The sequence below is a fragment of the Psychrobacter sp. A3 genome, assembly GCF_028823565.1.
Taxonomy (GTDB): Bacteria; Pseudomonadota; Gammaproteobacteria; order Pseudomonadales; family Moraxellaceae; genus Psychrobacter; species Psychrobacter celer.
Map to the genome: position 1 here is coordinate 1 of NZ_JAPEHS010000010.1, position 48,462 is coordinate 48,462.

General features: G+C 46.7%; 39 protein-coding genes and 2 pseudogenes. 14 read left to right on the forward strand and 27 right to left on the reverse strand.

Features of this window, described 5'->3' with window-relative positions; genetic code table 11:
• The 4 genes from NK638_RS02930 to NK638_RS02945 form a co-directional block, all read right to left on the reverse strand.
• On the reverse strand, positions 1-176 hold a 176-nt coding region (locus tag NK638_RS02930; protein WP_274631907.1), incomplete at its 3' end, for a type I restriction-modification system subunit M N-terminal domain-containing protein.
• A 1,255-nt stretch (positions 177-1,431) separates the two neighbouring features.
• The gene (locus NK638_RS02935) at positions 1,432-1,842 is read right to left on the reverse strand and encodes a type II toxin-antitoxin system HicB family antitoxin (protein ID WP_105245849.1); all 411 of its coding nucleotides are present in this window, start codon (positions 1,840-1,842) and stop codon (positions 1,432-1,434) included.
• Positions 1,843-1,985: 143 nt separating this feature from the next.
• Positions 1,986-2,168 (reverse strand): type II toxin-antitoxin system HicA family toxin, encoded by a 183-nt coding sequence (locus tag NK638_RS02940; RefSeq protein ID WP_198332463.1) that lies wholly within the window; start codon positions 2,166-2,168, stop codon positions 1,986-1,988.
• Positions 2,169-2,286: 118 nt separating this feature from the next.
• Complete coding sequence (locus tag NK638_RS02945; protein WP_274631875.1) at positions 2,287-2,640, reverse strand: hypothetical protein; 354 nt, start codon at positions 2,638-2,640, stop codon at positions 2,287-2,289.
• Between the two features lie 247 nt (positions 2,641-2,887).
• Between NK638_RS02945 and NK638_RS02950 the strand changes: the two are divergent.
• Positions 2,888-3,295, forward strand: a pseudogene (locus tag NK638_RS02950) (IS3 family transposase); the annotation flags it as partial.
• 26 nt (positions 3,296-3,321) lie between these two features.
• Here the strand turns inward: NK638_RS02950 and NK638_RS02955 are convergent.
• From NK638_RS02955 to NK638_RS02985, 7 genes are all read right to left on the reverse strand, one after another.
• A complete protein-coding gene (locus NK638_RS02955; RefSeq protein WP_274631876.1) occupies positions 3,322-3,669 on the reverse strand; it encodes a hypothetical protein in 348 nt (115 codons plus the stop codon).
• Positions 3,670-3,765: 96 nt separating this feature from the next.
• Positions 3,766-4,653, reverse strand: coding sequence for an ABC transporter ATP-binding protein (locus NK638_RS02960; RefSeq protein WP_274631877.1), 888 nt, complete (start codon positions 4,651-4,653; stop codon positions 3,766-3,768).
• Between the two features lie 322 nt (positions 4,654-4,975).
• On the reverse strand, positions 4,976-6,115 hold the full coding sequence (locus NK638_RS02965) for a M14 family metallopeptidase (protein ID WP_274631878.1): 1,140 nt from the start codon (positions 6,113-6,115) through the stop codon (positions 4,976-4,978).
• A 154-nt stretch (positions 6,116-6,269) separates the two neighbouring features.
• Positions 6,270-7,154, reverse strand: a complete 885-nt coding sequence (locus tag NK638_RS02970) for an ABC transporter ATP-binding protein (protein ID WP_274631879.1) — start codon at positions 7,152-7,154, stop codon at positions 6,270-6,272.
• Between the two features lie 15 nt (positions 7,155-7,169).
• Positions 7,170-8,156 carry a FecCD family ABC transporter permease gene (locus tag NK638_RS02975; protein ID WP_274631880.1) on the reverse strand — a complete coding sequence of 329 codons (987 nt, stop codon included), beginning with the start codon at positions 8,154-8,156 and terminating at the stop codon, positions 7,170-7,172.
• Positions 8,157-8,225: 69 nt separating this feature from the next.
• Positions 8,226-9,083, reverse strand: coding sequence for a heme/hemin ABC transporter substrate-binding protein (locus NK638_RS02980; RefSeq protein ID WP_274631881.1), 858 nt, complete (start codon positions 9,081-9,083; stop codon positions 8,226-8,228).
• 179 nt (positions 9,084-9,262) lie between these two features.
• On the reverse strand, positions 9,263-10,396 hold the full coding sequence (locus tag NK638_RS02985; protein WP_274631882.1) for a ChuX/HutX family heme-like substrate-binding protein: 1,134 nt from the start codon (positions 10,394-10,396) through the stop codon (positions 9,263-9,265).
• Between the two features lie 436 nt (positions 10,397-10,832).
• Between NK638_RS02985 and NK638_RS02990 the strand changes: the two genes are divergently transcribed.
• From NK638_RS02990 to NK638_RS03005, 4 genes are all read left to right on the forward strand, one after another.
• Positions 10,833-13,010, forward strand: coding sequence for a TonB-dependent receptor plug domain-containing protein (locus NK638_RS02990; protein ID WP_274631883.1), 2,178 nt, complete (start codon positions 10,833-10,835; stop codon positions 13,008-13,010).
• A 113-nt stretch (positions 13,011-13,123) separates the two neighbouring features.
• Entirely contained in the window at positions 13,124-14,386 is a 1,263-nt protein-coding gene (locus NK638_RS02995; RefSeq protein ID WP_274631884.1) for an HmuY family protein, read from the forward strand.
• A gap of 197 nt (positions 14,387-14,583) precedes the next feature.
• A complete protein-coding gene (locus tag NK638_RS03000) occupies positions 14,584-16,338 on the forward strand; it encodes a multidrug ABC transporter permease/ATP-binding protein (protein WP_274631885.1) in 1,755 nt (584 codons plus the stop codon).
• 296 nt (positions 16,339-16,634) lie between these two features.
• Positions 16,635-18,890 carry a TonB-dependent siderophore receptor gene (locus NK638_RS03005; protein WP_274631886.1) on the forward strand — a complete coding sequence of 752 codons (2,256 nt, stop codon included), beginning with the start codon at positions 16,635-16,637 and terminating at the stop codon, positions 18,888-18,890.
• Between the two features lie 81 nt (positions 18,891-18,971).
• Here NK638_RS03005 and NK638_RS03010 read toward each other — a convergent pair whose 3' ends face one another.
• The 5 genes from NK638_RS03010 to hppD all read right to left on the reverse strand — a co-directional run bounded on the left by NK638_RS03010 (position 18,972) and on the right by hppD (position 23,790).
• On the reverse strand, positions 18,972-19,292 hold the full coding sequence (locus tag NK638_RS03010; RefSeq protein WP_274631887.1) for a rhodanese-like domain-containing protein: 321 nt from the start codon (positions 19,290-19,292) through the stop codon (positions 18,972-18,974).
• A gap of 286 nt (positions 19,293-19,578) precedes the next feature.
• Entirely contained in the window at positions 19,579-20,985 is a 1,407-nt protein-coding gene (gene nhaC, locus NK638_RS03015) for a Na+/H+ antiporter NhaC (RefSeq protein ID WP_274631888.1), read from the reverse strand.
• 90 nt (positions 20,986-21,075) lie between these two features.
• Complete coding sequence (locus tag NK638_RS03020; RefSeq protein WP_274631889.1) at positions 21,076-21,417, reverse strand: 4a-hydroxytetrahydrobiopterin dehydratase; 342 nt, start codon at positions 21,415-21,417, stop codon at positions 21,076-21,078.
• Positions 21,418-21,518: 101 nt separating this feature from the next.
• Entirely contained in the window at positions 21,519-22,469 is a 951-nt protein-coding gene (phhA, locus tag NK638_RS03025) for a phenylalanine 4-monooxygenase (RefSeq protein WP_274631890.1), read from the reverse strand.
• A gap of 220 nt (positions 22,470-22,689) precedes the next feature.
• The gene (hppD, locus tag NK638_RS03030) at positions 22,690-23,790 is read right to left on the reverse strand and encodes a 4-hydroxyphenylpyruvate dioxygenase (protein ID WP_274631891.1); all 1,101 of its coding nucleotides are present in this window, start codon (positions 23,788-23,790) and stop codon (positions 22,690-22,692) included.
• Positions 23,791-23,983: 193 nt separating this feature from the next.
• Between hppD and NK638_RS03035 the strand changes: the two genes are divergently transcribed.
• From NK638_RS03035 to NK638_RS03045, 3 genes are all read left to right on the forward strand, one after another.
• Positions 23,984-24,910, forward strand: coding sequence for a LysR family transcriptional regulator (locus NK638_RS03035; RefSeq protein ID WP_192995206.1), 927 nt, complete (start codon positions 23,984-23,986; stop codon positions 24,908-24,910).
• A 189-nt stretch (positions 24,911-25,099) separates the two neighbouring features.
• On the forward strand, positions 25,100-26,395 hold the full coding sequence (fahA, locus tag NK638_RS03040; protein ID WP_416376079.1) for a fumarylacetoacetase: 1,296 nt from the start codon (positions 25,100-25,102) through the stop codon (positions 26,393-26,395).
• Positions 26,396-26,559: 164 nt separating this feature from the next.
• Complete coding sequence (locus NK638_RS03045; RefSeq protein ID WP_274631892.1) at positions 26,560-27,135, forward strand: VOC family protein; 576 nt, start codon at positions 26,560-26,562, stop codon at positions 27,133-27,135.
• A 70-nt stretch (positions 27,136-27,205) separates the two neighbouring features.
• Here NK638_RS03045 and NK638_RS03050 read toward each other — a convergent pair whose 3' ends face one another.
• Positions 27,206-28,039: an IclR family transcriptional regulator gene (locus NK638_RS03050; RefSeq protein ID WP_274631893.1), complete on the reverse strand. Its 834-nt coding sequence runs from the start codon at positions 28,037-28,039 to the stop codon at positions 27,206-27,208.
• A 199-nt stretch (positions 28,040-28,238) separates the two neighbouring features.
• Here NK638_RS03050 and maiA point away from each other — a divergent pair, with 199 nt between their 5' ends.
• The gene (maiA, locus tag NK638_RS03055; RefSeq protein ID WP_274631909.1) at positions 28,239-28,886 is read left to right on the forward strand and encodes a maleylacetoacetate isomerase; all 648 of its coding nucleotides are present in this window, start codon (positions 28,239-28,241) and stop codon (positions 28,884-28,886) included.
• Between the two features lie 82 nt (positions 28,887-28,968).
• Here maiA and NK638_RS03060 read toward each other — a convergent pair.
• Both NK638_RS03060 and NK638_RS03065 read right to left on the reverse strand, forming a co-directional pair.
• A pseudogene (locus NK638_RS03060) lies at positions 28,969-29,190 on the reverse strand (IS3 family transposase); the annotation flags it as partial.
• Between the two features lie 9 nt (positions 29,191-29,199).
• Positions 29,200-30,090, reverse strand: coding sequence for a LysR family transcriptional regulator (locus NK638_RS03065; protein ID WP_274631894.1), 891 nt, complete (start codon positions 30,088-30,090; stop codon positions 29,200-29,202).
• 135 nt (positions 30,091-30,225) lie between these two features.
• On the opposite strand from NK638_RS03065, the gene NK638_RS03070 reads away from it, so the two are divergent.
• The 3 genes from NK638_RS03070 (at position 30,226) to NK638_RS03080 (ending at position 31,670) form a co-directional block, all read left to right on the forward strand.
• On the forward strand, positions 30,226-30,717 hold the full coding sequence (locus tag NK638_RS03070) for a CidA/LrgA family protein (RefSeq protein ID WP_274631895.1): 492 nt from the start codon (positions 30,226-30,228) through the stop codon (positions 30,715-30,717).
• Positions 30,718-30,726: 9 nt separating this feature from the next.
• Positions 30,727-31,425 (forward strand): LrgB family protein, encoded by a 699-nt coding sequence (locus tag NK638_RS03075; RefSeq protein WP_075102372.1) that lies wholly within the window; start codon positions 30,727-30,729, stop codon positions 31,423-31,425.
• An 86-nt stretch (positions 31,426-31,511) separates the two neighbouring features.
• Entirely contained in the window at positions 31,512-31,670 is a 159-nt protein-coding gene (locus tag NK638_RS03080) for a DUF4298 domain-containing protein (protein WP_274631896.1), read from the forward strand.
• Positions 31,671-31,712: 42 nt separating this feature from the next.
• Here the strand turns inward: NK638_RS03080 and NK638_RS03085 are convergent, their stop codons facing one another.
• From NK638_RS03085 to NK638_RS03095, 3 genes are all read right to left on the reverse strand, one after another.
• Entirely contained in the window at positions 31,713-32,327 is a 615-nt protein-coding gene (locus NK638_RS03085; RefSeq protein ID WP_274631897.1) for a DedA family protein, read from the reverse strand.
• 117 nt (positions 32,328-32,444) lie between these two features.
• The gene (locus NK638_RS03090; RefSeq protein WP_274631898.1) at positions 32,445-32,651 is read right to left on the reverse strand and encodes a hypothetical protein; all 207 of its coding nucleotides are present in this window, start codon (positions 32,649-32,651) and stop codon (positions 32,445-32,447) included.
• A gap of 13 nt (positions 32,652-32,664) precedes the next feature.
• The gene (locus NK638_RS03095; RefSeq protein WP_274631899.1) at positions 32,665-33,054 is read right to left on the reverse strand and encodes a hypothetical protein; all 390 of its coding nucleotides are present in this window, start codon (positions 33,052-33,054) and stop codon (positions 32,665-32,667) included.
• 269 nt (positions 33,055-33,323) lie between these two features.
• Here NK638_RS03095 and NK638_RS03100 point away from each other — a divergent pair, with 269 nt between their 5' ends.
• Positions 33,324-34,505 carry an acyl-CoA dehydrogenase family protein gene (locus NK638_RS03100; RefSeq protein WP_274631900.1) on the forward strand — a complete coding sequence of 394 codons (1,182 nt, stop codon included), beginning with the start codon at positions 33,324-33,326 and terminating at the stop codon, positions 34,503-34,505.
• A gap of 318 nt (positions 34,506-34,823) precedes the next feature.
• Here NK638_RS03100 and NK638_RS03105 read toward each other — a convergent pair whose 3' ends face one another.
• The 3 genes from NK638_RS03105 to NK638_RS03115 all read right to left on the reverse strand — a co-directional run bounded on the left by NK638_RS03105 (position 34,824) and on the right by NK638_RS03115 (position 43,840).
• A complete protein-coding gene (locus NK638_RS03105; RefSeq protein WP_274631901.1) occupies positions 34,824-41,162 on the reverse strand; it encodes an ESPR-type extended signal peptide-containing protein in 6,339 nt (2,112 codons plus the stop codon).
• Between the two features lie 414 nt (positions 41,163-41,576).
• A complete protein-coding gene (locus NK638_RS03110) occupies positions 41,577-43,145 on the reverse strand; it encodes a sensor histidine kinase (RefSeq protein ID WP_274631902.1) in 1,569 nt (522 codons plus the stop codon).
• Positions 43,145-43,840, reverse strand: coding sequence for a response regulator transcription factor (locus NK638_RS03115; protein WP_274631903.1), 696 nt, complete (start codon positions 43,838-43,840; stop codon positions 43,145-43,147). Before NK638_RS03115 ends, NK638_RS03110 begins: the two co-directional genes overlap by 1 nt.
• Before the next feature lie 214 nt (positions 43,841-44,054).
• Here NK638_RS03115 and NK638_RS03120 point away from each other — a divergent pair, with 214 nt between their 5' ends.
• The gene (locus NK638_RS03120) at positions 44,055-44,615 is read left to right on the forward strand and encodes a Spy/CpxP family protein refolding chaperone (protein WP_274631904.1); all 561 of its coding nucleotides are present in this window, start codon (positions 44,055-44,057) and stop codon (positions 44,613-44,615) included.
• Positions 44,616-44,706: 91 nt separating this feature from the next.
• Here NK638_RS03120 and NK638_RS03125 read toward each other — a convergent pair whose 3' ends face one another.
• Together NK638_RS03125 and NK638_RS03130 are read right to left on the reverse strand one after the other, a co-directional pair.
• Positions 44,707-46,332: a hypothetical protein gene (locus NK638_RS03125; protein ID WP_274631905.1), complete on the reverse strand. Its 1,626-nt coding sequence runs from the start codon at positions 46,330-46,332 to the stop codon at positions 44,707-44,709.
• Positions 46,333-46,368: 36 nt separating this feature from the next.
• Positions 46,369-48,264, reverse strand: coding sequence for a hypothetical protein (locus tag NK638_RS03130; protein ID WP_274631906.1), 1,896 nt, complete (start codon positions 48,262-48,264; stop codon positions 46,369-46,371).
• Between the last annotated feature and the right edge of the window lie 198 nt (positions 48,265-48,462).

Here is a 48,462-nt window from a genome sequence, read left to right on the forward strand (position 1 = left end):
ATACGCTGGTTTTCTGCAACGACAGCGGCTTTGGTCTCTTCTAGTACGCACTCTAAGCGGCGTAGTAGTGTGAATGGCAAGATGATGCGGCCGTATTGCGATTGCTTAAAGTCACCGCGTAATAGATCAGCGACAGACCAGATGAAAGCCGCTGTTTGAGAGAAATTTTTGGTCATGGGAGTATCTTTTGGTTATTGAGCAGGGATATAGGATGTAGATCGTGTTTCAGCGATGAGGTACTACCCCATTCTAGACAAAATATATCCATCATAAGGGTATTCGACATTACTCGGCAAGTCTGAATGTGAGATTTATTCGATTAGTAATATATTTCATCGTATAGAAATTCGACGTACTATGTGCGTTTAGCAATTTAACCCCATGCAAGCAAAGTGCAAGTTGCTTTTAGTATCAGCACTGGCATTGCCGAAGGTGAGGAAAAATACAGGAAACTGACGATAATCAGGAAACATTTCTTGTCAGTTTTAGAAACTGATAAAGTGGAAACAGCTATACACACAAAGGCTTGAGGACGGAAACCTAACAGCATTAGGAAACTTAATTAGGGAAATGTGGCACTAAGAAGCGAAAAGTTAAGCACCAAAAAAGGCGTTTTTGCTCTTGGTGCCAAACTCGCAAACCGATATCAGCACACCGTTATAGCGGAACCAAGCAAGCACCAAGGCACCAAGGCACCAGAAAATAATAAGACTGGCATCAACCGACACACTAGCTAGCAACCATGCTGATTAGGTTCTAGACTAGCATGATGCAGCCAAACGCATTAAAAAACGTAGCTATAAATTAGCTATATTTAGACAATCGCAATGCGCGATGCACATAAATGCATTAAAAACGCACACATTTAAGCGCCATTATTGAGCGCGTGCAGCATTCCACAATTCAACCCCATGAAAGAAAGTAGCAAGCAGTATTTTGTAGCAAGTAAGTGACTGGCGTATGTAGCCTAATAAAAATAATAATTCTATTACTGAACACATCGATCAATACTAAAAAATAATAACTTTGTCATAAGTTATATGATTAAATACTAAACTTCATCGATAGGAAACGACTCAGATAAGCGTAATTTTTGTAACTGAGCTGGTTCTACTCGCATAGATAAAAAGCAGTTTAATGGTAGTGAAATGTTGTACATATTGCTGTGCATATAATAAAAATAAAACCTTGAGTCCCTATAAATAAAGATCTATATCCTGTTGATTGAAGCGTGGTGGGCGCGCCAATCATTGTATTTAGACATCACCTCGCATTACCTCAAGCCCTTTAAACCCATGTCATACCTAGTTTTTAGTCTTTGTTAAATAATTGTCATTATCTACTAGCACCTCTACAATGTTGTTAAATAAAAGGGGCTGTTCTAAATAATTTTACTTATCTAGGACAGCCCCTTTTGTTAAATAGCCAATATCAATGTGCAAAAAAATTCTTTTCTGCCAATAATGCAATAAAATTACTTCTACTCTTATAACGTTCTTTATTGCTTGCAACTTTCTCATCAATCATATGAATCAGACGGCTTGGCAAAGTTACATTGATTTTTTCAGTTTTTCCGAGATAACGATTTACATCGACTGGCGCTAAAGCCCAAGTTACACCTTCGTACTCTGGATTATCCATATAAGCACCGATATCAGAAGGAAGTGGGATTTGTTCTCCGTCTTCTACCAAGCCTTCTAAATGCAGCTCAATAGCTTCAATCGCCATATCAACAGCATCTTGATAGTTATCAGCAGCAGAAAAGCATCCTGGTAAATCAGGTACACGGATACCATGCGCTGTATGACTATCTCCTCTCTCGATTGCGATAGGATAAAACATGGCTAGACTCCTTTATATAGGTTTTATTAATTCAACGGTATAGATTATTTCAAAACAGATTTTTTATTAGTATTTACAAGTTAGCTGTAGTCAAACGTTAGCTTCGTTTACAAACAAAGCTAACTATTGCTAAAGCCACTGGATCATTTCAATCCAGCTTGTTTGAAAATACTATTAACAGTACCTTTCGGTAGGTCTTTTTTAGGGTGTGGGACAGTAACCCTGCCCTTTTTAGTTTTATGCTTGTACTGGAAATGACTACCCTTAGTGGCGACCCAATACCATCCATCTGCTATGAGCATATCTATAAGCTCGGATGACTTAATAAAAACCTCCTATAATCAAAATTCATTTCTATTGTAATAACCATAACCCTAGGGTTATAAATTATTAAGTACAATATAACCCTAGGGTTATGATATGTCAAATTTATTCTTAAATATTTCAAAAAGGGGAAAAATCAACTACTGCGATGACCTCGCCAGCCACCGCAACCTTGACGTCCATGTTCTGAGTTGATGGTAGGTTAACCGCAATCTCTGGCACAACTTGCCACGGCACAAGCCGTGATAATGTAGGAACAAGCTCTGACAGCTCGCAGATATTTACCACTGCATCAAATTTAATACGAATACAACTGGTCAAAAACCTATCCGTACGCGCGGTATCAGTCAGATATGAGAGATATTTGTGCGCTAAGGACTTAGAAGACCAAAGCCTCACAATTTTATTTTGTTTGGGGTATAGCATATCAAGAACAAACTGCAAAAATCTCAGCCCGCGCTTACCAATTGGCATAGATAATCCACATCAGTGTATCAGATAGCCCGTCATCATCACGCCTGAATACCACCAGACCGTTTAGCTTAATAAAGCACTCTACGACCGACTGACGACCCTGGCACGGCACGCTATAGTTAAATATGGTTGAAAATACCATTGAGCGCATTAAGAGAATACATAAGCTACTCAAACAAAATGACACTGATTTTAAACGCTACACAGGCATTCATAAAGCCACCTTTTGTGACATGCTTAATGCTGTTACGGTACTCGTAAGGTCTGGCAGCAGATGAAAGCGGACGAGCTACAGGTTGCTCGGTGTACTATAGAGCGTTTAATGAAGAGATAACTGATAGAAACAACCCTAAAAATATGATTCATCACAGTGATCGAGGGGTTCAGTAATTATCCATTCGTTACACTGAAAAGATGACTGACTCCGGCGTGATTGCTTCTGTCGGTACCACAGCTAATTCATATGACAAAGCATTGGCTGAATGATAAATCTGAGGTGATCTAGCAGGACGTGAACGATGTTTAATTGGCAACTCTTTAATGGGTAGACTGGTTCAACAAAATACGACTGCATAGTACGATTGGTTGTGTGCTACCCTTTGAGTTTGAAAAGCATTATTATGATAATTTAACCCTGTCAGGCATTGCTGCCTGACTCAAGTAAATCACTCTCCGATATAGTCAGGGCGATTCAGTCACCGTAGGCAACAACATGGGCAATAAGGCGGCAACCTTGATGACCTTTTTAAAGCCCTTTGGTAAATTGGTCCAATGCACGGTATAAGCTAAGATAAAAGCGAGCACGGTGGCACTCAGCGCACTTATCGTCGCCACAAAAAAGCTATTAAGCATTACTTGCTGAAAGCCATCACTACTTGCGATGGCGGTATAATTGTCCAAGCCGATACCATCGCTGACATTTAGTGACAGCGCCAGCATCTTACCTAAGGGTACAAATAAAAAAACGATGAATAAAATCGTCACAAATAGCCAAATGGCTTTTGCTTGGGGTGGGTTACTTAGCTTCATAAACGTCCAAAACAATCAAATGGTCAGGTTTTTACTAAATGACATCTATCGTCAGTCTCTCAGTCACCAATACAGTTACTACAGACTTTTATCAGCTTAGCCTTTTACCGCGTTTTTTGACTGTTGCTTATCATGAGCGGTGAGAGTATGAGAGTCTGTAGGACGGGAGCTAATATCAGCCTCATGGTGGCCATAGTTTTGAGTTTGCGTGTATTTGCTCAGCGGGTCGGTTTCAGAGAGACCATCAGCAAATAAGCTTAAGATATTGCGGCGTTTGATATTGAGCTGATTAAGAATGAAGTTGGTGCCAAAATCATTGGCAGGGTTGTGTATGATTTCAGCGGGCTGAGCGAACTGCGCCACCTTGCCTTCTGATAGCAGTAGGATACGATCCGATAACGTCATCGCCTCTTCGGGGTCATGGGTGACGATCAAGGTAGTCAGCTGATAGCGCACGGCAATCTCACGAATGCGCGCTTTGACGGTTTCCTTAATTACTCCATCTAGTGCCGATAACGGCTCGTCTAATAACAGTATCTTTGGCTTCATCACCAATGTACGTGCCAGCGCGACACGCTGCTTTTGACCACCAGATAACTGATGAATACGCTTATTTAGATGGGCTTTGATGTCGAGCAAGTCGACCAGTTCATCGACTTCTTGTTGTGTGCTCATATTCGGATTGTTACGCAGACCATATTCGATATTTTGTTTGACACTCAGGTTGGGAAATAACGCATAGTCCTGAAAGACGATATTAAAGCCTCTTTGCCTCATGGAGACGCGAGTAATGTCCTCGCCGTTATAGGCGATGCGGCCGCCATTGATGTCGGTCAACCCCAAAATCATATGCAATAAAGTGGTCTTACCACAGCCAGATGGCCCTAAGATGGACACTATCTCACCCTTATTTATCCTGAGTGAAAGATCCTCAAATATTACCTTGTCCTCATATTTTTTTGTCACTTGTCTTAGCTCTAACATATCCACTCACCTAGTCGCTTACTGTCTATTTAATCGTCATTTATTAAACTACTTGTCTTGTGTAGCTCAGCAGTGTATCGGTCAGTTATGACACTTCGATGAAAAAGCCTTGATAATAATCTCGATAAGGGCAGTATTTACCGCTTTATCATTGTTCTCTTTTTTTTGACAAAAAAAATAGCGCCCTTGTAGGCGCTATTTTTAGATAGTAATAACAAGAGATATTGAAGGCTCAAACAGTATCGGTGGCTAGATTTTTAAAACTAGCGTAAATCATCGACGACTGCCAACATCGCAACCAACGATGCCTAGATTTTTAAAACTAGCGTAAATCATCGACGACTGCCAACATCGCAACCAACGATGCCTCACCCAGTCTCATAGAACGCTCAGGCGACCAGCCTGTCACTGCATCAGGGCTATTATCATTGTCTTTAAAAGGCATCTCCAACGTATTGGCCAGACAATCGAAATGCTCGGCTGCCCAATTGGTAGCGACGGTCATATTTGCGGTGCCTGGTGCGTCGATCTCATAGCCATATTCAGACTGAAAATCTGCACAAGCAAGCTTTAACACCTCTGAGAATCTATCACGCAAATGTGCCAGACGATCATTATAGCTTGGCGTGCCCTGTGAGCCGGCTAAAAACACATATGGCAACGCTTCATCGCCGTGCACATCATAAAAGAGGTCAACGCCAGTCTCCTCCATCTTATTGATTACATAAAAGACCTCAGGGCTTTTGTCCAAGCTTGGGTTAGACCATTCACGGTTTAAGTTGGTACCAGCAGCATTGGTCCGTAGATGTCCACGCACACTACCATCGGGGTTCATATTTGGCACGATATAGACATCGGCTTTTTCTAATAGCTGCTTGGTAGTGGCATTATCGCTGTCTAGCAACGCATATATCAACCCCTCAACCAACCACTCTGCCATCGTCTCGCCGGGATGCTGGCGAGCGGTAATCCAAATGCTGCGTTTATGCGTTTCACTACTGCCATCACCATTACCGATTTTTACTAACGTCAAATCACGCTTATCAAGGGTCTCGCCCAGATGCTCCAACGCTACCAATGGGTGCGTTTGGACAGCCGCCAGCAGGTCTTGATGACGCTCATAACTGTATGGGGCAAAATAGGCAATTTGAATACTGTCATATTCCAAGTCTGCCACTATAGTCAACTTGCCGTCTTTATAAGTGGTAGGCAGACGGAACCAATACTCCCGATCATACGAAGCAACTGCTTGGTAGTTTTCCCACCCTGCAACGTATGACGCCTCCCCTGCGTTGACGATATTTAAAGTGTACTGCTCACCTGCCTGACCTGTTAGGCGAAAATTAAACCACTGAAAAAATTCGCCCCCCTCGTCTGGTCGAATCGCCAGTTGAATGTCGTTTTTATTTTGTGTATTGATAATATCGATATTACCTGCATCGAAATTTGCCGTGATATGCATAATTTATCCTTTATAAGTTTTATGATATTTATCGCTTACTGCTGAACGGCAAGTTTTGAGACGCCTCAAAACCCTGCAGGCCAAAGCAGGGTTTTAAGGCGTCCATCATCAGTTAATGATTATCGGTCTTTATTGACCATGACTATCTGCCAAATCATACAAACACCATCCCATCTTCGGTCTGATGTGCCTTGATATCGACATCATAGGCAGCGCTGAGTCGTTGACGGGTCATTACCTCAGTAGGCGTGCCTTGGGCAATAACTCTCCCACCGTTTAGTAGTACCACCTCATCGGTATAACGATAGGCATGGGTCAAGTCATGCAGCACTACCAAGATACTTTTGCGCTGCTCATGTACCAGGGTGTGTAAATAATGCAATAAAAAACGCTGATGGCGAATGTCAAGATGGTTGGTCGGCTCATCAAACATCATGATTTTGGTGTCTTGCATCAGCGCCCGCACGATAGCCAAGCGCTGCTTTTCCCCGCCTGACAAGGTTTGCACACGGGCATCGGTTAGATTTGACAGCTCAAAATCTTGCAGCAAGGTTTGCGCGCGATCAACATGGTGACGATTTGGCCGCTGATACCAAGCAAGGTTTGGCGAGACGCCCAATAGCGCATAATCAAGCACCGTAAGCGGCAGCTCAAAACGCTCATGTTGCCCAACCCAAGCGATATGACCATCACGCATCATCTCATCGATAGGCTGGCCTTGAGCCGTGATATACCCCTGTGTTTTTAACGCCACCCCAGTATGCTGACCCAATACTGTATGCAATAATGTGCTTTTACCTGCACCATTGGGCCCGATAAAGGCGACGAGCTTTTGGCTTGGCACGGTTAGCTTATCTATTTTTAGCAGCACTTTGTCGCCATGCGAGATATGAATATCTTGCATCGACAACAGCTCGCTTGCTTTCTCATGACTTGTATTATTATTTTGACTCGGTTGCCCTGTTTGCATTGACCGTACTGGCCACACGGGTTTTGCTGCCGCAGCGCTGCGTCCACTTTGAAAAAATGAATCAAGCATAGTTACTCCTATCAATTAACGGCGGCTACTGCGCACAAATAGCCAAATAAAGAAGGGGCCACCAAGCAGCGCTAAAACGATGCCAACAGGCACATCCACTGGATAAGCGACATGCCGCGCTGTGCCATCAATGAGCAGCAATAATATCGCCCCAAGCCAGCCCGACCAAATCATCAGCCGCATACGCCCGCCACCAAACAAAATAGCCAGTAGGTTGGGCACCATCATGCCAATAAAGCCGATGACGCCGGCTAAGGATACCGCCGCTCCTGTCAATAATGCCGAGGCAATCACCACCAGACAGCGCACCACTCCCACTTTGATACCCAAGGACTTAGCAGCGGCCTCCCCTAGCATCAACCCATCTAACTGCCGACCTAAGGGTAATAAGATAGCCAGCCCCAAGATCATAGAAATCATCGCATAGCGCAGCGGCACAAACCCTGCCTCCGCCATACTGCCCGACAGCCAATTGGTCGCCGAGCGCAGCACCATATCATCAGACATAAATAAAATCAGACTGACCACGGCCGCACAAAACGCACTGATCACAAACCCTAATATCAGCAGACCCATCTGCCCGCCGCCCAAAAACCGATGACAAGCGAGAATAAACAAACACACTAATACGCTTCCGCTAAAAGCGGCAAGCGGTATGCCAACGCCGCCAAACCCCAACGCCAATACCAGCACCACCCCAAGCGCTGCCCCACCTGACGTACCGATTAGGCTCGGATCGGCTAATGGGTTTTCAAACAATGCCTGCAGCGCCGCCCCGCTCACAGACAACGCCATACCAACCAGCAATGCCGTCACCACGCGCGGATAGCGCAGCTGCCAGATAGTATCGTCAAGATGATTGGGGCTTGACCAGTCGCCAAAGCCAATACCAAGGGCCAGCCAAATCAGTAGCAGTGATATGGCCGCCGCCACCAGATAATAAAGGCTGTGCTTGTATTTACTTGATAATACAGAGGTCGGTGCTGTTAGTGTATTTGCCATGGAAAGTATCGTTTTATGTAGATAAAAACTCAGTGAGTATACTTGCTTGATTTAGATTGTTTACTTAGGCTATTTTGCGAGTGCATTTAGCTTTTTTAGCACTTCAGGCGACTGTAAGCCATAACGCAAAAAATCATCGGCTGGCCAAAAATGGACGCCGCCATTTTTACCTGCTGTACTGGCAGCAACCTCAGGACGCTTACTAAATTGACTGACACCGCCAACGACCGCCTCATTATGCTCGGCAATGATAATCACATCAGGCTTGGCGGCCAGCCAGCCTTCTCTCGACAAGGGTTTTAGCCCCGATACGTTGGCGGCATTGATTCCGCCCGCACGGCGAATCAGCTCATCGCCTACTGTGCCCTTGCCAGCGACAATACGGCCATCGTAACTTAGCAGATAGCGCTTACCGGTTTTTGCCATAGGACTCATCCCTGCCTGCCAACGCTTGGCGAGCTGCGACCCGGCAGCTTTTTTATCGACATAACTGCCGATGGACTTGATACTGCTGGCAAAGGTGCTGACCTCTTCTTTGGGTGCGACATTGACGGCTTTGACTTTTAGTCCATTTAGGCGCTGATAGATACTCGCCGGCTGTACCATATAGCTGCCGAGCACCAAGTCAGGCTTGACTGCCAACACCGACTCGGCGGTGATATTACGGTGCATGCCCACAGCGGGCACGCTCTTTAGCGCCGGATTTTTATTGGTAGCATCTTTACCCACCAGCTTATCGGTCGCTCCTAGCGCCACGACCACATCGGCGACATCGGGACTCATGGCGACGATACGCTCATAAGCTTGAGCAGAAAGCGACGGCACGGCCAATATACTAAGGATGGCAGCCGTACTGATAGCACCACGGGTATGTTTTTTATTGATAACTGAGTGCGTGGGTGTTGTTTTTGATAAGGCAGAAAGCATACGTATTCCTAATTTACTAACGTAAAAAATGACCCTATATATAGCCAACTCAAAACAAAATGCTTATAAATTTATACCAGTTGCACGTTCATATGAGCGTCTCGATTTTATTTTGAACTGACTATATTTATAAGCCATTAATGTTAAATAATTATCCAAAATTGATTTTTATGATTGATTTATGCGCTCTCTACTTCAGCCATGACTGCTGGTGCTGACGCTTCTGTATAGCCATGTTCGTCGACAACATTAGCAACTATTTGCTGCCATTCAGCCAGCTCAGGTGTGCCTTCGAGTCGTTGACCAAACACGCTAAAGACACTCGACCCTTTATTATCAAAGCCCTCAATACAAGTCACGATGCCGTCTTTGGTAGGGCGCCTCACGCACCATACTTGCGCCAAAGCTTTGTCTTTGAGATGCAGGGTAAAGTCATTGTGGTCTTTGTCTAAAATATTAAACCAATCCCCCATGCGTTTAAGCGTCTGCACCGTACCCGTTTGAATTTGCACAAGTCCGCTATTACCGACAAATATCATAATCGGGCATTTGGCATCACGGGCCTGCGTAAATACCGCTTCGACAGCGCTAACCTCAAGCTGCTGCGTCATCTGCTCTGGCGCTTGACGGTAGCTGCTGGCACGGTCGATATCGAGATTTTTTAATAATGAATGAAACTGATGCACATCTGTCATTGCCTGCCAGCCTTGTTGGAGCTGCGTGCGTGCGCCTTCATCCAGCGCCTTGTAACGCCAGTCACTTAGCGGCGCTTGTACCTCTAACGTCAGCGTCTCCGTATTTACCGTCTGCTGCTGCGCCGCAATCAGCGCTTGCCAGCTGGCGATATTCTCATCACTTAATTCGCGCAGATAGACTTTATCAATCGCCGCTCCCTGACCGTTATAAAACTGAATGCTATAAGACGGTTTGCCTGTGCGACTGGTATCGGTGACCGCCAGCATATGCTGCCACTGCCACATAAAAAACCGTAAATCCAAACCACCAACATTGAGCGCCAATCCCATCTTTTCGCCGAGTTTTAAATTGTGATACGGCGCGGTTTTTTCATGTACGGCCAGATCGTTTCTGACGATACTCTCAACACTGCCAAAGCGTGCAAACTGCTGTAATACCGTTTTGCACTGATCTCCGATGTACTGACTGTAAGGCGATGCGAGCATCAGCTCAAACTCGCTGACCCCCAATGCCGCCGCCCCTTCTGTCGGAAACAGCATCGGCGTGTTTGCTTTTAGTGCTTGGTACTGTTGCCACAGCTCGGTATTTTTTGTGATTAAAGATAACGGTTGACTCATGAGGGTCTCCATAAAAAAAATAATAAAAAGCCAATCAGCTCGCTATATACGCGCAAAGAGATGTACAGCAAAGAGATAAATGACTGAATAATAATCGCCGCCTTTGGCCAAATCTATCTCATTAAATCAAGCAAAATGGCAGCGCTCCATGTTTGTGCTTATCGTTTTTGTCAGGCGGTATTGAACGGGAATGATTATGGCAACAATTTTTTAGTTTGTAAATAGAAATAATTATCATTTACTTGTTGATAATTATTATCGTTTGAAATATGATGTCTGGGCTTTGTTACTCGCATTGAGTTTTTAAGTAACAGAACCTTGAAGGATTAAATCACCGCTAACCGCTTATTTTGTTGTTTTGATAAATAACTTTAATAAAACAGAGCGTCAAACCTCTCTGTTTTTTGCTTTCTCTTTTACGAAGGTTGTTTTGTTTATGTCGATGTCCCCGCTTCGCTCTTATTTACCAGATACCCGCTTCTCTACTCGTTTACCACAGTGGCGACAGCGTGATTTGGTCACTAGCATCGCCTTGGCGTTATTTGCGTTGGCCCCTGTCAGCGTCCAAGCAGCAGACTTTGTGGACGACACTCCTGAGCTTACCGATGATTCTGCCCTACCAAGCGTCCGTCTCGACCCTATCGTGGTGACCGCCACACGCTCAGAGCGTGCCTTAAGCGATGCGCCAGTTGCGATGCAAGTACTGAGCCGCCAAACGCTCGATGACAACCACGCCCATACCTTAAAAGAAGCACTGGCGCTGTTGCCCAATGTTTACTTGCGCGAAGTCCATGGCAAGACAGGCTATGAAGTCAGTATGCAAGGCTTCACCGGCGATCAGGTATTGGTGCTCATCGATGGCTTACCGATTACCGCCAGTACGGGCTCGACGGTGAACTTAAATCAATACATGAATATGGATATCGAGCAAATAGAAGTGGTACAAGGAGCGGCGTCAGCGCAGTTTGGCAGTGCAGCCATGGGCGGGGTGATTAATATCATCACCAAACCTATCGGTGCAGCGACAGGACATATCACCACCGAGATTGCCAGTAATGGTGAACAAAACCCATCAGGTAAAGAAATAGACGCCAACAAACGCTATGTCGAAGCCAGCGTAGAAGGCGCTTTAGATAAAGACCAGCGTTTTCAGGCGCGCCTATCAGGCTCATATCTAGACAATGATGGCTTGAGCTTGGATCATAAAGCGTGGCCCAGACTCAAAGACGCCAGCGAGCAGTCACAAATCAGCGCACGCCTAAGCTATCGCCCTGATGGCAAAGGCATGTCAAACGATAGCAATAGTAGCGACGATAGCCGCATGGTCAAAAACGCTCAATATTGGCTAGAGGCCAGTCACTATAAAGAAGATGACGTCAGCCGCTTTAATTACTATGTGGCACCGCGCTATTTGGCGCAGCAGCGAGATGAGCACATCAGCAAACAGCGCTTTAGTGTCGGTGCGCGTGCTGATATCACGCCGCATGCAGACGATCGTAGCAAGACCTATCGGCTGTCCGCTCAAGCGCTGCATGAGGACTATCAAAGTGAGTCTAATACCAAAACCCAGCAGACCATTACCAGCGCCCGTGACACCGACATCAGTACCACGCTAGCGCAGGCACAGCTCGACCTACCTGAGTTGGTGCTATCCGGCGATCACATTCATCTTATTCAGGTCGGCGGGCAGCTTCAACAAGACAAGCTGAGCCAAACGAAAAACCAAGTCAGCGAGCTGATCAGCGATGAGGTCAGCCGTGACGTCGGTGAGCTGTATATACAAGACGACTGGCTAATCGGTGAGAACTGGGAGGTACTGAGCGGGATTCGCTACCAAAACGATGAAGACTTTGGTGGCCATACGGCGCCAAAAGTATCGCTCAAATACAACCATTTGGACGCCAGCGGCCGCGAGCATATCTTGCGCGGCAGTATTGGCGGCGGTTATCGCGTGCCCAATCTAAAAGAGCGCTACTACGTCTTTGATCATAGCAATTTGGGCTATAAAGTGATGGGCAACCCAAACTTGCAGCCGGAGACCTCAACCAGTTACCAAATCGGCTACCAAGGTCAGCTGAGCGATACACTCAACCTCACTGTCAATGGTTTTTATAATGACGTTGACGACCTTATCCAAACCGATGAAGACAATGCGACCTTTGATGGCAATATCGCTGTTTATAAATATATGAACGTCGATAGCGCCAAAACCTACGGCGGCGATATCGGTATCGACTGGCAAGTGGACGAGCGCGCCAAACTACAAGCCAGCTATGCATATCTCAAGACCCACAACAATGTCACCGATACCGAGCTGACCTATAAGCCCAATCACAAGGCCATGCTGGCACTTGACTATCAAATCAACGACAAGCTACAGCTGATCCCGCGCCTCAACTACGAATCCAAACAGCTCGTCAGCACCAGCGCACAGACGTACTCGCCGTCTTGGTGGACGCTCGATAGCAAGCTCAATTATGACATGACGGCAAACCTGAGCCTATACGCGGCGATTAATAATATCTTCGATGTACAGCGGGATGTCACCGATGCCAGTGACTATCGCCCGATCGACAATCGTGAATGGTTACTGGGTGCCAGCTATCACTGGTAAGCCCTTGCCCGCACTTATATTAAAGCAACTTTTTTAAAACAATTGTTTAAAAAACTCTGTCTATAGCGCTGTTTTTATCTTTAGCCAAAACAACAACCATCAAGGAGCCTGACATGACCAAACCCACCCTAGCAATGAGCACCAAGCCGACCAAATTGGCACTACTTTTTAGCAGCAGCCTATTAGCCCTTAGCATGACCGGCTGCGGTGGCGGCAGTGATGGCTCGAGTAGTGGCAATAACGGAAATAGCGATAATGATGGCAGCACACCGCCTGCCAGCAGTGCCAGCTTTAGCGAAACCGCCACATGGCAAGTCACCAACCTAGCACCTGATAGTGCCACTTGTTATGACTTTGATGCCCAAGCTGAAAGCTCATGTGACGGCGATACGTGGGATATTAAGTTTGAAAACCAAGCACGTTCGGTCAAGCTTTGGTCCAATAGTGGCGACTCTGGCGCAGGCATGGGCGGGGTTTTTGGCTTGATCGATTGGTCTGATCTGAGCCGTTATACCAATGCCACCCTTGACCCTGATACAGGCCGTGACATCAGCCTGCACTATAACGAAGACCGCAGCGGCGGGGTGTTTACTGCCAAGCCTTGGTTTGAGTACAACTTACAAGGCAATCATCAGCTATATCCCAACAACCGCGTCTATATGGTCACCACAGACAGTAGTAGCGCCATGACAGACAGCAGCGTCCAGCAGCCGATCTATGCCTTGCAAATCACCAACTACTACAATGATGCTGGAAAATCTGGCTACCCAACCATTCGCTGGATTGATACGGCGCTACCAAACAAGGTACAGACCCAAACCATCAACGCCACCAGCAATGATGATTGGGTATATGTCGACCTAAAAACAGGCCAAAGCAGCACGGACAAAGACAGCACTTGGCAGATCGGCTTTAAGCGTAATGATGTGATTTTAAATGGTGGAGATTCGGGCAGTGGTAAGATTGGCGGTTATCTTGCCGCCACACCAGCAGGATATTATGACGCAAAAGACGAGCCTATTGTCAGTCAATTTATCACCGATGGTAGTGCAGCGACCTTAGCCGACCTCACCAGCACCGCAGACTACGACAAGCCACTAAGCGCCAGAAGCTGGGTTATTGACAGTAAAGGCTCGGATCTCAACCCTGCGTATACTGGCAACTTCCCGAATTTGGATTTTGGCTGGTACACCTACAATGGCATGACCCATCAGCTAAATGCCAAACCACTTGATAGTGCTCAAGGCGCCCTTATCAGATCTGCTGAAGGCAACAGCTATGCGCGTGTGCGTTTGGATAAGATCAATTATCCTGATAGCACGGCGACGACGGCGACCTCGTGGGAGTTTAAACTAGACATTCAGCCGGCTTCTTAGGCTGTGTTTTTTCACCCAGTCGCAGAGCAAGGACAAGGAATCGATATAAAAAGCTATTTTTTATAGCTTCTACTTGTCATAGCTTTTATTTATATAGCCTGTATTTGTTTTTTATCAGCGTTCAGCCTTATAAGCATCTATAGGGCGAACGCCAAGCTTCTTTAAAACCCTCAAAAACGTATATTTATTGAGTCTTTATGTCCCCTCGCCCTGCCGCTTCTTTGTATCATATGGTATGGGCGCACTATCGCCTGCCGTTTTTAAAAGTTGTTTTATTAAACCTGCTCAATGCCGCCGTCAGCGTCGGTATCATTGCGTATATCAATCACACCTTTATCAGCCAGTCTGTCTTTAGTGCTTTATCATGGCAGAGCTTGGGGCAGTTTTCACTATTGGTGCTGCTATTGCTAACGACCACGTTTTTAGCACAATATGCCCTCACACGCTTGGGTCATCGATTTGTCTATGAGCTACGGACAAAACTGGTCAAACAAATCATCGACACCGCCGTGCCGCAGATAGATAATCTAGGGAGCGCGCGCTTACTTGCCAGCCTATCCTCTGACATTCAGTCTATCACCACCGCGTTTGTACGCATGCCAGAGCTGGTACAAGGCGTGATTTTATCGGTAGGTGTCGGGCTGTATCTGGGCTGGCTGTCGCTGCCATTGTTATTGATTGTCATGTTCTGGATTGTGATGACGATTTGGATCAGTACTATTTTGGTCAAGCACGTCTATACGCATCTGACAGAGCTACGCGAGATCAATGATAATTTATACCAAGATTATCAGTCCATCATAGAAGGGCGTAAAGAGCTGGCGCTCAACCAACACCGCGCCCAAAGACTGTATAACGACGACTTTTTGCGGCACGCCAAGGCCTATGAACAGACCGTGACCAAGTCTGACACCTTTCATTTATCGGCAGTAAACTGGTCCAATATCATGATGTTTGCCGCGATTGGTATCATCTTTGCTGTCGCAAGCTCTCTGGGCATCTCCATGGCTGTGGCCACGACGTTTTCTTTGACGATTTTATTTATGCAGTCCCCGCTCCTACATGCTGTCGGCGCTTATCCCACGCTACAAACTGCCCAAGTGGCGTTAGAAAAAATACAGGCGTTGGCACTTGCTGATTATCAGCCGGATTTTCAAACAGACAGCGCGGCGACAAACTGGCAAACCATCTGTTTTCAGGATATCTGTTATCGCTACCCACACAACACCGATAGCCAAAATGTGACAGCTGTCGACAGCGAGCATGCCGATGATATCTTACAGTCTGTCACGCTAACCTTGCAACGTGGCGATGTGGTGTTTTTGATAGGGGCAAATGGTAGCGGTAAGTCTACGCTGGCCAAGATCATCACGGGGATTTTTGCCCCAACGACGGGCACCGTAACAGTCGATGGAAAGCTCATTCATTCTCAAAACAGCGATTCACAAAGTAGCGACTTACAAACTAACAACTTACAAAGTAGCGCCGATTATCGCCAGCTGTTTTCGGCGATTTTTAGCGATCAGCATCTGTTTACGCAGCTCATCGGCCCTAAAGGACAAGCGCCTGATCGAGTACTGACGGATACATGGCTGCATCAGCTCAATCTGCAAGACAAAGTGAGCATCACTGACGACACCCTCTCTACCGATAAGCTGTCACAAGGCCAACGAAAACGACTGGCCATGCTCATCACTGTCGCCGAACAAAAAGACATCCTCCTCCTCGATGAATGGGCCGCAGACCAAGACCCTGCCTTTCGCCGTGTGTTTTATCAAACACTGATACCTAAGCTCAAAGCCATGGGCAAAACCTTGTTTATCATTAGTCACGACGACAGCTATTTTGAGCATGCCGATCGATTGCTACTGATGAAAGCAGGCCGACTGATAGAGCTAAACGCTGAAGAACGGCAGCGTGCCAGCATCGACGCCATTGCGATGCTCAAATAAATGACGCGCGCTTGGCACGATACGCACTACTCGCAGTGGTCGATACTTCTATAGTCAATCCGATATAAAAACGATATGGCGAGATGAAGTGTCGTTTTACGCAGCATCGAGCAGCGCAGGTACAGCACGCAAGAAAACCAACGCTTTATCGAGCAATTTAGATTTGACTATACGGAGTCCTTGAATGCAATTTTTTAGTGATAACAATTATCATTAATGTTATTATTCTTATTGTTGTAAGTATTGTTACAACTTTGTACCCAAAAGCCAACCATTTCAGTTCAAAAGGACATCAGATGCGGTCTCATTTACCCCCTCTATCTATCCGAACCATCCGAAAAAAACACCTGACATTGGCCGTACAGATCGGCCTATTAATGGGTATCAGTCATATCGCAGCCGCGCAATCGATTGCGGCCAAGACAATCGACAACTCAGGCAGTGCTGAGTCGTCTACAGGCGAAGAAGTCATCAGCAAAAGCGAAACGACCACGGCTGCGACCTCGATCGCCCCATCGACCACGTTAGAGGCCATTACTGTCTATGCCGATGGCTATCGCAGCACCGGTACCAAGACCGCCTTAGACCCTGAAGATGCGCCCATGAGCTATACCCGCATCGATCAGGAGCTGTTACAAAAGCGCCAAGCAGATAGTGTCAACGCTGCTTTGCGTTATGAGCCAGGCATAAGCTCGGAGAGCCGCGGCACAGTCTCTATCTTTGATGAGTATAATATCCGCGGTTTTAAGACCTACTCAAACTTTTATGACGGCCTCAGACTGCCCTATGATGGCGCGTGGAATCTGATGCCACAAGTCGATGTCTATGCGACTGAAGCGGTCGAGGTGGTCAAAGGTCCCGCCTCTTCGCTCTACGGTTATGCTGCACCAGGTGGTATGGTCAACCAGATCGCCAAAACCCCAAAGAGCACGCAAGAAACCGAAGTGCAGCTGCGACTTGGCAATCAAAACTTAAAAGAGGTAGCGGTCGATACGACAGGACCAGTCAACGATGCGCTGAACTACCGTCTAGTGGCGCTCAAACGTCAAAAAGACGGTCAAATGCAGACCACCGAAGAAGAGCGATTACTGATTAATCCATCGCTTGAGTGGCAGGCGACTGACGATGTCTCTGTGCTTGCTAATCTGTTTTATCAAGATGATCCAGAAATGGTACCATCCACCCCACTACCCGCTGTCGGTACGGTCTACAACGCCAGCTATGGCAAATTAGACAGCGACGCCTATGCAGGAGATCAATGGAATCATTTTAGTAAAGAAGTACTGATGCCAAGCATTACGGTAAACTGGGATATCAGTGACAATCTCACCTTTAAGCACATCTTACGCTACACCGATGCCGAAGCTGAGCAGCGCAATATGTATAATAGTGGCGGGTTGGTCGATAATAGCGATAAGATCTTAAACCGCGTGGCGTATACCACTGATGAGCGCATGAAAAACTGGACCACAGACAACCAGCTGGCTTATCAATTCGACACTGAAAATACCTCACATAATCTATTGTTCGGTATTGAGTATCAAGAAACTGACAGTAGCGCGACTTACTATGATGCGGGCGCAGCGGGTACGCCAAACCTTGACCTATCTAATCCAGACTTCTCACAAATAAATACGGCTACGCTGCCACTAGATGCCTATCGTCAAGACGAAGACATCGAGCAAAGCCAGCTTGGGCTCTATGTACAAGATGAGATGCAGTGGCAAGACTTGACCGTGATTGCTGGCTTGCGTCACGATAAGTTTGAGAGTATCACTGAGCAGACCAAAGCCGCACAAGGCGCGGTGTACGATGCACAAACGATCGATAATGATGCCTCAAAAACCAGTGGTCGTCTGGCGGCCATTTATGATTTGGATAATGGTTTATCGCCTTATGCCAGCTATTCGCAGTCGTTTCAGCCTGTCGTTGGTAGCAACTTTATTACCAATGAAGCGTTTAAACCCACCACCGCCGACCAGCTAGAAGCGGGTATCAAATATCTGTCCTCAGATCGCGCGACCAAAGGCACGCTCGCTGTCTTTGATATCACGCAAAAAAACGTCGTGGTCGCAGACGAAATCAACTATAGAAGCCAAACTCAGACCGGTGAGATTGAGTCAAAAGGCTTTGAGATATCAGGCAGTCATATGCTCAATGACTGGGTGGATGTTGCGGCAAGCTATAGCTATACCGACGCTGAGATTACAAAAGATGAATTCAACCCTGATGTGGTCGGCAATACCCCAGCGCAAACAGCTAAGTACAAAGCCACGCTGTGGGCCGACTACTACGCCACAGATAAGCTTACACTGAATGCAGGCATACGCTACGAAGACGGCATGCAGCTTGATAAACAAAACTCGGATGAGCTACCAAGCGTGACCTTGGTCGATATCGGTGGCAATTATCAAATCAGTCCGATGCTGGCTGTCGGCGCGAGCATCAATAACTTGTTTGATAAAACCTATGTCGGTGCCTGTTACGATATCAACAACTGCTGGATGGGGCCTGAGCGTCAAATGTCTGTCAGTTTGCAGGCAACATTTTAAGCGTTAATCAAAAAGGCTGGTGCTTTGGTGGAGACTGACCAGAGCACCAATGCTTTATAACTGGCCTGATGACATGCCTTATCACTCAGCAAGATATTTGGCATGGCGCCACGCTTCTATCCCGCCCAGATAGATGTCGAGATTATCAAAGCATTGACTCGCCAGCCAGCCTGTAGCGACTGTGGCTCGTGCGCCGCTAGCACACATCAACGTATAGTGACGATGCTTATCAAGTACCTGCCAGCGCTCATTGAGATGGCCGACATAGATGTGCTCTGAGCCTTCGATCGCATCGGCGGCGCGCTCATCAGCGTCTCGAACGTCGAGGAGCACCCAGTTTTTTTGGTCGATATCCGTATCATTATCATTCAGACGTTTGTTGACCTCATGGGTGTCAATCATCGGTATCTACTGCAGACGCTCGCCTTGCTTGGCTGCAGCGACCACACCCACATAGCCGCCCACCACATCATAAAGCGCCACCCGCGCCACTCCTCAATATACAACAACATATATTAATATAGCCATTATCTGCTTTGGTGCTAAACGATGGGTAGCGCCGCCCTACTGTGAAAACTTTATTGATAAGAATAAATTGATAAAACCTTGCTGATCAAAACAACATGCGTAAAAAATCGGCCTGCAAGCAGACCGATTGGGGCATCATTTTTATGTTTTTTATGAAGAGCTATGCAGACGGTTTGGCGCTAGGAGCATCTACGCGGCTGATGGTAATACCGGTAAAACCGAATATCAATGTCAAGAGTAGTGACAAATAGCAGAAAAACGCATAAGGCAAATAATCCAGTACAGGAACGCCTAACGCCTGACTAATAAATACCCCGCATACACTCCATGGTACCAGTGGATTGATGACCGTACCTGCATCCTCAATGGTGCGTGATAGGTTTTTGGGATGCAGGTTCAAGCGCTCAAAGGTCGGGCGAAACGCTGTTCCTGATAGTAGAATACTCAAATACTGCTCCCCGATCAGCACATTGATACTAAGCGCGGACATCGCCGCGGCAAAGATTGCGCGCCCTGCGGTGGTCAAGCTGCCTTTAATCCCTGATAGCAATGCTGGCAAAATACCCAATGCCGTCAGCAAGCCACCCAGACTGAGCGCCAGCACCACGATTGCTTGGGTAAAAAACATGCTTTGTACACCGCCGCGCGATATCATCCCTGCCACTTCGCCCAGCTCTAGCGACTCAGCTGGCGTATAGCCTGCAAACAAATAGCCACCCAATTGCCCGATACTGGGTGAGCTATGAAAATAGGTCACGATAAGGGCGACAAAAATAGTACAGATGATGGTATAAATGGCGTTGACGCGAAACACTGCCAACCCTACCAACACGACAAAAGGCAGTACCGCATAGTTTTGTACCAAGCCGCTGTCTATCAGCTGGTTTTGTAGTACAGTCACTTGACTTAAGTCCGAGCTCACCGTCTGCCCCGAAAAAAACCAAAACAATATCACGGTCAGCATCCATGCAGGGATGGTGGTATACATCATATTGCGAATATGGGCAAACAGATCAATCCCCACCACAGATGAGGCGATGGTACAAGTATCGGACAGCGGCGACATCTTATCACCAAAAAACGCACCCGACACCACCGCACCTGCAGCGATAGCGACGTTGGCATCAAACGCATGGCTCATGCCGATAAATGCCACCCCAAGAGTCGCAGCGGTCGTCAAGCTACTGCCTAAGGCCACGCCGATAATAGAGGTCAGTACAAATGCTGAAATATAGTAATACTCAGGCGATATCAGCTGAAAACCAAAATACATCAGCGTCGGAATGGCACCAGACATCATCAAGGCGGCGACCATCAGACCGATAAAAAAGAATAAATATATCGCGCCAATACCGCGCATCACGCCAGAGGCCATCTGCGCTTGCATGTCATCGAAGCTGAGGCCTCGAAACAAACCGATGGCCAGTAGGACACAGATAGCGAGTATCAATGAGAGATGAGGCACCCAGCCAAAGCCGATCATGGTGACGCCCATGATAGCGATGACGATGGCAGAGATCATAAATGCCAGTTGAGAAGAGATTTGAGTGAGTATTTTTGGTGGCATCACACATCCTTAGATTGCCAGTGGATTTGGCGTTAGGGTTGGCTTTGGTGTGGCAAGTTTAATCAGTTGCTCTGATTATTACTACCCTGATTATTTACCAAATAGGCTATCGGTCTTGGCAGCCATGACAAAATCATTGCGATGCAGCCCCTTAATACTGTGTGACCACCAAGTAACCGTGGCCTTCCCCCACTCTACCAATATGCCTGGATGATGGCCTTCTGCTTCGGCGATATCGGCAAGCTCATTGGCAAATGCCATGGCCGCGACGAAGTTTTTAAACTTATACTGGCGCTGCAACTGCCGGATACCATTGACCTCGATAAGTGACCAATCAGGAATCTGCGTTAATAGTTCGCGCGCTTCAGTCTCACTGACTGTCGGGGCACCGATACGGCAGGCTTCGCAACTGCTTTGTGATAATGCTGTCATGATAATGTCCTTTTATCGAGTTTATTGTTTTGTGATACTGAGGTTTGTTGACGCCACTCCACTGCTATGTGCCTGTGCAGTAGAGGGATGTTTATAAAATTTTAATGGGATTTTTCTGGATAGGTCGGCTCAAATAACCCAAGTGACATCGCTTGCTTGACCACGCCCATGATATCGCTGTCGACGATATCAAACAGCGTATCCAGCTCATCAATCACATAATAAATAGGCTGGATATGGTCGATACGATAAGGGGTGCGCAGCACATCGAGCAAATCAAACGCCCGATATTCAGGCGTGTCGCTCAGCGCATATAATGTCTCAGACGGTGAACTTAAGATACCGCCACCATAGATTTTGCGGTCTTTTGGGGCATGGCCTACCAGTCCAAACTCGATGGTAAACCAATAGAGGCGCGCCAAAAACCACCGCTCTTCTTTGCTGGCGTTGAGACCTAATTTACCATAGGTTTCATTAAAAGCGGCAAATGCAGGATGAGTCAGCAGCGGGCAATGGCCAACGATTTCATGAAAGATATCCGGCTCTTCGATATAGTCCATATCATCCATGCGGCGAATAAAAGTCGCAACAGGAAAACGCCGCTGGGAGAGCAGTTTAAAAAACTTACCAAAGCTAATCAATGCTGGCACAGCAGCCGTTTGCCACCCTGTGGTCGCTTGCAAGACATCATCGATAGTAGCCAATTGCGGAATTTGGGTGATGGGTAGCTGCAGCTTTGTTAGGCCGTCTAAATATGCTGAACAGGCGCGATTGGGGATTTGTTTGGCTTGTCGCTCGAGCAGCGTTTGCCACATGAGGTGCTCATCATCGCTATAGGCAATATGGCCGTCGCTGTCTGGCTGGTGCGAGACATATGGCTGCTTTTGCGGCGCTTCTAGATGGGAAGCCGCTAGATGGGCACTGCTATTAGTGGTATTGATATTAGTGCTATCGGTAATTGAGCCGTCAGCTTCTTGTTTTTTGCCGATATCATTTTTGTGAGTGTTGCTGACAGCGCGTTGATAAGAGGGGGTATGTGAGAGGCGATCCATGCCTGTACTCCTTATATGACGATTGTTTTTTCTATCAGCCCATTGTCCCCTACCTGTTGACCATTCAAACTGGCGCGTCTATCACGTCGCCTAATCGGTCAAACAAGCTAGCCAGTCAGGCCAGCCAATGCGGATAAGACTAAAAATACGCAAGCCAACTGCTACGTATAATGAAGCAAGTGGACAAGACAAACTCCTTTTGCCTTGCCCGCAGCTATAGCTATAGCGCTTCTGCTTCTGGTTGACCGACAGCGCCGCGGCGCACTTGGTCGCGCTCGATAGATTCAAACAACGCCTTAAAATTACCTTCGCCAAAGCCCTCTGCATAATCGCCTTTACGCTGGATAAATTCAAAAAACACCGGACTGCCTAAGATGGTCTCGGAAAAAATCTGTAGCAGCAAGCGAGGCTCATTGCCCTCAGTCGTGCCATCTAGCAAGATACCGCGCGTTTGCAGTGCCGCGACATCCTCACCATGACCCGGCAGACGCTCACTTAACATGTCGTAATAAGCAGCGTTTGGCGCGGTCATCAGCGGAATGCCCGCCGCTTTGAGCAAATCGATACTCGCCAGCAAGTTGTCACTGGCTAAGGCAATATGCTGAATGCCTTCGCCATTAAAGTGCATCAAATACTCTTCGATCTGCCCGCCGCCCTGCTTTGATTCTTCATTAAGTGGGATGCGAATTTTGCCATCAGGGGCGGTCATGGCTTTACTAGTAAGACCTGTGTACTCGCCTTTGATATCAAAATAACGGATTTCGCGGAAATTAAAGATACGCTCATAGAAATTTGCCCAATACGCCATTCGGCCGCGGTAGACGTTGTGCGTGAGATGATCGATGACTTTAAAGCCATGACCGGTAGGCTGCCTATCGACGTCAGCAAAAAACTCAAAGTCGACATCATAGATAGACTCACCGTCTTTGTAGCGGTCAATTAAATATATCAAAGAGCCACCGATGCCTTTTATCGCAGGCAAACGCAACTCCATCACGCCTGTTGGCACCTCGACAGGCTGCGCGCCCATCTCAATGGCCCGCTCATAGGCTTTTTTGGCATCCTTCACCCGAAATCCCATACTACATGCCCCTGCACCATGCTCTTCTACAAAATAGCTGGCGTGGCTTTTTGGTTCACGGTTTAAGATGAGATTGATATCGCCTTGACGATAAAGCGCCACGTCCTTTGAGCGGTGGTTGGCGATGTGGCTAAAGCCTAGCTGCTTAAACAATGCATCGACGGCGTGTGGATCAGGTGAAGCAAACTCTACAAAATCAAATCCGTTTAGTCCCATTGGGTTTTCAAATAAATCTGCCATGGTCATCATCCTTAATATCAATTACTGCTAAAAATAGTTAGTGCTAAAAATTGGCACTGTCAATCCGTATAAAACCTTAAATCAGCGTAAAAATTTGTCTATATCAATAACGCTTATTGACGATGCATTTATATTAGATTAGCTTTATTTATAAGACTAATTGTTTTTTATGATTTATTTATTAGGTTTACTTATGAATATCAGCATTCGCCAATTGACCGCATTTATCACTGTCGCTGACAATGGTAGCTTTACCCGTGCCAGCGACCAGATGCATCTGACCCAATCTGCCGTGAGTGGCTTGATCAAAGAATTAGAATCCAGCCTCGGCATCGTGTTGTTTGACCGCACCACCCGCCAGCTGTCTTTGTCCGCTGTCGGTCGCCATCTGCTGCCACAAGCGCGGCGGGTACTAAATGAGATGCATCTTTTTGAAAACGAAGCCAGTAGTTTGACCAGCTTGGCACAAGGCCAAGTCAGACTAGCGGTGTCGCAGTTTGCAGCCTCCTCTATGCCTGCTGTCATCGCTCAGTTTTCCCAAACCTATCCTGATATCAGCGTGTCGTTATTAGATTGCTCGGCCGAAAATGTCCTACAACACATCCAAAATATCGAGGTGGACTTAGGCGTCGGTACCGAGCTTGGATTTATGGAGATGGATGATGACATCAGCACCGACTTACTGTACGAATTGCCGTTTTGTGTGGTGATGCCAGAGCAGCATGTGTTGGCACAAAGAAGTGAGATCGTCTGGCAAGACTTGCTAGAGACGCCGCTTATTACCTTGCAAGGGCCATTTATTGAGCAAGTCACCACCGAGCTTGATGAAGCGGTCGCCGCCCATATTCAGCAAGCGCGCTACAAGGTCAATTTTATGTCGACAGCGCTGGAGATGACGCGTCAAGGGTTTGGTATCACGTTGTGCCTACCCTATATGCCAGAGGTGATCGACTGGGTCAGCGCCAATGGCTTACAGATGCGGCCACTTGCTCATCCAGTCAAGACAAGGCGGTTTTTTATCTATCAACGCTCATCACGAGCGCTAGCGCCTGCAACGGTTGCCTTTAAGCAGTTTTTGCAAACGTATTTTTCGCAGCACTTTACCGATCTGCATGGCTAATAGCACCCCTAAAAGTAAGCGATAATGGGCATAAAAACCCTTGCAATACCTCTGATGATAACTTAGCATAAGACATAAATTATACTATCAGTAATAAATTACGTATTGCGTAATAAGTCTTATATTTCTTATTCACTCACTTTTTATCACCTAACTTTATCCTTTATTTTTTTTAGCAAGGAGCATCTTATGTCAACGATTGACAAAAACCTGACTTCGTTTATCGAGGTTGCCGCCGACTCTGATTTTTCTATTCACAATTTGCCTTATGGTATTTTTAGCGATACCAAGACTCAAGCAGAGGCAGACAACCGCCGTGCTGGCGTGGCAATCGGTGAATACGTACTGGATTTGTCTGTGCTTGAGTCAGCAGGTCTTTTAGATTTAGCAGGCGGGCCGTATTTTAACCAGCCGACCCTAAACGCCTTTATTGACTCAGGCCGAGATAATTGGCAAAAGGCGCGTGCGACGGTTCAAACACTGCTATCTGACGCAGACAGTACCCTACGTGACGACACCGAGCTACAAAAAAAGGCACTGTTTAAGCAAGCGGATGTCACCATGCATCTGCCTGTTCACGTGCCAGGCTTTACCGACTTTTACTCGTCTAAAGAGCACGCAACCAATGTCGGTACGATGTTTCGTGATCCAAACAATGCGCTGCTACCCAACTGGACAGAGATGCCAGTCGGTTACAATGGCCGCGCCAGCACGGTCGTCGTCAGTGGCACCGATATCGTGCGCCCCTCTGGGCAGCTAAAACCAAATGCGGATGAGCGCCCTATCTTCTCACCTTGTAAGCGCTTGGATTTTGAGCTAGAGACTGCGTTTGTCGTTGGCAAAGGCAACCAGCTTGGTCAGCCTATCGCCGTCGATGAAGCATTTGAGCATATTTTTGGCATGGTGTTGCTCAATGACTGGTCAGCGCGCGATATCCAAAAATGGGAATACGTGCCTTTAGGGCCATTCAATGCCAAAACCTTTGCTTCTGAGGTCTCGCCTTGGATTGTCACCATGGAGGCGCTTGCCCCCTTTAAGACCTCATGCCCTACCCAAGAGCCAAAACCGCTGGCGTATCTAAACGAGACCGCCACTGATACCAGCTTTGATATCAACCTATCGGTCGAGCTGCTACCCGAAAATGCCGAGAGCGCTACTGTCGTTTGTGAGACAAACTTTAAGTACATGTACTGGTCGATGGCGCAGCAGTTGACGCACCACACCATCACCGGCTGCAAGGTAGAAGTCGGCGATATGATGGGCTCAGGGACGATCTCGGGGCCGACACCTGACGCTTATGGCTCAATGCTCGAGATCGCTTGGAACGCGACCAAGCCTGTGACGCTGGCCGGCGGTGAGACGCGCAGCTTTATCGAAGATGGCGATACCGTCATCATGAAAGGCTATAGCGAAAAAGACGGCGTTCGAGTCGGTTTTGGCGAAGTACGCGGTAAAGTCTTGCCTGCCCTGAGCTTTGATTTTTAGCTTTGATTTTGACCACTGATACTGGCTATCACATAGGCGTGCAATGCTAAATAGTTGATCACGCTGCCAAATTTTAGTAAAGCATACGTCCGCTCTGATCAGACCGTTGCTCGAACCATACTGGCAGTATGACGCAGGTCACGCCTTATCAAAAGGATATTGATATGAGCTTTACAATTGAAAAAATCCATCACGTGGCTTATCGCTGCAAGGATGCCAAAGAGACTGTCGAATGGTACAAAAAACATCTAAACATGGACTTTATCTTGGCATTTGCCGAAGATCATGTACCCTCAACCAAGGCCTTCGACCCTTATATGCATGTGTTTTTAGACGCAGGACACGGCAATGTCTTGGCATTTTTTGAAGTACCAAATCAGCCTGAGATGGGCTTTGACCCCAATACGCCAAGCTGGGTACAGCATTTGGCGCTGAAGGTAAAAGATCGCGATGCCCTGATGCTGGCAAAAACGCATTTAGAAGACAATGGTATCGAGGTGGTCGGCGTGACCAATCACGGTATCTTTCACTCGATTTATTTCTTTGATCCAAACGGCCACCGCTTGGAGCTGACCTATGACGATGTCACATCAGAAGAAAAAGTATCAATGATTACCGAAGCGATGAAGCAAGAGATGCTCGATGAGTGGTCACGTACCAAACGCGCACCCGTCCATACGCAGTTTTTGCACAACGAAGAGTTAGAAGAAGTAAAGCAACAACTCCCTATGGGCAAATAAATAGTCGGTGCAGAACTTGAGTATCGAAAAATAGTGTTAAGTAAAAACAACGTTAAGAAAAAAAACAACGTTACATCACATCATAACGCTGCGCGATTGCCCGTATCTGCGTGACCAAATCATGTTGCTTATGTACAGGCAGTTGCTCATTGGTCCCGATGACCGTGATGGCATACTCTAAACCGATAGGTGCGTGTTTCTCAGTACTGTGATCGTCTATATGACTTGCCTGTGATGATATCAAAGCAGGCATACTAATGGCGTTGATACCCTTGAGCATATCGCCTGTCACCATGGCATAGCCTTGGGTACGGATATTGGCGCATCGTTCGCTAAACGTCTGACGTTTTTGTGCCATGTCATCATAGGTCTCATGATCACGCCATTCTGCCATCACCAATGGCCAAATAACCGTATCTGACTGATAGCTGGCAAACAGCTGTCCTGTCGCCGAGGTGCTAAGCGGCATCCGTGAGCCCACACGCGTGATGATACTGATGGCGCTATCTGGCTCGACCGACTGGATAATAATAGGCCCTTCGGTAAACCATTTGGCAATCTGTACCCCGCAGTGCAAGGCGTCTTTGATATCATGAGCGATAAGCGTCAGGCGCTCTAGAAGGTTGTTTGGACGGTGGGCGCGGTGGCTTAGCGCATCGACTCTGTGCCCAAGTCCGTAACGCCCGTCTGCCAATTGCTGTGCATAGTCTTTTCGAATGAGACTGACCAAATAGCGATGACACTTGGCAGGATGCATTTGCAGCGCTTGAGCAATGTCTTTTAACATCATAGGCTCGCGGCGCTCGATAAGGATATCTAAGACGGACAACCCTGTCTCCAAAGACTGGACGCCATTTTTTTGAGTGGTCGTCGCGCTGTCTATAGGGCTTTTGGCTGCTGGCATAATGGACTCGCTAAAAGGCTGGCTTTATTTAGGCTTAGGCCGTGGAATGAGAAGTACAATTTTATAACACTTACGCCTGATTGTATGCATGTGCAGTTGGAGAGCATGCATATCTTATGCAACGATAATGACGGGACAAGCTATGGTGGCAACGGGGCGTTTGACTTACAACATAACATAATAAAAGGAAGATACCATGATGAAACTTTACGGCTATTTTCGTAGCGGCACATCTTACCGTACACGTATCGCAATGAATCTAAAAGGTCTAGAGTACGATTATCTGGCAGTCAATCTGGCCCAAAACGAGCAGCTAGCTGAGACGTTCAAAACCCTAAACCCACAAGGACTAGTGCCTGTTTTACAAGCTGATGACGTATTGCTCTATCAAAGCCCTGCTATATTAGAGTGGCTAGAAGAGGTCCATCCTGTGCCGCCTTTATTGCCCAGTGACGCTGCTGGCCGTATGCAAGTAAGAGCGCTGAGTGCGATGATTGGCTGCGACATACACCCTATTAATAACCGCCGTATTTTACAATACTTACGCCACGAGCTGTCTGTAGATGAAGAGCAGGTCATGACGTGGTGCAACCGCTGGATCAGCGAAGGCTTTGCCGCTTTAGAAAAACGCTTGGCAGCTGACCATACTCGCGGTAAGTTTTGTTACGGTGACACGCCAACCTTTGCAGATTGCTATTTGATACCACAGGTGTCGTCTGCGCGCCGGTTTGAGGTGGACCTCACCCCCTACCCAACCATCTTCGCCATTGATGCTCACTGCCGCACATTAAAAGCCTTTATAGATGCCGAACCGATGCAGCAGCCTGATGCACCACAAGCGATCTAGCTGACCCAATGCCATCACCAGTACCCTATTAAGTGCGATATAGTGAACCGCCCCGACTATGTCGGAGTCTGGTTTACTTGAGTCAGGCAGCCATGCCTGACAGTATTAAATTATCATAATACCGCTTTTCAAACTCAAAAGGCGATACATAGCCCAATGCACTGTGTATACGCTTTTTATTGAACCAATCTACGCAATTCAAGGTCGCAAGTTGTACATTCGCTAAACCTTGCCAACCTGCTTTTAAATATTCAATCACCTCTGTTTTGTATAACCTACGCCCTGTGTCAGCCAAAGCATTATCAAGGCCTGGTTATATATTTTTTCTTATGTTATCAAGCCAAGCTCGCATACTTGGTGTAAGCAAGCGATGACGACGCCAAGCCATGACAAGCTCCCATTTTAACTGAGGTTGGGTTAGTGGCAAGCAGACTAATCCTGTCAAATCCAACTTTTGAGTATAATATTGAGGCAAAAGAGTCACACCCATATCCTGTTTTACCATGTCAAGAAGCAAGTGCCACTGATTGGTTTGGCAAATAATATTAGGTTCAAAACCTAGTGCTTGACAGTTTTCTATAATCATTGGAGTAAATGATGAATTGGAGGTAAATAAAATTAGGGGTGCATTTGATAGTGACTTAAGTGTTACCTTGGTTTTTCGCTTACCCATACGGTTTTTATTTGCTACGACCACCACTGGATAGCAACATATCGACGAGTAGTCAAAATCATCGTCAATCGGCTTCATCAATGTTGCCACATCAAGTTGCCCCTCTAGAAGGGCCTGCTTAAGTGACTCAGCACCATCTTCGATAAGTGAGGTTTCTATACTAGGATGCATTTGGTAAAAGTTAAAAATAGCTTTGCTTAGTATTTCACTGCCTAACGGTGAAATCCCCAGACGCAACTTACCACCTATTAATTGCTGATAATCTACTACTGTTTGTTCAAGATTATCTGCCTTTTGTAAGATATCCACTGCTTGAATATAGAGGTGTTCGCCAATTTCCGTTAAATTAACTAGCCGCTTTTTTCTATGAGTCAACGGCTTATCAAACAGAGCTACGCCTAAATATTCTTCAAGGTTACTGATGGATTTGGTAACGGTGGGTTGGGTTAGATTGAGTTGGATACTGGCTTGAAGAAACCCACCTGTTTTTACGACTGTCACAAAGCAGCGTAATTGCTTGAAAGTTATCATGAATAATAAACCATGGTTAGGAAGGATAATGAAATTTATTATAGAAATTGAGAATAAAAATAAAAATATAATTCATAATTTATGACTAGGGTATTTTTATAATAAGTAGTCTCTAATCAACAAACAACAATTATTATGCGTAATCCTAATATTCACTTATCCCTATCCTTTGTAGCTGAAAAAAAACTTAGACTTCAACAGTTTTGTCGCCAATCATGGCTTCATGTCCTTATGCAATGCGCTATTATCGCAGCTGTCTGGTATTGTGCTGCGATATTGGTTGAGTTATTGCATTTACCCGTATCCTCAGGCGTCTTAGGAGTATTTTTAATGCTGATCTTATTAATGAGTGGTGCTATCAAGGTTAACTGGGTCAGACTGGGGGCAAAATTTGTTTTGGGTGAATTAGTATTAATGTTTATCCCACTTATGATGTCAATACTTCAATACAAGGCGCTATTTATCAGTAAGGGCTGGCAATTAATGCTGACAATTATCTTAAGTACCGCGATGGTGATGTTAAGCTCAGCATTCACTTTTATTATGGTGCACCGTTTGCAACGTAGATTGTATCGACATCAGATTTATAAAGCCCAATTAAACCTAAAAAATAATGATAATGTGTGAGGATTTACAATGAATATCTGGTCAATCCTTTGTCTCATTTGGACATTAGCTGCTTATTATATGGCTAAAGTAATCTATGTGCGCTATCGAAAATCTTGGCTAAACCCAGCTATCACGGTTCCAGTAATAACACTTTCATTAATGATTATCTTTAATATCTCTTATGATACTTATTGGAAGGATACAGCTTGGATTGTGCAGTTACTTGCCCCCGCAACGGTTGCGTTTGCTATACCTATTTATGAATATCGTCGTTTAATACGTCAACATGCTTTGGCCTTGACCGCTTCTATAACTGTTGGGATGGTGGTGGGAGTCTTAAGCATATACCTATTCACTGGTTTGTTCCATTTTGATAAGACCTTGACCTATAGCTTGATGGCCCGTTCAATATCGACACCATTTGCGTTAGACTTATCTGAAAAAATTCACGGATCTTCCTCTTTAGTTTCACTGTTTACTTTGATTACAGGGATGGTGGGAATGATTTTAGGGGATATGATTTTGACTTTTTTTCGTATTCGCTCACATCTTGCAAATGGAATCGCATTTGGTAATGCATCACACGGCTTTGGTACAGCCCGAGCAAGTCAGCGCAATGAGGACGAGGGCGTTATAGCTAGTTTAACAATGATTTTAGCGGGATTATTTATGGTATTCTTAGGCCCTTCATTAATACATGGCGTAATGTTGTTTGGGCAAGTTTAAACAAATAAAGCTTGGCTGCGGTGCGCACGCTCATGCCTTGTTCAAGAGACTGTAATACCTTTTTACGAAGGGTAATGGGGTATGTCATGGTAATTAGCGAGCTGGAATTTAGAATTATCGTAATTAAGCACTCTGACGAGGCTCATTCTATCTTTAGCGAAGACGGTATTTGGAATGCGATGACAGAGCATCAAGAGCAGGCGATTGCTTGGATGCGTTTAGGGTTGGATGCTATCGACAAGTAAATCAAGGCGTTAGCACTTAGTGATTATCGGCCTTCGCGTTTGTTAGTGTTTATCAGATAAACGCCGCTTTACAAACCAACCGATTATCAGCACCACGATAAGGATGCCAATACCTGTCGAGTAAGGGGCGAGCGTCGATTCAATAACCTCGTAGTTTTGGCCCATATAGTAACCCGCGAGCGTCAGACCTGTCGTCCAAATGCTTGCACCAAGTGCGGAGAGTCCCAAAAACGGTAGCATTGGCATATTATTCATACCGGCAGGAATCGAGATAAACGAGCGGATACCAGGCACCATACGACCAAAGAATACCGCTTTTTTACCGTGCTTATCGAACCATTCATTGGTAGCTTTGATATCGTCAGGTTTTACAAAAACAAATTTGCCATATTTTTTGGTTAAGGCTATCAAGCGCTCTTCATTAAACACGCGGCCTAAATAGTACAGCGGTAACGCACCAAGTACCGCGCCAAGCGTCCCTGCTAGTATGGCAAGTATGAGATTAAGCTCACCATTTGAGGCGGCAAACCCAGCAGCAGGCATAATGACCTCAGAAGGAATAGGCGGAAAGACGTTTTCGGCAAACATGGCAAAGATAATGCCAAAGTAGCCAAACTTCGCCGTGATAGAGAGTACCCAGTCACTGATTTGACCCATAAAAAACCTTTAAAATAGAATGAACAATACTGCTGCTAAGCCGAATCTTTAGGCAAAAGATACTAGCTCATCAGTGGTTTTTCAATTTAGAAGGTTTTACGCGCTGTGCAAGTTTCGTTAACGTATATCTAAATCATCAGCGTAGGCAAATAGCGTCGGCGCGCCTCCGGTATGCCAAAATAAGACGTTATCGGTTGCTTTGATTTGCTCGGTGCGTATCACAGTGACAGAATTCCATTGGTATTTCATCATATTTAAATACTGATATATGAATACCTCCTTACCATCAATATATTTGGGTGTACCTGCAAATTTTAATTTCATTTTACTGTCTCAGTTAACTTTTCCACGCAGATACTATAGCGCCCCACTCTCTGTTTATAGCATCACATTCTCTTTCTTGCACAGAATCGTGCATATAGTAATATTTACCTACTAGACTATTTCTTGCTTTATCGAATCCAATGTCAAAAAACTCTTCCACAAGAATTTTTCTACTCTCTTTCTCATTTAAAGGGCTAGTAGGTAAAAATGTGTTCCAAGGTATATTTTTTTCATAATATACATACTCAGGAAGTATGTAGTGGTCAAATATTTTTAGACAGTACTTAAGAGGTTTTTGTTGAAATAAAGTCTCTCTTTCTCGCTCTAAAGCTTCTTGACGGTTATATAAAGTGCGGTACGTGACATAGTTTTTCCATCTTAGCAACGATTGTCGAACCATCATGGTCGCTCTCAAAAATTGAATGGCTGCTCAACTTTATCTTGTCTATACAGGCGAGTGCAGTAACGTTCGTTTACCGTCCTAACTTATCCTACGCTTATTACCGTGATTACCTTCACTAAATATTCATTATATTCAAATTACCGGTTGTATAGTGGTCGACAGTTGGTTATTCTTTGAATATAGAACGTTATATACAAAATATAGAATAAAGAACAACTTATCGGTTTTAAAAAACAAATTCGTTTTACTAATGATAAGGGTTGAAAAATATGAGCCAAATATCTTTTCCATACAGCACACCGATTAGGCCTGCTAGCGCAGCAGATGAGACATATCATTTGGCACTTGCTCACCGTGAGGAGACAGAAAACCTTAGAAAGATTGCACCCGCTGTGATCGAGCAGCTCTCAGCCCGCCATTTATTTAGGATGGGTTTACCAAAGTCACTGGGAGGCTGGGAAGACAACCCAACCGAGACCTTAACAGTGTACGAAACCTTGGCAAGCGCAGAAGCGTCAGTGTCTTGGATCGTTTGGAACAATCATCCGGCGTGTACCTTTGGACGGTTTTTGGACAGCTCGGCCAGGCAAGAGGTCTTTAATAATCCTGAACATATCTATGCCAATTCGGCGCGTCCTGAAGGCGTCGCCGTCCAATACGCAGAGGGCTACACCGTATCAGGTCGCTGGACGCTGGTATCTGGCTGCGAGCTGGCCGATTGGTTTGTCCTACGATGCCGAGTCACCTCTGACGGGGCGCAAGCCCCACTCAGCTCTGGTGCCAATCTAAAACTGTTTTTTATCCCAAAAGCTGACGTCGATGTGATTGACACTTGGCATGTCGGTGGACTAAGAGGGACAGGCAGCCATGATATTGTGGTCACAGAAGCCTTTGTAAAGCCTGAATATGCAATCGATTTTGATAGTCCTATCGATACCGACAATAAATACAACCGCCTACCTATAGGGTGTATCAATGCTGCTGGCTGTGCAGCGATGGCGCTAGGCGTGCTAAAAGCTGCCACCGATGAACTGATTGCTCTGTGTCTTGAGAGAGTTACCGCTGGTAAAAGCACAGATCTACGTGATCGCGCCACGGTACAAGCGGCCATCGCCAAAAGCAAGACTCTGCTGGCTGCCAGACGCCTACAGCTACACAGTAGCGTTGAGACATTATGGAATGAAGCTGTGAAAAACAACGCTTTTACCGACACACAGCTTGCCGATGTCTGGGCAGCGGCTTGTGAGGCGGCAAGAGCATCTAGAGATATGGTGTCTGAGATTTACGCGGTGGCTGGTACTGTCTCGCTATATAAGACCCATAAAATTGAAAGAGCGCATCGCGATATCTATGCGATTTTACAACACGGTATCGTGCAGCCGCACTGGATGAATCAAGCAGGCATGGCTTATGTTGGCCTGACGCCGACAGCACCCATGTTCCGAATTTGACAGCAGTCTGTCAGCGTTTTTGGGCTGTTTATGTGGCCAAAAATGCGCGGAATATTATCGCTTTATATAGTCGACTCTAAATAAGTCACATATAGTGAGTTCAATATAAAAACGATACAGTGAGACTGAGATAAATTTTACGCAGTACCCATCGGCGCAGGCACAGCACGCAAGGAAAATTTATACCAGCTCCACGTTGATATAGTGTATCTGTTTTATTTAAAACCGACTGACATGATAAAGAAGCAAGACATCAGGTGCCTTGCTTCTCTTTTATACTTTATAAAAACAGTATTTTATAAAAACGGTCACGGCTTATTAGTCGAAGTGGAAACCTGCACCAATCGAGCCGCCTGCATTGCCTTGCGTATCTGCAGTACCATTTATCTTCATGACCCAACGACCGTCATTGGAGAGCTTAGAGAAGCCGATGGCCACTGCACTCTCGCCGTTGTAAGTACCGACACCGCCGCTAATCAAAGACTTACCAGAGATATAAGCTTGCGGTAGAGAAGACATCGCCATGGCCGCTGAGATACCTGCGTTTGCATCGTCTTCGACTTCGCCGATTTTGTAGCCTAGATCGCTCATGCTGTTGTTTAGCCTGCTATCGAGTGCACTTAGCTGACCAAGGTTGACAGCATCTGTCGCTTCGACACCATCGGCGACACCTGTAATACTCTTGCCACCTGCATACAGACCATCTGCCGTCATACTTGGGCCGTCTGTGATAGTGACACCGCCACTATTGATGGTCGTATTACCTGTACTGACACTATCTACGCTGATATTGCCATTGAGGTCAAACAAGATACTACTGCCCTGCGCGGTGGTGGTGATGTTATTACCACCGGTAAAGCTTAGGACACTGTCATCACCGATAGGCTTGTTGATATTATCTCCACTATCCGCGCCAAAATTGAGACCGGCATCCAATCTATCCGTATTGCCTTGAATATTGGTCGTATTGGTGCTGATATTGGTGGTGTTGGTAGCGATATCAGCCGTATTGGCCTCAATATTGGTGGTATTGGTGGCTATACTTTCATTGATAATGGTCTCGCCTTGCTTGATCGAGGCAATCGCACCATCAATACTGCTTTGACCGGTACCGCCGATATTGGCATTGGTGAAGGTGCCATCTTCAGGGTTATAGACGGTATCCCCACCTATTAGGGTACTGATACCTGCACCTTGTGCATAGAGCTGGCTACCATTGATAGCATCTGAGCTACTGGCTGAGACTTCACCGCTCATCACGTTTGTGATTTTGGTGTCAGCGGCATTGATACCCGCTTTGGTCATACTTGGTCCGCCGACGATGGTCAAGCCGTCATTGCTCAGCGTACTATCGCCTGCTTGTACGCTATCGATGGCGATGTTTCTGTTCAGCTCAAAGCTGATGTCATTGACGTCTGCTGCTCGACTTGCTAGAGGTGATATACCATTGCTTGCAGTCGTTCTTGAGATCGTGATATTGCCATCTCTACTGTTTATATCAACAGCACTGCCTTGTTTGACCATGGTAGCGATATCGCCTTGAGCAGTGAGCGCCCAGCCTTGATCCAAAGCAAAGGTTGCTGCTTCTAACTGTCCAACCGTAGCAGCGTCTGTAAAGTCGATACCGTCGGCGACATTTGTGATTCGATTAAAGCCGTTATCCAAACCATTATTGGTCAATCTAACGATTCTATTTGGCGCATTATCGGACACAAAGGTAAAGCTATTGCTTGTCATGAGGCTACTACCCACTTGCATACTGCCTTCATCACCCAAGTTTAGCTGATTGTTTAGCCGAACCTGAACGCCTGCGGCAGATGCCAATGTGGTGATATTACCATCACCCGTGACATTGATGGTCTCCCCTAACGCAAATTGCTGGTCGTTGGCAACATTACCATCACCGATTTTGATGCCTTTGGCGATCTCATCATTCGTCATGGTGAGCTGCGCGAAATTGACAGCATCGCTCGGGGCAATACCTTCAGCCACCTTGATGATTCTATTATTGCCATTATCAAGGCCTTCATTACTTAACGTGATGGTCTGATTCGGTCCATCGGTGATGGTGACACCTGCATTGTTAAGCACTGTGCTCTCCATACGCACGCTGCCAGTTTTACCAAGTCTCACATCCTCATTCAGCTTGACGTTTAGATTGCCATCTTCATCAGCGACCACACCGATGTTGTTGTCCGTGAGATCTGTCGCGCCGCCACGAATGGTCAACGTCTCACCTAACTTACGATTGACAATGACGTTGGTATCGTCTCCTGTGAAGTCAAGCCCTAGATTGACGGTGCTGTTAGTGGCATTTAACTGTCTCACATTGACCGCATCCATATCTTCTTCACCATCATCCACGTTGGTGACTCTATTGCCGCCGTTGTTTAGACCGCTGTTGCTGAGTGTGACGGTTTGGTTACTACCACCGGTTAAGGTGACGCCACCATTGTCTAGCAAAGTGTCGCCTGTGGTGACGCTAACGAAAGAGACTTCATCTGCCGTAGCGATTTTGATACCACCATTGTCTTCTAGCAGCTCAATGTTGCTTCCTGTGACAAAGTTGGCTGCGTTGTCATTTTGGTCAAGGGTTTTGACATCGTTGCCGTCGATCTGTGTTATGACGGTTTGCATGGCACTGTCAGCTTTTGTTAAGCTTGCTTTGCTAGCATCGCTTAGATCGACTTTGTAGTCGGTGATATTGTCATCACCTTTGTCACCAGCGGTAACTGTCAATGCAGTGTCATCTCCACTAGAGACACTGCTACCATTGGCATTGACAGTGTAGACATCCTGTCCGGTATCGCTGTCGATTGAGAGGTCAACACTGTCGACATTGGTACCTTTGATGACTTTGGTTCTGGCAGCAGCAGAGAAGTCTGCAAGTTGACCGAAGTTCACTGCGTCTTTATCATTACTACCGTCATCGACGTTGACAATTTTTCTATTACCAGCATTAACACCGCCGCTTCTGGTAACGCTTGGGCCACCGATAATCGTTAGACCATCCATATTCAGTGCCGTACTAGGAATACCTAATGGACCATTTACCAGCACGCCCAAACCTGTAACAGCGGTACTACCTACAATACTTCCCGTTCTAACACCCAAGCGGTCAACGGTTGTCACAGGTCCTAACCCAAGTGGAGAGCTTGAACCCATCGTGACGCTACCTGTTTTGCCCAAATCAATGTTCTTTGCCAGCTTAATGCTGAGGGTGTCGCTACCATTGGCAACCACGCCGATATTGTTATCTGACAAATTGGTCGCCCCGCCTTTTACTGTGAGCGTATCGCCCATTTGGCGGGTGACGGGGATGCCAGTATCACCATCAAACTTAAGCCCTTGATTCACTACTCCAGACAGACCTTTTAATTGCGCCACGTTTACCGCGTCGCTATCATTAGTACCTGCAGCTACATTGACGATCTGACGATTGCCGCGCTCAGCTCCATTTCCTACTGAGACAGCACCATATCTTGCACCACTTTGGGTAGCTTTGATAGCGGCATCGCTACTACCGGTTGGATCATAGCCCATAGCACCACCTGCTACATTGGCCACTGACCCTGCCCCAAGAGCTACTGAACCTTCAGCGACGGCTGAAGACCCCATACCAAAGGCAGAAGAGGCATCACCGGCTGAGCTGGAACGCACACCAACAGCGGTAGATAGCGCACCCTCAGACAGTGCTTTTGCACCAATGGCGATGGAGGCAGAACCATCCGATTCTGTGTTTACCATATAAGGCGGTGTCTCAACAAGGCTACTACCTGTATAGGCTGTAAACATAGCTCCAGCATCTGCTGAGGCAGCATCTAAATCATCACCACCAATGGCGATAGAAGAATTACCACTTGAGACAACGTTTGCCCCAATAGCAATAGATTGCTCGCCACTTGCAGTGGTGTGTTGACCACTCGCCCCGCTACCAATAGCGATACTTTGACTACCAGCCGCACTGGCGTTCCGACCCATGGCCATAGCGTTTTCGCCCGTGGCACCTAGATTGTCGTCATTGCTACCACCTGTGGAGTTGACACTGTAGTACTTGGTTTTGTTGGCGATAACTGTACCACTCAAATCATCAATTGCTTCGTTAGTGGCAAATAACTGACTACCGTTAATGGCATCAGTACTGGTTGCATCAACGACACCTGGAGCGACGTTTTGGATTTGTCGCTCAGCGCCGACAGAGCCTACTGACACCGTCTTAGCGCCACTTGTTAAGCCCGCTACTGGTTGATTGTTTATGGCAAAAGCGCCGGTGTGCTGTGCTGCAGTAACGGATTGATGCCCCAAAGCGACGTTACCTGACTGCCCTGCGATTGCAGCACGACCCAAGGCTGTGGCATTGCTGACTGCACTCGAAGCCTGACCAATAGCCGTACCGCCAATCTGCGCAGTGGACTTAGAGCCAAGCGCTACTGCGTAATTACCAGACGTAGCATCATCACCTAAAGATGCAGCATGGTTACCAGAGCTTGATCTCACACCAATTGCTAGACCGTTTCTGGTACTGGCCGCAGCAGTGGCACCGCGACCAATTGCAATACTGTCCTCGCCATTAATTACAGCACCTTCACCCAGAGCGATTGAATACCTGTCACTGGCGTTGATTGTGACGTTGTTACCTAATACGAAGGAGTTGTCGGCATCGATAGTATTGTTATTACCCACTGCATAACTACCGCTGCCGCTAATAATATTAGGGTCACCAAAGGCACCTGAGTTGTCGCCATTGACGATGTTACCTGTGCCGATTGCGATACTATTGACACCACTCGCTTTTGCTCCATCACCGATAGCCACACTAGACTCACCACTAGCAGTAGTACTATACCCCACGGCTACAGTATTCTTTTCAAGTGCTTTAGCCTCGCGTCCTAAAGCTGTACTGTACACATCAGTCGAGACAGACTGACTTCCTATCGCTGTCGACCCTTTTTTGGTCGCTGTTGCGGCATCTCCTATCGCAATTGCAGCATAACCCGCGTTAGCAGCATATCCTATCGCGGTGGAATGTTTTTGATGGGCATTAGCTTGATAACCTAAAGCAATTGCGTTTCTATCTTTAGCTTGTGCTTGGTAACCAATCGCAGTGCTCCGCGTACCCTCAGCATTAGACTTTGTTCCCAACGCTGTCGCATTTTCACCTGTCGCTGATGCCTCAATTCCAGCTGCCATTGCATCAACACCAGTCGCACCGTCATTATTGTAATTGCCACGAGTTGAATCTGTACTATTGACACTATAGAAATGTGTCTTGTTAGCCACAACGACATCACTTAAGTCTTTAACAGACTCATTGGTGGCATGCAACTGACTACCATTAATACCATCTGTACTGGTTGCACTTACCTCCCCGCTAGCGACATGCTTGATTTGACGCTCACGCTCTTCCGAGCCAACAGAGACCTGTGCTCCTTTATCATTGGTCGCACCAGCGTAATTATAGTCCTTATTACCAATAGTAAGCTTCTCTTGGTAAGTGGCATCATTAAGTGTGGTGGAACCTGCACCTAAAGCAACCGAACCATCTTTACTTGCTGATGACCCCATACCAAAGGCTGAAGAGGCAACACCATCTGAGGAGGACTGTACACCAACAGCAGTAGATAAGTGACCTTTAGACAGCGCTTTTGAACCAACGGCGATGGAAGCAGCGCCACTGGCCTCAGTGTTTCTAGCATAATACGCAGGCTCTACAAGGTTACGGCCAGTATAAGTCTTAAACACCGTATTCACACTGCCAGTGTTGGCACCAATATTTGAGCTGCCATCCAAGTTGGTTTCAGAGGCAGCGTTTAGATCATCGCCACCGATGGCGATAGCAGAGCCTCCTGTGGTCACCACATTTGCGCCAATGGCGATAGACTGCTCACCACTAGCACTGGTAGGCTTGCCATTAGCCACACTACCAATAGCGATACTTTGACTGCCAGCCGCGCTGGCGTTCCGACCCATGGCCATAGCGTTTTCGCCCGTGGCACCCAAATTGTCATCATTACTACCACCTGTGGAGTTGACGCTGTAGTATTTGGTCTTGTTGGCGGCAATTGCATGGTTTAAATCGCCGATGTTGGCAGCGTTGTTATTGTCACCGACACCGCTTGCTACATTGGTGATCTGATTGCCACCATTATTTAGTCCACTATTGCTTAAGGTGACATTATTGATAGGATTGATTGCTTTGATGGCCATCCCTGAGCTATCCACCAGGGTGTCACCCATTTTTAGGCTACCATCTACGCCTAGATTGACCGTTTTATCTAGCTTTACGGTCAGTGTTTTGCTGTTTTTATTGGCAGTTACATTGATATTTTTGCTGCTTGGATCGCCAGCTACCGTCTCACCCCCTTTGATTGTCACTGTATGATGGAGCCATTCATTGGTATAAATTTTAGGCGTAGGATCGTCACCTGCAAAGTAAAGACCAAGCGCACTGGCTGGCATCGCGACACCAGCAGCCAGCAGACCGAGTCCTATAGCGCTCACATGCCATTTTTTGACAAAAGTGGTAGCTGTGGTATTAATACGAGCATTGGCACTGACGCTAGATTTAGAGGACTTGCCACGTGCTTTGGCATATTCACCAACGGCGACAAAACAATTTAAAGCTTCATTCCATATGACTTTATAGATGCGGTTCATGATGCGTACTCCCTTACATAATTATTAGAGGCCAACTCATAGTCGGTATGTAGAGAGCGAATACGACAACATGACACGGCGGTAAGCTTTAATGAAACTTTTTGCGCAAATGTAACCATTTTTAGCGTTTAAAAACCTAAAAGTTTCATCGTGTAAGACTATGTACACTCTCTATATATTCATAATATCGAATATATAGAGAGTGTACATGTCACTCTTCGGCTATTTACTACCGCTTATCGGAATATATTCTTATAAATGAATATATTCTTTTCATTATCTCTTATTTATATTAAATTACCTCCATTTTTCATAAATTCTCGTTCATTGTTCTGATACCAAGCACAGCTTTTCGCAGGTATTCGTTACTTATTAAAAAGGTGTGGCAACCATGTAGAGCATTAATGAGACGTTTTATAATCCAATAGGTAACACAATCTGCACTATCAGCCCTTGGACACCATCAAGACGATTATAAACGTCAATTTGGCCTTTATGTGCCAGCACCACCGCATGGACGATCGCCAGCCCTAGCCCATAGCCGCCAGTGTCGCGGTGACGCGCCGAGTCTAGCCGTACAAAGGGCTGAAAAATACGCTGCAAGTCTTGCTCTGCAACGCCGCCGCCCTCGTCTATGATGCGGATTTGAATGGCAGGTCTTTTGCCATCTATCTTTGCTGGTTTAATCTCAGCCATAACCGTTGAATCAGCTGCTGTGTGCATAAAAGCATTACGAATGACGTTTTCAAGCGCACTATGTAACTGTTCTTGGTTGCCCTTTACCGTCGAATTTAGGGTTGGTGGCTGCCAGTGCCAATGGACGTTTTTGTGCTGAAATTCAAAACAAACATCTTGTCCAATCTCACTAATAATTTCGGAGATATCAACCCAGTCATTTTCTACATTATCAATGGTGTATTGCTGCATCTGCAGCGACTGGATATGAATGATTTGTTCGATCAGCTCATTCATCCGCGCAGACTCTTTGTCGATACGGTCGAGGTAGCGATTGGCATTGGGGGCAAAATCTCGCGTCAGCTCGGTTGCCACATCAAGGCGCGCTAAGGGCGAGCGTAGCTCATGCGAGATATCACTAAGCATTTGCTTGCGCGCCAGCTCACTCTCAGCCAGCCGCCTTGATAGCTTGGCCACGTCTTTTGCCAATAGACCCAGCTCATCATCGCCCATTTTTGCCAGCTGGGTATCCGCCTGATAATCGCCAGCAATCATGCGATGTACCGCATGTTGGACGCGGCGCATACGCTGGGTCAAGGTACGGCTAAGCCAAACACAGACCAAGACACTAAAGAAGATAATTAGCAGCAAACGTACCGAAAAATTATTCCGTTGCAGCGCGACGACATCGGCAAAACGCAGGTGCGGACGCAGCTGTATAATGACAGACTGACCATCTGGCAGCGCGACGGTCTTATCCGCCAGCTCAGGGCGCATCTCGGGGTCTGCTATCGTGCGCTGAGACATCATCGATTGCCAATAAGGATTGCGAGTATTGTTTGGCATACTGGCAGTATCGTCAGAGCGGTGATGATCTAAGGCGGGTGCAGCGGCCACATTTGGCATAGCAGGCATGGCAGGTATTGATGGCATCGGATGCATGGGCGCACGCGGCATAACTTGCCTGCCGTCTTGACGGTCCGCTTGGTCTCGATAACGCGGAAAGATAATAGCGCCTTGCTCGTTATAGACTCTGATTTGACTCATCAGCCGCCGATCATCACGGTACATCTGCCTGACTGATGCAAAATCGCCCGCTTGCAACGCGGCAGCCAGCTCATTGCGTTTAATCAACAACTGCTCAATCTGCACGTCCATACGCGCGGTCAGCGCTCTTTCAACCAGTATCCGCTCTACCACGATGGACAAAATAGAGGTGAGTAAGATCGTCAATAGTAGACTCAAAAACAGCCGCCAAAACAGCGTGATTCTGGGTCGAAAGGTAGAAGTATTTGCGGAATATGTCATTATAGTACCAGCTGATAGCCTTTTCCACGAATCGCTTTGATCGGCTCATCATGAAAAGGTTGGAGTTTTTTGCGCAGCCGCGAGACATGCACATCAAGGCTGCGGTCGAAGGGCTGTAGCTCACGCTGCAACACATGCTCTGATAGCCACGCTTTACTCACCACCTCACCTTTTTGCTTGAGCAAGGCGAGCAACAAGTCAAACTCTGTGCCTGTCACTTGTAGCTCTGTCCCGTCTATCTGACAGAGTCGCTGGTTTTGATCCAAATGTAATCGGCTCTCAGGTAACGGCATGTGCTCTAACGTACTATCAAAAGCACTAAGACGGGTGCGTTTTATCACCGCATTGATACGTGCCAACAGCTCACGGGGATTGCAAGGCTTGGTAATATAATCATCCGCGCCAAGCTCAAGCCCAATGATACGATCAATCTCCTCGCCTTTTGCCGTCAGCATAATGACCGGAATATCACTGATGGCCGGCAGTTGCCGCAGCACACTGAGCCCATCGATTTTGGGCATCATGATATCGAGTACCAGCAAATCATAAGCGGTGGCAGTGCTGGTGTTTTTGAGTCTTTGCATGACCGCTTCACCATCGTGCACGCAGTCACAATCGATATCATGATTTTGCAAGTATTCTTGTAATAACTGGGTCAACTCTTCGTCATCATCGCCGAGTAGTATGTTTGGCACTGCTGTCTCCTTAAGCCTAAGGTCGCTTTGTTGCCTATATTATCAGGCATGGACTTATCATAACGCCATAAACGTTACCTTTCTTAATACTTCATAAAGTATCGCAACCTTTAACTGTCATAAGATAGCATCTATCAATCACTTGTCGCACTTATCGCCATACTGGCAAGATAAGGTATTTATTGTTTATTTACTCAAATTATAAAAGGATTGTATGATGAAAAAACTACTTATGGGCACAGTATTGGCCGCCTCTAGTGTATTTGCTGTCACCGCCTGCACCAGTGTCAATGCAACGACTGACACCGCACCTACCACCAGCAAAATGCAAAAGCATCATCAAGGCGGCATGAAAGAAGGTATGCACAAAGGTGGCATGCATAAAGGCGATATGAAAGGCGGCATGCCAGGCCCACTGTCACAGCTAGATTTGAGTGCCACGCAGCAAGCACAAATCAAAGCCATCATGGAGGCCAAACATGGCGACCGTAAAACTGAGCGCGCGCAACACAAAGCAGAACGGGCGCAGATGCACCAACAAATGCAGGCATTGACCACTGCCAGCACGTTGAATACGGCCGCGCTTAACCGCCTAGCGGATCAGCAAGCGGCTAAAGTCAAGCAGCGTTTTATTGAGCATGCTCAGACCCAGCACGCCATCGCGCAAGTGCTAACGCCGGAGCAACGCGCCAAACTTGCCAAACTGCAAAACGAGAGAATGGCAAAAATGCCAAAAGGTCAGCATGGCCAACCGCATCAGCATCAAGGCATGTAGTAGTTATTACTGCCCGCTACACCACTCAGAAAAAGCGCACCGTTATCACGATGCGCTTTTTTGTATAATTCTGATGATAGCTCAATACCTTTTAATCAGTACCGCCCAAACGCTCTTGCGACAGCGGTAGCGCCTTAAATATCATCTTGCCTATCGCCGTGCCATTACCATCGCGATAGTACTGCATCAGCTCGCGACCATACTCGCGCGCATCAACACTATTGCGCGCATTTGGTACTTGTACATCGCTTGGTAAGTTGGGAAATGCAGCGTCTTTTGGACGAATAGCAGAATATTGCTGCATGGCATCTATCACGACGCCTTTATGCTGATTGGTCTCGCTAGGAAACTCACGCCGCAGATGCTGCCAGATGAGACGGCCACGTTTATCAATGCCGTATAGCGTTTGTACGTTTGGCGTCTCTGCACCAGTATCTACTGTACGGCTGGCGACCGTATCATCAGCGGCGTCTATACTGTTTTTGATTATTGTCAGTACTTGCTGTACCAAGGCCTTACTGGTAAAAATGTCAGGTGCTATATCAGAAGCACTGTCAGTACCATCAGCACTGTCATTGACAAGCTCTGGATACTGCTCGCTTATCTGCTCATAAAAACCACGCATATACTCTTGATATGACTGCTCGTGACTGGTCGCGCTTTGAGTACGGCGGATCACTTGCTCACTTGCCAGCATTGCGGGCATCTGGTGCGCTGGCAGCTTAGGAGATAGCGCAGTCAAAGACGTGGCCGCGACGTACTCAAACTGACTTGCTGGCGCTGCGGCAAATGCGGCATCGAGCGCGGCAAAATGATGGGTGATCACTGCTTTGCCAAAGCCTTTGGGTAACGTGCCATCGTCCAGCGTGACTTTGAGCCATTTGTTTTGCCATGTCGTGCCAAGTTTGTCATCCAATAGCTTTGAGTTAATCATCGCAAAATTGTCCGCCCATAGATAAATATCACCGTTTTTAAAATCGATATAGACCGGTTGGTTGAGGCTGCTTTGATGATTACGCGCTTGGTATTGGGCACTGGCAAGCATGGTCGCTTTGCCCGCCATCGGCTGATACACGCCTTGGGCGTTGATAGACAACGGTTTTAGGAGATAGGCATCGAGTAGCTTTGCTTTTTTGATACCCTCCGCGGTTGGCTGCGCGTCATAATTATCAAACAACTTTTGATAATCAGCAGGCACACTTACCTCACTGTCGTATTGGCTGTCTTGCCATGCTTGATAGGCATCCGTACAGGCTAGATAGGATTGTTTGATGGTCGCACGCTGAGCGTCATATGTTGTCGCCGATATATCTTGCTTTTGTCCTTCTGCCTGCGCCAATAATGCCGCATAGGCCTCGTCATGCGTATCTTCGCAGTATTGATAGATATCATCAGTAGTGACTGGGTTGTTAGCACCATTGTTGGTAGTGCTTTGAGCCGTTATACCGTCAAACTGCTGCTTATTACTAATCTCAAGGTTGCTATGATAACGAAAGGACTGGCGACGCTGCGCTTGTAGCGCGCTTGCGACGGCTGTTTTGGCAGCTACTGAGGTTTGGGTAGCCGTCATAGCATTAGACTGTCCAAGGCTGGTCGATTGACACCCTGTCAATAACGCCGCGCCTGCGACAAGCGCGCTGGCAAATACCGCATGACCATTGATAATAGTAGATGCACGTGGCGGGCGGCTGGTATGAGTTTGCTGGTTTTTTTTCATTTTTTATCCTTAATAGGGAGAGTTAACAAGACAGACCTACTGATCCGCTAGCTTGCTATCGATGCCATACTTGGCCGCATCGTCATACAATGCCTCATCGTTGTCGTTCCAGTCCTCACTATTACCACTGTCATAAACGCCACTCTCTTCATCAGTATTATCAACATCATAACGATCTTCATCATCATACTCGTAGTCATAGCGTGCATAACGAGCGCTTTGCAGTCTTTCTTTTTGTTGGCGTATCTTCGCAAGCCACGCGTTGCCGTCGATGGCAGGCTTGGCATTTGCCCCAAAAGACTCGGCCAATAAAGGCGTGAGCGCATGGTCGTTAAAGCTGGCTTTATCATAACGCACTTGGTTGAGTACGCTGGTGGTCGCACCCATCAAATCGCTACCGACATTTAGCCGTTGCTGCTTGGCCAGTAGCTGATTTGCGCGATCCAAATAGTAGTAGTTTGTTTGATTAAAGGAGATGGGACCGATCGCTTCAATCAGCTGTAGCAGTGCGCCGACATCCGCGCTTTGATAGCCTTTATGGTATAGCTGCGCCTTAGCAAGTGCAGCTTTTAGCATCGCTCCATCAGGATACTGTGACGGATTGGCATCGACATGCTCTTGTAGTGACTGGGTCATATATTTTAGGATTTTGCCGACCAGCTCACCGCCTTGCTTACTACCGATATATAACTTGACAGCATGGCTGGCCCCCACTTCTTTGGCAAATGCGTCATTACGTATATCAACGGCGCTGAAATACTCTGGTGCCAGCTCGGCCATACTCTTCTGTATCGCAGCAAGCGCAGCATCATACAATACCGTAGGCGGCAGCTGCTCGGTGATGCCCTTAGGCAGACCAAAGCTGACCGTATGAGAGGCCATCTCCTGAGGCAGCGGGGTATTTTCAGGACTGGCCAGCGCTACAATCGGCATGATGGCCGATGGGTCTACCGTGATACGACTGTCATTAAAATCCAGTGCAAGCGGTATCTGTATGGATGAGCTAAGCGTTGGGCTGACATAGTCATAACTATAGACGCTACGTAGCTGGCGCTGTTTGGGCCTGAATTGGCTGACGCTATTAAATGTCAAATGCTGATATTGATAGGCGTTGGTCGCAGCGATTTGCTCAGGTGTGCGATGCAACATAGCAAGCATCTGACCAATGACGCCGGTAGTTGGCATCGGTTTGTCATCGCTCGCCACTGGCTGCTGCTTGGCGGCTTGCATGGCTTCATAGCTCTTTAATAATGCCTTGGGTTTGACATCTTGCACGCCCGGTATCAACCCATCGTCTTTAGTATTGGCGCTATACTCATCATCAGCAAACGCTTCATCTGCATCGTCAGCAAAACTCCTGTCAGCAAACTCACTATTATAATCAGCAGCCTCGTCGTCTATCGCGTGCTCTTCTTGATACGCATAAGTTTCGATGATGGTTCTTAGCAGACTGCTCGCGCCAGCATCGATACTGTCTGGATCGATAAAGGGTGCCATATGATAATTGGCCTGCGCGACGGCCACGTACTCACTAGCGAGATGCTGACGAATGGCCGCAAGCAAACGTGTCTTTGCCTGAGTCTCCGTATTGGGATAGCTCTGCTGGTCAAACAGTTGCTCATAGCGCGCAGAGCTGGCTTGTAAACGGTCAGTAAAGACGCGGCCCTGTGCTTGGTTTACTGCGCCGTCTGCGACCTCAAAGTCGATGAGCGCATCTGATACCGCGCCTGAGGAGACGCCAGCGCTTGTCTGACAGCCCATCAATACCAATGACGTACCACCAAGCAGCAGCGCACAACCGGTCGCCGTCAGTGTACGTGATAAATTTCGATGTTTGTTTTTATGATAAATCGCCACAGGCGCAGTTACCTCATGCAGCTGCGACCTACAACCAGACTGTCGACTGCGATGATTGCTATGAGTAGATGACATAAAAGTCCCTTTATTTAATGGGTAAAATAAGGATAAACGCGTATGATATTTATAACACAAAGCGTTACAATTTAGTAATATTAGCGTGCGTTTCTAGGCAAAAGTCTGTATTGTTTTTATCTATTAGAACCTGCCTTCTCATATTTTGTATTTTTTATATATAGTTAGCTGAATGTAAAACTGTTATGGATTTAAACG

Bases quoted from the DNA above. Each gene is read 5' to 3' on its own strand.
- NK638_RS02935 (WP_105245849.1), bottom strand. From the start codon at position 1,842: ATGTTTTATCCTATCGCAATCGAGAGAGGAGATAGTCATACAGCGCAT.
- NK638_RS02945 (WP_274631875.1), bottom strand. From the start codon at position 2,640: ATGCCAATTGGTAAGCGCGGGCTGAGATTTTTGCAGTTTGTTCTTGAT.
- NK638_RS02955 (WP_274631876.1), bottom strand. From the start codon at position 3,669: ATGAAGCTAAGTAACCCACCCCAAGCAAAAGCCATTTGGCTATTTGTG.
- NK638_RS02960 (WP_274631877.1), bottom strand. From the start codon at position 4,653: ATGTTAGAGCTAAGACAAGTGACAAAAAAATATGAGGACAAGGTAATA.
- NK638_RS02965 (WP_274631878.1), bottom strand. From the start codon at position 6,115: ATGCATATCACGGCAAATTTCGATGCAGGTAATATCGATATTATCAAT.
- NK638_RS02970 (WP_274631879.1), bottom strand. From the start codon at position 7,154: ATGCTTGATTCATTTTTTCAAAGTGGACGCAGCGCTGCGGCAGCAAAA.
- NK638_RS02975 (WP_274631880.1), bottom strand. From the start codon at position 8,156: ATGGCAAATACACTAACAGCACCGACCTCTGTATTATCAAGTAAATAC.
- NK638_RS02980 (WP_274631881.1), bottom strand. From the start codon at position 9,083: ATGCTTTCTGCCTTATCAAAAACAACACCCACGCACTCAGTTATCAAT.
- NK638_RS02985 (WP_274631882.1), bottom strand. From the start codon at position 10,396: ATGAGTCAACCGTTATCTTTAATCACAAAAAATACCGAGCTGTGGCAA.
- NK638_RS02990 (WP_274631883.1), top strand. From the start codon at position 10,833: ATGTCGATGTCCCCGCTTCGCTCTTATTTACCAGATACCCGCTTCTCT.
- NK638_RS02995 (WP_274631884.1), top strand. From the start codon at position 13,124: ATGACCAAACCCACCCTAGCAATGAGCACCAAGCCGACCAAATTGGCA.
- NK638_RS03000 (WP_274631885.1), top strand. From the start codon at position 14,584: ATGTCCCCTCGCCCTGCCGCTTCTTTGTATCATATGGTATGGGCGCAC.
- NK638_RS03005 (WP_274631886.1), top strand. From the start codon at position 16,635: ATGCGGTCTCATTTACCCCCTCTATCTATCCGAACCATCCGAAAAAAA.
- NK638_RS03010 (WP_274631887.1), bottom strand. From the start codon at position 19,292: ATGATTGACACCCATGAGGTCAACAAACGTCTGAATGATAATGATACG.
- nhaC (WP_274631888.1), bottom strand. From the start codon at position 20,985: ATGCCACCAAAAATACTCACTCAAATCTCTTCTCAACTGGCATTTATG.
- NK638_RS03020 (WP_274631889.1), bottom strand. From the start codon at position 21,417: ATGACAGCATTATCACAAAGCAGTTGCGAAGCCTGCCGTATCGGTGCC.
- phhA (WP_274631890.1), bottom strand. From the start codon at position 22,469: ATGGATCGCCTCTCACATACCCCCTCTTATCAACGCGCTGTCAGCAAC.
- hppD (WP_274631891.1), bottom strand. From the start codon at position 23,790: ATGGCAGATTTATTTGAAAACCCAATGGGACTAAACGGATTTGATTTT.
- NK638_RS03035 (WP_192995206.1), top strand. From the start codon at position 23,984: ATGAATATCAGCATTCGCCAATTGACCGCATTTATCACTGTCGCTGAC.
- fahA (WP_416376079.1), top strand. From the start codon at position 25,100: ATGTCAACGATTGACAAAAACCTGACTTCGTTTATCGAGGTTGCCGCC.
- NK638_RS03045 (WP_274631892.1), top strand. From the start codon at position 26,560: ATGAGCTTTACAATTGAAAAAATCCATCACGTGGCTTATCGCTGCAAG.
- NK638_RS03050 (WP_274631893.1), bottom strand. From the start codon at position 28,039: ATGCCAGCAGCCAAAAGCCCTATAGACAGCGCGACGACCACTCAAAAA.
- maiA (WP_274631909.1), top strand. From the start codon at position 28,239: ATGAAACTTTACGGCTATTTTCGTAGCGGCACATCTTACCGTACACGT.
- NK638_RS03065 (WP_274631894.1), bottom strand. From the start codon at position 30,090: ATGATAACTTTCAAGCAATTACGCTGCTTTGTGACAGTCGTAAAAACA.
- NK638_RS03070 (WP_274631895.1), top strand. From the start codon at position 30,226: ATGCGTAATCCTAATATTCACTTATCCCTATCCTTTGTAGCTGAAAAA.
- NK638_RS03075 (WP_075102372.1), top strand. From the start codon at position 30,727: ATGAATATCTGGTCAATCCTTTGTCTCATTTGGACATTAGCTGCTTAT.
- NK638_RS03080 (WP_274631896.1), top strand. From the start codon at position 31,512: ATGGTAATTAGCGAGCTGGAATTTAGAATTATCGTAATTAAGCACTCT.
- NK638_RS03085 (WP_274631897.1), bottom strand. From the start codon at position 32,327: ATGGGTCAAATCAGTGACTGGGTACTCTCTATCACGGCGAAGTTTGGC.
- NK638_RS03090 (WP_274631898.1), bottom strand. From the start codon at position 32,651: ATGAAATTAAAATTTGCAGGTACACCCAAATATATTGATGGTAAGGAG.
- NK638_RS03095 (WP_274631899.1), bottom strand. From the start codon at position 33,054: ATGATGGTTCGACAATCGTTGCTAAGATGGAAAAACTATGTCACGTAC.
- NK638_RS03100 (WP_274631900.1), top strand. From the start codon at position 33,324: ATGAGCCAAATATCTTTTCCATACAGCACACCGATTAGGCCTGCTAGC.
- NK638_RS03105 (WP_274631901.1), bottom strand. From the start codon at position 41,162: ATGAACCGCATCTATAAAGTCATATGGAATGAAGCTTTAAATTGTTTT.
- NK638_RS03110 (WP_274631902.1), bottom strand. From the start codon at position 43,145: ATGACATATTCCGCAAATACTTCTACCTTTCGACCCAGAATCACGCTG.
- NK638_RS03120 (WP_274631904.1), top strand. From the start codon at position 44,055: ATGATGAAAAAACTACTTATGGGCACAGTATTGGCCGCCTCTAGTGTA.
- NK638_RS03125 (WP_274631905.1), bottom strand. From the start codon at position 46,332: ATGAAAAAAAACCAGCAAACTCATACCAGCCGCCCGCCACGTGCATCT.
- NK638_RS03130 (WP_274631906.1), bottom strand. From the start codon at position 48,264: ATGTCATCTACTCATAGCAATCATCGCAGTCGACAGTCTGGTTGTAGG.